This is a genomic window from Cetobacterium somerae ATCC BAA-474, assembly GCF_000479045.1.
In the GTDB taxonomy this organism is placed as follows: Bacteria; Fusobacteriota; Fusobacteriia; order Fusobacteriales; family Fusobacteriaceae; genus Cetobacterium_A; species Cetobacterium_A somerae.
Genome location: NZ_KI518200.1, coordinates 1 through 57671 on the forward strand (window position 1 = coordinate 1; position 57671 = coordinate 57671).

The 57671-nt window shown below is 29.2% G+C and carries 44 protein-coding genes and 2 riboswitches (1 of these 46 running past the window's edge); of the genes, 2 read left to right on the plus strand and 42 right to left on the minus strand.

The features are described 5' to 3' along the window. Positions 1-121: 121 nt before the first annotated feature. From HMPREF0202_RS11290 to kdsB, 22 genes are all read right to left on the minus strand, one after another. Positions 122-871 carry a fimbria/pilus periplasmic chaperone gene (locus HMPREF0202_RS11290; protein WP_040407368.1) on the minus strand — a complete coding sequence of 250 codons (750 nt, stop codon included), beginning with the start codon at positions 869-871 and terminating at the stop codon, positions 122-124. A gap of 8 nt (positions 872-879) precedes the next feature. Further along, positions 880-1788, minus strand: a complete 909-nt coding sequence (locus tag HMPREF0202_RS11295) for a toxin-antitoxin system YwqK family antitoxin (RefSeq protein ID WP_040407369.1) — start codon at positions 1786-1788, stop codon at positions 880-882. A gap of 15 nt (positions 1789-1803) precedes the next feature. After that, a complete protein-coding gene (locus HMPREF0202_RS11300; RefSeq protein ID WP_023050927.1) occupies positions 1804-4419 on the minus strand; it encodes a hypothetical protein in 2616 nt (871 codons plus the stop codon). Further along, positions 4419-5258, minus strand: a complete 840-nt coding sequence (locus HMPREF0202_RS11305; RefSeq protein ID WP_040407371.1) for a hypothetical protein — start codon at positions 5256-5258, stop codon at positions 4419-4421. Before HMPREF0202_RS11305 ends, HMPREF0202_RS11300 begins: the two co-directional genes overlap by 1 nt. Positions 5259-5274: 16 nt before the next feature. Then, positions 5275-6741, minus strand: a complete 1467-nt coding sequence (locus tag HMPREF0202_RS11310; RefSeq protein ID WP_040407373.1) for an ABC transporter substrate-binding protein — start codon at positions 6739-6741, stop codon at positions 5275-5277. Positions 6742-6758: 17 nt separating this feature from the next. Beyond that, positions 6759-8867: an HD domain-containing phosphohydrolase gene (locus tag HMPREF0202_RS11315; protein ID WP_040407375.1), complete on the minus strand. Its 2109-nt coding sequence runs from the start codon at positions 8865-8867 to the stop codon at positions 6759-6761. 54 nt (positions 8868-8921) lie between these two features. Beyond that, positions 8922-8997, minus strand: a riboswitch (cyclic di-GMP riboswitch). Positions 8998-9049: 52 nt separating this feature from the next. Further along, positions 9050-10507: an IMP dehydrogenase gene (guaB, locus tag HMPREF0202_RS11320; RefSeq protein ID WP_023050931.1), complete on the minus strand. Its 1458-nt coding sequence runs from the start codon at positions 10505-10507 to the stop codon at positions 9050-9052. Between the two features lie 80 nt (positions 10508-10587). After that, positions 10588-11838, minus strand: coding sequence for a phosphoribosylamine--glycine ligase (purD, locus tag HMPREF0202_RS11325; protein ID WP_023050932.1), 1251 nt, complete (start codon positions 11836-11838; stop codon positions 10588-10590). A gap of 14 nt (positions 11839-11852) precedes the next feature. After that, complete coding sequence (gene purH / locus HMPREF0202_RS11330; RefSeq protein WP_023050933.1) at positions 11853-13382, minus strand: bifunctional phosphoribosylaminoimidazolecarboxamide formyltransferase/IMP cyclohydrolase; 1530 nt, start codon at positions 13380-13382, stop codon at positions 11853-11855. Between the two features lie 5 nt (positions 13383-13387). Beyond that, positions 13388-13963: a phosphoribosylglycinamide formyltransferase gene (purN, locus tag HMPREF0202_RS11335; protein WP_023050934.1), complete on the minus strand. Its 576-nt coding sequence runs from the start codon at positions 13961-13963 to the stop codon at positions 13388-13390. Next, on the minus strand, positions 13957-14982 hold the full coding sequence (gene purM / locus HMPREF0202_RS11340; protein WP_040407377.1) for a phosphoribosylformylglycinamidine cyclo-ligase: 1026 nt from the start codon (positions 14980-14982) through the stop codon (positions 13957-13959). The genes purN and purM overlap by 7 nt, the downstream gene beginning before the upstream one ends. Positions 14983-14994: 12 nt before the next feature. Next, positions 14995-16392, minus strand: coding sequence for an amidophosphoribosyltransferase (purF, locus tag HMPREF0202_RS11345; protein WP_023050936.1), 1398 nt, complete (start codon positions 16390-16392; stop codon positions 14995-14997). A gap of 2 nt (positions 16393-16394) precedes the next feature. Next, the gene (gene purC / locus HMPREF0202_RS11350) at positions 16395-17117 is read right to left on the minus strand and encodes a phosphoribosylaminoimidazolesuccinocarboxamide synthase (RefSeq protein ID WP_023050937.1); all 723 of its coding nucleotides are present in this window, start codon (positions 17115-17117) and stop codon (positions 16395-16397) included. Positions 17118-17141: 24 nt separating this feature from the next. After that, positions 17142-20831, minus strand: a complete 3690-nt coding sequence (locus HMPREF0202_RS11355) for a phosphoribosylformylglycinamidine synthase (protein WP_023050938.1) — start codon at positions 20829-20831, stop codon at positions 17142-17144. 9 nt (positions 20832-20840) lie between these two features. Beyond that, on the minus strand, positions 20841-21932 hold the full coding sequence (gene purK / locus HMPREF0202_RS11360; protein ID WP_023050939.1) for a 5-(carboxyamino)imidazole ribonucleotide synthase: 1092 nt from the start codon (positions 21930-21932) through the stop codon (positions 20841-20843). Continuing rightward, positions 21919-22386, minus strand: coding sequence for a 5-(carboxyamino)imidazole ribonucleotide mutase (gene purE / locus HMPREF0202_RS11365; protein ID WP_023050940.1), 468 nt, complete (start codon positions 22384-22386; stop codon positions 21919-21921). The genes purK and purE overlap by 14 nt, the downstream gene beginning before the upstream one ends. Positions 22387-22653: 267 nt before the next feature. After that, positions 22654-22754, minus strand: a riboswitch (purine riboswitch). Between the two features lie 108 nt (positions 22755-22862). After that, positions 22863-25907 (minus strand): efflux RND transporter permease subunit, encoded by a 3045-nt coding sequence (locus tag HMPREF0202_RS11370; protein ID WP_023050941.1) that lies wholly within the window; start codon positions 25905-25907, stop codon positions 22863-22865. 22 nt (positions 25908-25929) lie between these two features. After that, positions 25930-26961: an efflux RND transporter periplasmic adaptor subunit gene (locus HMPREF0202_RS11375; protein ID WP_023050942.1), complete on the minus strand. Its 1032-nt coding sequence runs from the start codon at positions 26959-26961 to the stop codon at positions 25930-25932. Positions 26962-26976: 15 nt separating this feature from the next. Next, a complete protein-coding gene (locus tag HMPREF0202_RS11380) occupies positions 26977-28263 on the minus strand; it encodes a TolC family protein (protein ID WP_023050943.1) in 1287 nt (428 codons plus the stop codon). Beyond that, positions 28263-28901: a TetR/AcrR family transcriptional regulator gene (locus tag HMPREF0202_RS11385; RefSeq protein WP_023050944.1), complete on the minus strand. Its 639-nt coding sequence runs from the start codon at positions 28899-28901 to the stop codon at positions 28263-28265. The genes HMPREF0202_RS11380 and HMPREF0202_RS11385 overlap by 1 nt, the downstream gene beginning before the upstream one ends. Positions 28902-28995: 94 nt before the next feature. Beyond that, positions 28996-30552: a SpoIID/LytB domain-containing protein gene (locus HMPREF0202_RS11390; RefSeq protein ID WP_023050945.1), complete on the minus strand. Its 1557-nt coding sequence runs from the start codon at positions 30550-30552 to the stop codon at positions 28996-28998. Further along, positions 30552-31289 carry a 3-deoxy-manno-octulosonate cytidylyltransferase gene (gene kdsB / locus HMPREF0202_RS11395; RefSeq protein ID WP_023050946.1) on the minus strand — a complete coding sequence of 246 codons (738 nt, stop codon included), beginning with the start codon at positions 31287-31289 and terminating at the stop codon, positions 30552-30554. The genes HMPREF0202_RS11390 and kdsB overlap by 1 nt, the downstream gene beginning before the upstream one ends. Positions 31290-31379: 90 nt before the next feature. On the opposite strand from kdsB, the gene HMPREF0202_RS11400 reads away from it, so the two are divergent. Continuing rightward, positions 31380-31994: a histidine phosphatase family protein gene (locus HMPREF0202_RS11400; protein ID WP_023050947.1), complete on the plus strand. Its 615-nt coding sequence runs from the start codon at positions 31380-31382 to the stop codon at positions 31992-31994. A 90-nt stretch (positions 31995-32084) separates the two neighbouring features. Next, complete coding sequence (ftsZ, locus tag HMPREF0202_RS11405) at positions 32085-33029, plus strand: cell division protein FtsZ (protein WP_023050948.1); 945 nt, start codon at positions 32085-32087, stop codon at positions 33027-33029. 39 nt (positions 33030-33068) lie between these two features. Here ftsZ and HMPREF0202_RS11410 read toward each other — a convergent pair whose 3' ends face one another. The 20 genes from HMPREF0202_RS11410 to pflB form a co-directional block, all read right to left on the minus strand. Further along, positions 33069-33932 (minus strand): RluA family pseudouridine synthase, encoded by an 864-nt coding sequence (locus HMPREF0202_RS11410; protein WP_023050949.1) that lies wholly within the window; start codon positions 33930-33932, stop codon positions 33069-33071. Positions 33933-33935: 3 nt separating this feature from the next. Then, the gene (gene rodA, locus HMPREF0202_RS11415) at positions 33936-35039 is read right to left on the minus strand and encodes a rod shape-determining protein RodA (protein ID WP_023050950.1); all 1104 of its coding nucleotides are present in this window, start codon (positions 35037-35039) and stop codon (positions 33936-33938) included. A 9-nt stretch (positions 35040-35048) separates the two neighbouring features. Next, complete coding sequence (gene dut, locus HMPREF0202_RS11420) at positions 35049-35489, minus strand: dUTP diphosphatase (RefSeq protein WP_023050951.1); 441 nt, start codon at positions 35487-35489, stop codon at positions 35049-35051. A gap of 10 nt (positions 35490-35499) precedes the next feature. Then, on the minus strand, positions 35500-36723 hold the full coding sequence (locus tag HMPREF0202_RS11425; protein WP_040407379.1) for a M16 family metallopeptidase: 1224 nt from the start codon (positions 36721-36723) through the stop codon (positions 35500-35502). An 8-nt stretch (positions 36724-36731) separates the two neighbouring features. Then, positions 36732-37811 carry an LptF/LptG family permease gene (locus HMPREF0202_RS11430; RefSeq protein ID WP_023050953.1) on the minus strand — a complete coding sequence of 360 codons (1080 nt, stop codon included), beginning with the start codon at positions 37809-37811 and terminating at the stop codon, positions 36732-36734. Further along, a complete protein-coding gene (locus HMPREF0202_RS11435) occupies positions 37808-38887 on the minus strand; it encodes an LptF/LptG family permease (RefSeq protein WP_023050954.1) in 1080 nt (359 codons plus the stop codon). Before HMPREF0202_RS11435 ends, HMPREF0202_RS11430 begins: the two co-directional genes overlap by 4 nt. 9 nt (positions 38888-38896) lie before the next feature. Continuing rightward, positions 38897-39430 carry a CvpA family protein gene (locus HMPREF0202_RS11440; protein ID WP_023050955.1) on the minus strand — a complete coding sequence of 178 codons (534 nt, stop codon included), beginning with the start codon at positions 39428-39430 and terminating at the stop codon, positions 38897-38899. Positions 39431-39447: 17 nt separating this feature from the next. Then, on the minus strand, positions 39448-40632 hold the full coding sequence (locus HMPREF0202_RS11445; RefSeq protein ID WP_023050956.1) for a class I SAM-dependent rRNA methyltransferase: 1185 nt from the start codon (positions 40630-40632) through the stop codon (positions 39448-39450). Positions 40633-40643: 11 nt separating this feature from the next. Next, positions 40644-41753, minus strand: coding sequence for an alanine racemase (gene alr, locus HMPREF0202_RS11450; protein WP_023050957.1), 1110 nt, complete (start codon positions 41751-41753; stop codon positions 40644-40646). A gap of 57 nt (positions 41754-41810) precedes the next feature. Further along, complete coding sequence (gene secF / locus HMPREF0202_RS11455) at positions 41811-42749, minus strand: protein translocase subunit SecF (protein ID WP_023050958.1); 939 nt, start codon at positions 42747-42749, stop codon at positions 41811-41813. A gap of 4 nt (positions 42750-42753) precedes the next feature. Further along, the gene (gene secD / locus HMPREF0202_RS11460; RefSeq protein ID WP_040407381.1) at positions 42754-43974 is read right to left on the minus strand and encodes a protein translocase subunit SecD; all 1221 of its coding nucleotides are present in this window, start codon (positions 43972-43974) and stop codon (positions 42754-42756) included. A 16-nt stretch (positions 43975-43990) separates the two neighbouring features. Further along, positions 43991-44410 (minus strand): Holliday junction resolvase RuvX, encoded by a 420-nt coding sequence (gene ruvX, locus HMPREF0202_RS11465; RefSeq protein ID WP_023050960.1) that lies wholly within the window; start codon positions 44408-44410, stop codon positions 43991-43993. A gap of 16 nt (positions 44411-44426) precedes the next feature. Beyond that, positions 44427-47033, minus strand: coding sequence for an alanine--tRNA ligase (gene alaS / locus HMPREF0202_RS11470; RefSeq protein WP_023050961.1), 2607 nt, complete (start codon positions 47031-47033; stop codon positions 44427-44429). A gap of 35 nt (positions 47034-47068) precedes the next feature. Further along, a complete protein-coding gene (lptB, locus tag HMPREF0202_RS11475) occupies positions 47069-47794 on the minus strand; it encodes an LPS export ABC transporter ATP-binding protein (RefSeq protein ID WP_023050962.1) in 726 nt (241 codons plus the stop codon). Positions 47795-47803: 9 nt separating this feature from the next. Beyond that, complete coding sequence (lptC, locus tag HMPREF0202_RS11480) at positions 47804-50560, minus strand: LPS export ABC transporter periplasmic protein LptC (protein ID WP_023050963.1); 2757 nt, start codon at positions 50558-50560, stop codon at positions 47804-47806. A gap of 9 nt (positions 50561-50569) precedes the next feature. After that, positions 50570-53194 carry a DNA mismatch repair protein MutS gene (gene mutS / locus HMPREF0202_RS11485; protein ID WP_040407384.1) on the minus strand — a complete coding sequence of 875 codons (2625 nt, stop codon included), beginning with the start codon at positions 53192-53194 and terminating at the stop codon, positions 50570-50572. A 14-nt stretch (positions 53195-53208) separates the two neighbouring features. Further along, positions 53209-54147, minus strand: a complete 939-nt coding sequence (gene dusB, locus HMPREF0202_RS11490; RefSeq protein WP_023050965.1) for a tRNA dihydrouridine synthase DusB — start codon at positions 54145-54147, stop codon at positions 53209-53211. Positions 54148-54304: 157 nt separating this feature from the next. Continuing rightward, positions 54305-55315, minus strand: a complete 1011-nt coding sequence (gene tsaD / locus HMPREF0202_RS11495; protein ID WP_023050966.1) for a tRNA (adenosine(37)-N6)-threonylcarbamoyltransferase complex transferase subunit TsaD — start codon at positions 55313-55315, stop codon at positions 54305-54307. Positions 55316-55418: 103 nt separating this feature from the next. Continuing rightward, positions 55419-56144 carry a pyruvate formate-lyase-activating protein gene (gene pflA / locus HMPREF0202_RS11500; RefSeq protein ID WP_023050967.1) on the minus strand — a complete coding sequence of 242 codons (726 nt, stop codon included), beginning with the start codon at positions 56142-56144 and terminating at the stop codon, positions 55419-55421. A 26-nt stretch (positions 56145-56170) separates the two neighbouring features. Next, positions 56171-57671: the 3' portion of a formate C-acetyltransferase gene (gene pflB / locus HMPREF0202_RS11505; RefSeq protein WP_023050968.1), read on the minus strand. It continues 740 nt past the right edge of the window; the window shows 1501 of its 2241 coding nt (coding positions 741-2241); the start codon falls outside the window, past its right edge; the stop codon is at positions 56171-56173.

The following is a 57671-nucleotide window of genomic DNA, read 5'->3' on the forward strand; positions in this document are numbered from 1 at the left end:
TTTTCCTTCGTCTGCGGTGTTTCCCGCTGACAAAAAATATAGTATCATAAAATAAAAAGTTCGTCAATAACTTTTTTTAAAAAAAATACACATTTTTTTCAAATGTGTATTTTTTATTTAATTATAAAGTATCTGTTACTTTTTTATCAATAACTTTATCTTGTGAATCATATATAGTTACTCTAACTTTTTTTCCTTTCAATTTTTCAATTTTCATTGAACTTTCTATTTTTGATTTCCCAGTTCTTTCTGTTCTTCCAAATTGTGAATCAATAGTATCACTTATAGTTCCTCCTGCTCCAAGAATTTCTATTTTTTGTTTTAATAATTCCGAGCTATTTCCCTTAGAGTTTGAATCTGCTGTTATTTTTAAATTTGAAGTTTTTGAATTATAAGAAATTTGCAAATTAGAAATATTTGTCCCTCTTTTTATCTCTCCGTAATATCCATATATACTAATTCCAACTTCTGTTATCATTTTTATTTGAGCGTCTACTTTACCTTCATTTTTATTCAATGACTCTTTCAAAGGAATTTCTTTAAACACAACATAACTTTTATATTCTCCAGCTTCCATTCCTACTTCAGGCTTTACTCTAAATCTTACCACTTGTTTGCTACCTGGTTTGATAGCGACCATTTTAGGATATAACTTTATATGATTATTTAAACTATATTTTTCATATCCAGGAGCACTTTCTAAAAAACTTTCTAATCTCATTGGACTTGTTGTGTTATTTATTAAAGTTATTTCGTTGGTGTTTATCTTATCTAATCCTATTTCAAACCTTGTTGGAGCTACACTAAAATTAAAAGAATAGCTTGTCAACATTACTAAAAAAAACATAATTCCTAATATAAATTTTTTCATTTTTTTACTCACTCCATTTCACTTAATATTTTATCATATTTTTCATATTTTAAACTTCTATTAAATTTCTTAAATCTATCTACAATAGAATCTTTTAACTCTTTATCTTTTTTCAATACGCTTCCATTACTATCAACTTCATTTCCTTGTATAAATCTAGACTTTTGAGCTACTAAACCTGCTTTATCATAAATTATAATTTCACCATCTTTTAAACCATTTTTATAATTTACAACAGTTTTTATATCTCCTGTTTTATAAAAAAACTTCCAAACTCCTTCTCTCTTATTATTTTTATAAGTGCCCTCTAACATTTGTGCACCATCTGCTCCAAATATTTTTATTCCACCATCTATTTTTCCATATTTAAAATTTGTTAATGTTTCTAATATTTCACCTTTATAGAAAAATACAGCTTCACCTTCTAAAAGTCCATTATAGTATTCTACTTTTGTCAGCAATTCACCAACTGGTGAATATTTTACAACTTTACCATGTAAAATCCCATCCTCTAAATTTTCATAACCTTCCATATTTTTATTTTCATAAAAATATGTCCATTGACCGTTCGGTTTATCATAATTATACTTCAGAATTCCCTTAGTATCTCCATTCAAGTATTTTAATGTCCAAACCCCATGTTTAATACCATTTATATATTTTCCTTCATATACAAATCTTTCATTTTTATCTTGAACAAATCCTTGAAAAAATCCATTTTTTATTCCATTTTCATATTGTTCTTTTATCCCTTCACCTATTAACTCTCCTGTAAAAGGAGAGGTTTCATTTACCAAATAAACTATCTGGTTTCTTAATGACTTTTTATTTATATTCTCTTTCCTTAAACTGGAAAAGGTCAGATTATATAGTACAATATAAGTGATTAAAAAATTTATAACCCATCTTTTCTTCAACCTCTCTCTCTCCTTTTAAAAATTATTTAAAATATCATCTAAATCATACCCAGTATCACTTTCATCATTTTGATCTTCATTAGATACAGATTCATTCTCTTCACTAATAGATTTATTCACAATAACGTCATAACCTTCGAAATATTCCCCTTCATCCTCATGAATAAGTTTAATATCTACCTCTAAGTAATCTTTTATAAATTTTATATCATCACTACCTAAATAGTTAAACTTCATTTTATATTTTCCAGGTAATACATTTTCAAAGAAAAACATTCCATCAAACTCCGGATCTATCTCTTTATATAGTTCACCATTTTTTTCTAAGGCTATATTAGTCATACTTAGTATTCTTATTAATTCTTGTGATGAAATATTTTCTCCTGGAATGATATTTCCTGTTACCATTGATACTGCTTGAACCCCTATATCATATCTTGTTCCTATTGATGCTCTTGTTTGAACTTTTTTCTTATCTATAACTTGAGTTAACATTGGATCAATACTTTTTCTATCTACCTCTACTTTATAATTCTCAAGAGGAAGTAATCCAGGTACAATATACTCTCCATTCAAATCAGAAACTACTTTTTTACCATCAACAACTACTGTTACATCTGGTAACACAGTTTCTTCAACATCATACTTTCCATTATCATTAGAATCTATATAAACTTTCCCATAAATCCACGAGTTATCAACTTGTCTATCTCCCACATCTCTTTTTAAATTAGATATATCAAATGTTTTTTCTATGGTTATCCCTGTGTTTAATTCTCCATTTTCTTTTCTAGATACAGGAAGTTCCACATAAATATTTTTATCTAAATACATAGTAAAATCTATTGAAAATCTGCTTTTTTTCTCTTCATTATACAAAAGTTCTGTTCCTAAAACATATTCCATTCCTGTAGAAAAAAACTCTCTTCTTCTTCCTAATACCTTTAAAGAATAGTCTGTTTTCAAGTCTTCATTCTTTTCTATATTAGCCTGTAAAATCATTGTAAATCCAGACATTCCACCATAGCTCACTCCAGGATTTATAGAATAACTTTTTTTGCTCGTTTCTTTTTGGGTCATTTCCGCATCTAGAAATAATGAAAAGTTTCTAATACTTCTGTTTTCCAAACTTATATAATATCCTTTTTCTCTAGTTTTTTCATTAGTTTTTAGTTCCTCTTGATATCCTAATCCTATTCTTGTTGTAATAAAGTCTCTAGAAATTCCAAAAGAGTTATATTCTATTGTATTATTCTCTTCACTTATATAAGGAGAGTATTTAAAATGCTTTATATTTAAACTATAATCTTTTATTTTTTGATTTATTCTAATTTCATAACTATTTTCTTGATTTTCTGTTTCATAAAAATTTTGAAAATTGATTACCATTGGATAACTATTAGATAATCCAATTTTATATATAATCTCATTTTTTAATATACTATATTTTCTATTTTTTTCAGATTCTAACTCTAATACTCCTATACCTAAAGTCAAATTCTTAGTAACTCCATAATTTATTTCATTTACACTTTGACTTCTTCCATTATTTTTTTCTTGTCCAAATTGTATATTATAATCCCACTCATTTTCACCAAGTAAATTTGAATCTCCAACTGTATATACTTTTCTTGTTTCTATTTGGCCATTTTTATAATAAATTTTTAATGAATAGTCTCCTCCATAATTTCGATCTCTCACTTCAAATACAAAGTTCTTTTCTATAGGTCTTTGATAATCTAATAATACTCCACTTTGATATAATTCAATTACATCTGCTCCTTGAGCTTCACCTTTTATCGTTGTTATATTTCCAACAGTAGAACTATACGTATTTTTTTCACCAAAACTAAACCCTTCAACCATTCCATTTATATTCAAAAAATCTGGTGTTTTTATATAAAACTCTCCTAAAATCACATCGTTTTTTTTATAAACATCATTATAAGTTAAATTATAATTTTTCATAGAACTTTCTGGCTCTAAATTATAGTTCAAATATAAATCTCCATATAAAAATTGAGTTCCATACTCTAAGTTAAGCTGATTTTCTTTACTTTCCAAATCTATTTTTGAATAATTTACTTTTATCAACCCTGGAGCTAATATCCTTTTCTCTGGTCTTATTATATTAAACTCTTCATCCTCTTTTTTTTCATTTAATCTAAGCCTCTCAACCTTACCTTTCTCTCTTATTTCAAAAGGCAATATAAACTCTGGATTTAAAGTTAACTTCAAGTCCTGACTTGACCAATTAGATTCTTTAAATTTAAAATCATTTTCTAATACTTTTAATTCCACATAAATATCATCATCAATTACAAAGTTTTTTCCTGATTTTATCTCAACTTTATATTTTTCATTATCCACTTGGAACTGTACAGTTTTTCTTTTTAAATTAACATCAACTGAGTAAATCTCTAAAAAATAAAATAGTCCTTTTATAGGTATATATATTTGATCATTTTCAAAGTCATATCTAGCCATAAAAAAATCATCTTTTAATGATTTACTTTTTATTTCAATGTATGCTTCATCTAGACCTACATCTTCTTGTGCAAATAAATTAGCTGAAGAAAACTGAAAAAAAATAGCTACCAATCCTACATAAGCTATTTTTATTATTTTCATTAGTTATACCTTACCTTTATTTTTAAATCTCCACTATACTTACCTGGTACTGCTTTTTTAGTATCTCTAACCTGTCCAAAAAAAGTTACTTTTTTTTCACCTCTTTCAGATAACCTTGTAGAATATTCTTCATTTCCTGTAGAATATAAGTCCGGACTTGATATCTCAACCTTTATACTACCTTTCCCCATTTTATTAAACATTTCAACTTCTCTTGGGTAGTTAATTATTACATTCCTATTCGGCTCTCCCTCTATGTTTAAATATCCATGATTTCCATGTGACGAAGATAGCATCTGCCCTTGTACTCCTATTCCTAAGTCCATTGGAGTTGTTGAAATTTTTAACGTCTTTACTATATCTAACTCCATTCTTACCTCTATCATAATTCTATCATAGCTAGAGCTATTTTTTCTTTTCCCTTTTAAGATTAATATAATCGGATACGATGTATATTTCCCACTTAATCTCGAGCTATTTCTCACTCCTACAACAGTTCTTACTCTTAAATTACAATTACCATTAAACCCTAAAATAACTTTATTATTCGTATCTATAGTTGCATCCAATGGCTCTATCCACATTTGCTTTATCTTTATTCGCGGTTCTAACATATGACCCTTCTTAAAAAAATCATTTCCAAAACTTTCAAATTCATAAATTAATTTGTCATAACCACCTAATCCTGTTATCTTAAAATTATTCGTTAAATAATCTATATTTTGATATCCCTCTCCTACAACTTCTCTTTTTTCAACTAGTCGTGACGTATCTGATTTCATATCTCCAAAAATTACTAAACGAAAAATTAATAGAAAAAACAACAAAACTTTTTTCAAAATATATCATCTCCCATTATTTCAGCAATATATTTGATTTCCCATTTTCTACAGCAATTTTTTCTCTATGTATCAATGGAATATACGGTATATTTTTAGATATTAAAAAAACAATTTTATCATATATTTTATCTCTATTTTCCTTTTCTTCTTCATCTTTTAAAATCTCTAAAAATGGTAAAGATGCATTATACATATCTTGATCACCTATATCATGCACCATTACTTTTCCCAAATTATAAATTAAATACTTTTCATCAAAAAGAACACTATATATAGCTATTTCATAATCTTGATTTTCTAACTTCATTAAGTAAGCCTCTTGTTGGTACGGCACTACTTCTACTAAAACCCCTTTTAATTCTAATTGTTTTTTCAAACTATTAGCAATTTTTATAGAAATATCGTCATTTAAAACAGTTATCTCTATTTTTTTATTTTTTACACTACTTTTATTTAAATCATCAATTGAAAAACTACTTTTTCTTACAATAGATAACTTTGACTCAAACAAACTTTCTGGAAAGAATGTACTTACAGATTTTTCTTTAAAAATATTTTTCAAAATTTCATCCTTATCGATAGCACTTTCTATAACTTGTCTATTTTTTTTATCTGTAAAAATTTTATTTTTATTTCCAAATATTATTGCAACTGTATCCAACTCTTTTGTCTTTTTTAATATTGCATTCTTATCAATAAGTCCTTCTTTTTGAAGTTCTTCTATTTGTTTTGGACTCAAATCTAAAACAACATCAACATCCTCATTAAAATATAAAAGTGCTCTTTTTCTATCACTTATCTCTGATAAAATCTCTATTTTAAAAGGACCTGGATTTTTCTTAAAATATTTATCATTCTTAGATAAAATAACCTCTTTACTTGTTATTTTATCCAATTTATATGGCCCAGTTCCATAAATAATTCCATTTTCATACTTAGTTATTGAACACATATAATAAGTCAACATTGATAAAAAAAGATTATTTTTTCCTCTTAACTTTATCTCTATTGTATTTATATCTATAATTTTTATATTTTGAATATCATTAAAAAAATCTTTAAAAACACCACTTTTTAACATCCTCTCAAAAGATTCTTTTACATCTTTTGCTGACATTTTATCCCCATTTTGAAAATAAACATCTTCTCTTAACTTAAGTTCTAAAACTCTGTCATCTTTCCATTCCCATTTTTCAACTAAATTTGGAACAACTTCACCTTTTTCATTATAATTAAATAATGTATCATAAAGATAGTCTACAACTCTCATTGAATACTGATCCTTCATTAAAATAGGATCTACAGTTGCTATTTTAACTGCTTGCACTATTTTTATTTCATCATTATTACTATTAATTATATTATCTTTATTTAAATCACTATACTCATTAAATGGTATCTCTTCTAAATAAGTTTCCACTTCTCCAAAAGTTAAGGTTATTGTCAGAGTAAATAAAATTAAGCATAAATATCTTTTCAAATTTTCACCTCTTAATATTATTTATTATTTTTTATTGCAGAATAGAATTCTGTTGCTAAATCTAACGACTCTTTATTTTCTTCATAAATCTTTTCAAATTCTTTATTATTTGCTACAAAAATATCAACTAGTTCTGGATCAAAACTTTTTCCTTTCTCATTTTCAATCATTGTTAAGGCTTCTAAATGAGACAGTGCACCTCTATGGAATTTCTTTTGTCTCAATGCATCATACACATCAACAACAGCTACAATTCTCGCTTCTAGCGGAATATTCTCTCCTTTCAATCCTAAAGGATAACCACTTCCATCCCATTTTTCATGGTGATATCTAACTATATTTTCAGCTACTTTTCCTAGTTTTAATTTTTTTACTAGATCATACCCTATATTTACATGTTCTTTCACTTTATTAAATTCATCTTTAGTTAATTTAGATGGTTTTTTCAAAATTTCTGATGGAATTGCAACTTTTCCTATATCATGCAAAGAAGAAAATCTTTTAATATTCTCTCTTGATTCTGTAGGAACATTTGCCTTTTCAGATAAAAGGGTTGAATACATCCCTAGTCTTTTCACATGATCTCCTGTATCTTCATCATTTAGTTGATTTGCCATCTCTAAAACTTCGATTAATGAAAAACTTAATTCTTCAGCTTTTTTTCTATTTTTTTCAGATTTAACTATTAATATTATTAAAATAAATATAAATATTACTACTGGTATTGATATTTTTAAAATTAATTTATAATTTTGAGTAACTATAGAATTTTTTAACAAATTATTATCTATAACTGTTTTATCAACAGTGAAACTTTCTAATATTGTTTCTATTAAATTTGATAACTCTTTTTGTTCTTTTGAAATTCCAAAACTAACTCCAAAAGAATCATTTAATATTCCAGCTACTTTAATTTTATCATCTAAAAAATTATTACTTATTACTCCCGTCAATATATTAAAATAACCTACTAAATATTCACCATCTTGACTTAATAACTTTTCTAATCCCTCTTCATAACTTTCAACTTCTATTATCTGACTATTTTTTAGTATATTTTTTAAATAAGTATAGCTATAATCCCCTTTTAATACTAATATTTTAGCTTTATCTAAATCTGAAATATTTTGTATAAACCCATCAGATTTTCTATTTGCCACTGATAATTTCATTTCATAGTATGGTTTTGTATAATTAATTTTACTTTTACCTTCACTATTTTCAATGGCTATTCCTTCCATATCATATTCTCCATTTTTTATAAAAACAAATGGCACCCCTATTATTTGCTCTAACTCTTTAGTTATATTAACTGTTAATCCTTGGTAAATACCCTTTTGTTCATAGTAAAAAGGTAACATAAATTTATCTTTTCCTAATTTCACTTTTATAGTTTTATAGCTTTCCTTTACTTTTTCATAACTTGGTGTATCTTTTAGTAAATACTTATAAAATTCTATTCTATTTTTTGATAATAATTTTTGAAAACTATCTCCTTCTATAGTGTCCATAGTTTCCTCTATCTCTTTATGAATATTTTTCAAATTTTTCTTAATTGCTATTTGTTCGTTATATCTAATATTCTCTAAAAGTTTATAATTTGTTTCTCCTGAATTTTTATCATACCAATCTTGTGCTATAAAAGCATCAACTTCTCCCTCTGAAAGTTTTTCTAATCCTTCGTCTAAGTTTTTCACTTCGATTTTTTCTAGATTTAAGTTGTTGTATCTTTCTTTAAACTCTTTTAATCCATGTTGATTTGGAATATATGCTACTTTCAAATTTTTTACATTTCCTAAGTTGGAAAGTGTGGAATTTTTATTAACAACAACTCCTACTCTATATATCATTGGAGTATCAAAATAATCATACACTCTCTTCCCATCAAGAGTTTCAATCGTTCTTAGTACAACGTCACTATCTTCACCATCTAAATTTATACTTATATTTTTATTTTTTAATACATCTGCAAAAATATCTATATAAACTCCTTGATATTCACCTTTCTCTAAATCTTTATACAAATACATATCTGTTGTATTTGATGGTATTGTTATATTAATGTTATCTTTTGAAAAAATACTACAACTTACTAACATTAAATATAATAATATTATTTTTTTCATTTTTTCCTCCATAAATAATTTTTTGCAAAAAAAAACTGCAATAATCACAAAGACTACTGCAGCTGGCTGCCATTTTAAAGACCCTATAGCTTTGCGTCATAGGGTTTCCCCTACTTTGCCTTATAAATAAAGATTTCTCTTTAATTATAATCAATCAAAACATTAAAGTCAACTTTTTATATCTATTTAGAATAGTTTGGAGCCTCTTTAGTTATAATAATATCGTGTGGATGACTCTCTTTTAATCCTGCTCCTGTAATTTTTACAAATTTTCCATGAACTTTTAAATCTTCAATTGTTGATGTTCCACAATATCCCATTCCAGCTCTCACTCCTCCACAAAGTTGGAAAACAACATCTTTCAAACTTCCCTTATACGAAACTCTTCCCTCTATTCCTTCAGGAACTAATTTTTTAGCATCATTTTGGAAATATCTATCTTTCGATCCTCTTTTCATTGCTGCCATTGAACCCATTCCTACATATACTTTATATCTTCTTCCCTCATATATCATCTCTTCTCCAGGGGCTTCAGTTGTTCCTGCTAATAATCCTCCTAACATTACACAATCTGCTCCTGCCGCTAAAGCTTTTACCATGTCTCCAGATAGTTTTATTCCACCATCTGCTATAACACCAATCCCTCTTGTTTTACAAACTTCATATACATCATTAACTGCTGATAATTGAGGAACACCTACTCCAGCTACAACTCTCGTTGTACAAATAGATCCTGGTCCTACTCCTACTTTAACAGCATTTACTCCAGCTTCTATTAAATCTAAAGCTGCTTCTGCAGTTACTATATTTCCACCAATTATGTTTAACTTAGGAAAATTTTCTCTAATCTCTTTTATTTTTTCCATAACACCTTTTGAATGACCATGTGCTGAATCTACAGTTATTATATCTACACCAGCTTCTACTAGAGCTTTTACTCTTTCTAAAGTATCTGCTCCAACACCAACTGCTCCACCAACTCTTAATCTTCCTTGAGAATCTTTACATGCAAATGGATACTCTACTAAATTATCAATATCTTTTATTGTTATTAGTCCTTTTAACTTTCCATTTTCGTCAACTATTGGTAATTTCTCTATTCTATTTTCTAATAATATATCTTTTGCTTCTTCTAATGTTGTTCCAACAGGTGCTGTTACTAAATTTTCTTTTGTCATTATGTCACTTACTAATTGATCCATATCTTTTCTATACTTCAAATCTCTATTTGTTATGATACCAATCAATGACCCATCTTCTTCAATTACTGGTAATCCTGATATTTTATATCTTCTCATTATCTCTTCAGCATGCCATACTGTAGAATCTTTAGTTAAAGTTACTGGATTTTTTATCATTCCGCTTTCATTTCTTTTTACTCTGTCTACTTCAGCAGCTTGATCTTCTATACTCATATTTTTATGTATAAATCCAATTCCACCTTGTCTTGCTAAAGCTATTGCTAAGTCTCCTTCTGTTACTGTATCCATCGCTGCACTTAAAACTGGAATATTCAATTCGATATCCTTTGTAAGTCTTGTTTTTAAACTCACTTCATGCGGTAATACCTCTGATCTCGCTGGAACTAATAGCACGTCATCAAAAGTTATTGCTTCTTTTATTATTTTTCCATTCATCATTTTCCTACTGCCTCCAATTATAATTTTCCAATTTTTAAATAAAGACCTGCACTTTTTTTTAGTACTGTGCAGGTCTTTTTTTATTTATTTTCGTTATTATAGCACATTTTTGAGCCTATGTCATTTCTAAAAAATAATTTTTTACAATTTATTTTTTTCACATCTAAATAAGCATTCTTTTTTGCTTCTTCCAAGGTATTTCCATAAGCTACCACAGATAATACTCTTCCACCATTTGTTTCAATTTTGCCATGAACTTTTCTAGTTCCCATATGAAATACTACAGATTCTAAATCCTTTGGTATTTCTATTTCACTTCCTATTGTTGATGATTTTGGATAATTTTCTGAAGCCATTACCACTGCTACTGTATATCTATCATCCCACTCTAAGTCTACATCTTTATTTTCCATTAAATCCAATATTGCTTTAACAAAATCTGACTTTAATCTTGGAAGAATCCCCTCAGCTTCGGGATCTCCAAATCTAGCGTTAAACTCTATCGTCTTTACACCATCTTTTGTTAACATTATTCCACCAAAAAGAAATCCTTTAAATGAAATTCCATCTTTTGCCATTCCTTTAGCCATTGGTTTTAATATTTTTTCTAAAGTTTCATCTATTACATTCGAATCAATTTTATCTACTGGTGAGTAAACTCCCATTCCACCAGTATTTGGCCCTTCATCATTATCATAAGCTCTTTTATGATCTTGGGCTATTTCTAATGGAATTACTGTCTCGCCATTTGTTAAAGCGATTATAGAAAATTCAAACCCATCTAAGTACTCTTCTATTACAACCTTATTATTCGGGATACTAAAAGCTACTTCTAATGCTTCAATTGCCTCTGACATTAAAAATGCAACAGTTACACCTTTTCCTGCTTTTAATCCATCCTCTTTTATAACTATTGGAGTACCTTTTTCTTCTACATACTTTACTGCTAATTCCAAGTCAGTAAATGTTTCATAATCTCCAGTAGGTACACCATATTTTTTCATAAGTTTTTTAGCAAACTCTTTACTTGATTCAATTTTTGCAGCTTCTTTTGTAGGACCAAAGATTTTTAATCCTCTTCTTTCAAATTCATTTACAATTCCTAAAGCAAGAACATTTTCCGGTCCCACAATTGTCAAATCTATTTTATTTTTTTGAGCAAAATCTGCTAACTCTTCTATTTTTTCTTCTGGGATATTAATCAATGTACCTAAGCTTTCCATACCAATATTCCCAGGGGCTATAAATATTTCTTTAACTAAATCACTTTCTTTTACTTTCCATGCAATTGCATGTTCTCTTCCACCTTTTCCAACTATAAGAACTTTCATAAACTCCTCCAAAATTAATGTTTAAAGTGCCTAACTCCTGTAAATACCATAGCTATTCCATGCTTATTACACGCCTCTATTGAAAGGGTATCTTTTATTGATCCTCCTGGTTGAATTATAGCTGTAATTCCAAATTTAGCAGCTAACTCTACTGTATCGTCCATTGGGAAAAACGCATCAGAAGCTAAAACCGCTCCTTCACACTTTTTGTGTCCCTGCTCTAAAGCTATTTTAGCAGCACCCACTCTATTCATTTGTCCTGCCCCTATTCCTATAGTCTGGTTATCTTTTCCCACAACAATCGCATTAGACTTTACATGTTTTACAACATTCCAAGTAAATATCAATGCTTCTATCTCTTCATCTGTTGGTTTTCTTTCAGTTACACATATAAGTTCATCTTTAGATACTTTCATCTCATCAAACTCTTGAATTAGTGCTCCATCCATAACAGATGTTACTTTCATTTTATTTAAAATTTCACTTTCCATATCAATTTGTAATACTCTTATATTTTTCTTTTGAGTAATAATATCTAAAGCTTCTTTTTCAAAACTTGGAGCTATTATAATTTCTAAAAATAATTTCGATAAATCTTCTGCAACCATTTTTGTTATACATGAATTGCTTACAACAATTCCTCCGAAAATCGATGTTTTATCAGCTTCATAAGCTTTTTTCCAAGCTTCATTTATATTTTTTCCACTTCCTACACCACATGGATTCATATGCTTAACTGCAACTACAGTTGGTTCTTTAAACTCTTTCAATATTTCTAATGCTGCATTAGCATCTTGGATATTATTATATGATAACTCTTTCCCGTGTAATTGTTTGGCATTTCCCATAGAGTATCCTGCAAAGCTTTTTTTGTAAAACCCAGCTTTTTGATGTGGATTCTCTCCATATCTTAAGTCTTGTACTTTTTCATAAGTTACAGTTATTGTTTCTGGGAATTTTTCTTCCACTTTATTTGTTAAATACTCTGCAATTAAAGTATCGTATGATGACGTATGTCTAAATACTTTTGCTGCTAATCTCTCTCTCGTTTCTAATAAGGTATCTCCAGCTTCTTTTAGCTCACAAACCACTGCTTTATAATCCTTTGGATCAACTATTACTGTAACTGATTTGTAATTTTTAGCTGCTGATCTTAGCATACTTGGCCCACCTATATCTATATTTTCAATTAACTCTTCATGAGTTACATTTTTTTTAGCTAATGTTTCTTTAAATGGATATAAATTTACAACTACCATATCTATTAAATCTATTTTATTATCTTCTAAAGCTTTTAAATGATTTTTATTATCTCTAACACACAATAATGCTCCATGAACATTTGGATGTAATGTTTTTACTCTTCCATCCATAATTTCTGGAAAACTTGTAATATCCGATATACTTAATGTCTTTATCCCCGCTTCATCTAATGTTTTCTTTGTCCCACCTGTAGAAATTATTTCATATCCTAACTCTACTAACTCTTTAGTTAATTCTACTATTCCTGTTTTATCAGATACACTTATTAACGCACGTTTCATCTATATTATTCTCCCTTTTTAAATAACTTTGTTAAAATCATAGGATAAATTCTATGTTCTATTTCATGTATTTTATTTTTAAGATCCTCTAATCCCCATTGAGGGTCTATTTTTAATCTTTCTTGATATATTATCTCCCCTGTATCAACTCCACTATCCACATAATGAATAGTCACTCCTGTTTTACTTGCTCTAGCTTTGTATGCATCTCCAATACCATCTTTTCCTGGAAATTCAGGTAAATAAGCTGGATGGATATTTATTATTTTATTAAAATATTCCTCCAATAATATTGGCGATATTATCCTCATATATCCCGCTAAAACTATATATTCTATCTCAGATTTTTTTAATATATCTATAATCTTCTCTTCAAATTCCATTTTTGTGTTATACTCTTTTGGATTAATAAAATAATATGGTATCCCTAACGACTTTGCTCTTTCTATAGCGTATGCACTCTCTTTATCAACAATTAGAACTTTAACTTCGTATCCTTTTCCCTCTCCTGACTTTTGAGCTTCAACTATCCTCTGAAAATTCCCACCATTTCCAGAAGCAAAAACAGCAATTTTTACCATTTTATTTCTACTCCTACTTTTCTATTAACTTCCCCTAATATCATTGGCTTTTCTTGTAACCCCTCTAATTTTTCAACTAATTTATCTAAATTTTCTTTAGATACAACAAATATGAATCCAACTCCCATGTTGAATACATTAAACATCTCTTTTTTAGGAATATTTCCTTTTTCTTCTAAAAATTTAAATACTTGAAGCTCATTTATATTTTTAGAATCAATTTCTACTCCCATCCCCTCAGGTATAATTCTAGGTATATTCTCATAGAATCCGCCACCTGTAACATGGCACATTCCTTTTATATCTATATTTTTTAAAACTTCTTTTACTGTTTTTACATATATCTTTGTTGGTGTTAACAACTCTTCCCCTAAAGAGTTTTCAAATCCCTCATATATTTTTTTCAAATCTAAATTTGCATCTTTTATTATTTTTCTAACTAAAGAAAAACCGTTTGAATGAACTCCACTAGATGATATTCCTACAAGAACATCCCCTTCTTTTATGTCCTTTCCAGTTATTAAATCTTTTTTCTCTACAGCTCCAACTGTAAATCCAGCTATATCATAATGCCCTTCACTATACATTCCAGGCATCTCTGCTGTCTCTCCCCCTATTAATGCACATTCTGCCTTAACACATCCATCAGCTACACCTTTTACTATAGCTTCAATTTGTTCTGGATAGTTTTTCCCAACAGCTATATAATCTAAAAAATATAATGGCATTGCACCTTGAACTAAAACATCATTTACACACATAGCCACAACATCTTGACCTATTGTATCGTGTTTATCCATTTCAAATGCTAGCATTAATTTTGTTCCAACACCGTCTGTTCCACTAACTAAAACTGGTTCTTTCATTCCAAGTTCTGATAAATCAAACATTCCACCAAATGCTCCTAAACTATTCATTGCCCCTTTTACTTTAGTTCTTTCAACATGACTTTTAATTCTTCTAACTGATTCATATCCAGCTTCTAAGCTAACTCCAGCTTCCATATATTTATTGCTCACTTTTATCGACCCCTATTTCTTTAAATTTTCTAATAAACTAAACATACTAGTTGGATATTTTCCAGTAAAACATGCTAGACATATATTTTTTCCTAATCCTTCTATCATTCCATCATTTGATAAAAATGCTAAAGAATCTGCTCCAATGTATTCTCCTAATTCTTTTGGTGATAATCTTGTACTTATCAATTCATTATATGTAGAGGTATCCACTCCATAAAAACATGGACTTATTATTGGAGATGATGCTATTCTCATATGAACCTCTTTTGCTCCTGCATCCTTTAATAATTTTATTATATGTTTAGATGTTGTTCCTCTTACTATCGAGTCGTCTACAAGTACAACTCTCTTATCTTTAACAACAGCTTCCATAGCTGAAAGTTTCATCTTTACTCCACGTTCTCTTTGGTGCTGATTTGGCTTTATAAATGTTCTACCCACATATCTATTCTTTACAAGTCCCATTTCATAAGGAATTCCCGAGAAATCTGAGTATCCCATTGCTGAAGATAAAGATGAATCTGGTACTCCTATAACTATATCTGCTTCAACTGGACTTTCTTTCGCAAGTATTGCTCCACAGTTTCTTCTACTTGTATGAACATTCAAACCATTTATACTACTATCTGGTCTTGAAAAATATATGTATTCCATAGAACACATTTTATCTTGAGTACAGTCTGTATATTGAAACGACTCTATTTCATCTTTAGAAACTTTTAAAACTTCTCCTGGCTTTAACCCTCTTATGTAATCAGCTCCTACTATTTCAAAAGCTGAACTTTCAGAACTAAACACATATCCATCTTCTAATTTCCCCATCGATAAAGGCCTAAATCCATTTTTATCTCTAATTACAAAAAGATTTTCATTATTCATTATAAGGAATGAAAAAGCTCCTTCTAATTTAGGTAATGCTTTAAGTATTTTTTCATGAAAATCCCCAACTTCTCTCTGAATTAAGTGTCCTATTATTTCACTATCTGATGTTGTATGAAAAATACTTCCCATTGCTTCTAATTGCATTTTTAATTCTTTTGCATTTACTATATTTCCATTGTGAGCAATTACAAAGTCTCCAGTGTGAGAACGAACTAATATAGGTTGAACATTTTCAATTCCTCCTCCACCTGTTGTTGAGTATCTAACATGACCAATAGACATATTTCCAGGAAGTTTAGCTATTCTTTCTGTATTAAAAACTTCAGTTACTAATCCTTCTCCTTTTTCTCTAATGATACTTTCTCCATCAGAGGAAGCTATTCCAGCTCCCTCTTGACCCCTATGTTGTAATGAATGTAGCCCATAATATGTTAGTTGCGCTGCATCCTCTACATTAAATACTCCAAACACTCCACACTCTTCATTTATTTTTCCACTTAAAAAATACTCTATCTCTTTTATCATTTTTACCCCACTATTTTATTTAGTCTTGCTAAAACTTCTTGATAAGCTTCTTCGATATCTCCTAAATCTCTTCTAAATCTATCTTTATCCAATTTTTTTCTAGTTTCTTTATCCCATAGTCTACAACAATCTGGTGATATCTCATCTGCTAGGATAATATTCCCTTCGTTATCTTTTCCAAACTCTATTTTAAAATCCACTAACTCAATCCCTACTTTATCAAATAAATCTTTCAATAACTCATTGATCTTTTTAGTTTGAGAATAAATATTTTCTAACTCATCTTTTGTAGCAAGTCCTAAAGCAACCGCATGATAATCATTTATCATAGGATCACCTAGCTCATCTTTTTTATAACATATTTCAAATATTGGGTTTTCTAAAATTTGTCCCTCTTCCATCTTAAAAAGTTTTGCAGTAGATCCTGCTAGAGTATTTCTAACAATTACTTCTAGTGGAATAATCTCTACTTTTTTACAAAGTTGAGCTCTTTCTGATAAATTTTCTACCAAATGAGTTTCTACACCGTTTTTCTTTAAATAATCATATATTAATGTTGTAATTTGACTATTTAATATTCCTTTATTGTGTATTTGACCTTTTTTTAAATTATTAAAAGCTGTTGCATCATCTTTATAATAAATAATAACTTCGTTAGGATTCTCTGTTTTGTATACTTTCTTTGCTTTTCCCTCATATAATTTATTTGCTTCTACTAATAACATTTGGTCACTCTCCCATTTTAATATTTATTTTTTAAAATAATTAACTCCATTAGTAAAAATATCTTGCATCTTATTTCCATCTATATTTTTTAATAGTCCATCCTCATATCTTTCTGAATGTCCCATCTTCCCTAGTATTTTTCCACATTTAGAAACAATCCCTTCTATTGCATATGTTGACCCATTTAAATTATGATTTTTATCCATTGTCACTTGATTATTTTCATCGCAATATTGTGTTATTACCTGTCCATTTTCAAATAACTCTTTTGCGAAATCTTCACTTACTACAAATTTTCCCTCTCCATGAGACATTGGTATATTATGAGTTTCTCCTACAGTAAATGAGCTCATCCATGGAGAATTATTTGAAACAATTTTTGTGCTAACTACTCTTGATACATGTCTGTTTATATCATTTCTAAATAATGTTGGTGAGTCTTTAGTTACACTATCTACATTTCCATAAGGTAATAACCCTGATTTTATAAGAGCTTGGAATCCATTACATATTCCTAGTACCAATCCATCATTTTCTAAGAACTTTTCCATACTCTCTTTTATCTTTTTATTTTGTAAAATATTTGCTATAAACTTTCCAGAACCATCTGGCTCATCCCCTGCACTAAAACCTCCAGGAATCATAAATATTTGAGCTGATTTTATTTTTTCAGATAAGGTATCTATACTTTCTTTTATCTCTTCAACACCTAAGTTATTGAATACATATATTTCAACCTCTGCTCCAGCTCTTTCAAAAGCCTTTTTAGTATCATATTCGCAATTAGTACCTGGAAATACTGTTATTAAAACTTTTGGTTTATCATAAAGTTTTTTAGCTTTAAACTCTTTTTTAGTAATATATTCTTTTTCGATTACTTCTCCAATTGTTTCTGCTGTATATGGATATATTTTACTGTATCTCTTTTCCCATATATTTATTAAAGAGTCTATTTCAAACTTTTCTTTATTTAATTCAATAACTTTCTCATCAATTGTTGTTCCTAAAAGAATTCCATAATCTAATTCTTTTGCTGATTCTACTATTATATCCCCTGGCATTAAATTAAATAGATTTTCTTTTGTTTCAATTTTAGCTCCGATTTTATTTCCAAAAGACATCTTTATAACAGCTTCTGCTATTCCACCAAACTTTATTGTTGATGCTGATATTACTTCTTTTGATTTTATTGAATTTTCTAATAGCTCAAAGTTTTCTTTTAATCTTTTATAATTTGGTAAATCACCAAAAAGTCTTTCACTTTTTATTAGATATATTTTATTTCCTGCTTCTTTAAATTCAGACGATATTATATTTTTTACACTCTCTGTTGTTACTGCGAAAGATATCAAAGTTGGAGGTACATCTAAGTCTTTAAAAGTTCCACTCATACTATCTTTTCCACCTATCGCTGGAGTTTCAAATTCAAGTTGTGCTTCAATTCCTCCTAATAATGCAGCAAAAGGTTTCCCCCATCTTGTTGAATCTTTTCCTAATTTTTCAAAATATTCTTGGAAAGATAATCTTGCTTTTTTATAACTTCCACCTAATGCAACAATTTTTGCTAAAGATTCTATTACTGCATATTGAGCTCCCAAATATGGAGAATATTCCGATATTAGTGGGTTATAACCATAAGTCATTATTGAACAAGTATTTGTAAATTTATCTGTTGGAAGCTTTTGAACACTTCCCTCTGATTCGGTTAATTGATACTTTCCTCCATATGGCATAAGAACTGTGCTTCTTCCTATTGAAGCATCAAACATCTCTACCATTCCCCTTTGAGAAGCTACGTTCATATCCTGTAAAACTTTTTCTACTTTTTCTTTTATATCCGTTACTTTATTTTCTAAAAATGGATTTTCTATTTCTGTAGATACAACTTTTACATCTTGAATTTGTCTAACACCATTTGTATCTAAAAAATCTCTTGAAATATCTACAAGTGTTTCATTTTTATATTTTATTACTAATCTTTCTTCCTCTGTTACTACAGCAACCAATGCCGATTCTAAGTTTTCTTCTTTAACTAATCTTTGAAACTTCTCCACATCTTTTGCCTCTACTACTACAGCCATTCTTTCTTGAGATTCTGATATAGCTAATTCAGTTCCATTAAGTCCTAAATATTTCACTGGTACTGTATCTAAATTTATCTCTACTCCCCTTGCAATCTCTCCAATAGCAACGCTAACTCCTCCTGCTCCAAAATCATTTGATTTTTTTATAAGTTTTGTTACTTCTGGGTTTCTAAATAACCTTTGGATTCTTCTCTCTACAGGGGCATTACCTTTTTGAACTTCTGACGAACATTTAGTTAATGACGTTTCATTATGTTCCTTAGATGATCCAGTCGCTCCTCCTACACCATCTCTACCAGTTTTTCCTCCAAGTAAAATTACTGCATCACCTGGAACAGGGCTTTCTCTTCTTACATACTCTTTTTTTACTGCTCCAACAACTGCTCCAACTTCCATTCTTTTAGCTTTATACCCATTATGATAAATCTCTTTTACAAAAGTAGTTGTTAGTCCTATCTGATTTCCATATGAAGAATATCCATGTGCTGCTCCTTTAGATATTTTTTCTTGTGGTAATTTATTTGCTAACGTTTCTTCTATACTTTCAGTTATATCTCCTGCTCCTGTAACTCTCATAGCTTGATAAACATATGCTCTTCCTGACAATGGATCTCTTATAGCTCCACCTACACAAGTGCTTGCTCCTCCAAATGGTTCAATTTCTGTTGGATGATTGTGAGTTTCATTTTTAAACATCAGTAACCATTTCTCTAACTTGCCATCAACATCTACCTCTATCTCGATGCTACATGCATTTATCTCTTCTGATTCCTCTAAATCATCTAATTTACCTATTGATTTTATATATCTTCCACCAATTGTTGCCATATCCATTAAAGTTAAAGGTTTTTCTTCTCTACCTAATTTCGCTCTCATATCTATATATTTTTCAAAAGCATCCTGAATATTTTTTGTTAAATCTCCACATTCAATTTTTATATTTTTTAAATATGTTTCAAAAGTTGTATGTCTACAATGATCAGACCAATAAGTATCTAAAACTTTTATCTCTGTCTCTTTTGGATCTCTTTTCTCTTCATCTCTAAAATAATTTTGAATATGTTTTAGGTCTTCAAGAGTCATAGCTAGTCCATGCTCTAATAAAAAACTTTCTAGTTCTTCTGAATTTTTATTTATAAATCCTACATAAGTTGGCACTGGTTCTATATCAACATTTTCCTCTAGTGTCAAAACATTTAATTTTTTTTCTCTAGTTTCAATAGGATTTATTAAGTAATCTTTTATTTTATCAAAACTTTTTATCTCTCCATGAAAAATTAAAAGTTTACCACTTTTTATTTGAACACCAGCTTTATTATTTAATAACATTAAGCATTGCTCTGCAGAATCAGCTCTTTGATCATATTGTCCTGGTAAAAATTCCATTGCTAAATATTTTTTTCCATCTAATTCAACTTCTTCATAAACGTCATCTGTTACTGGTTCAGATAAAACTTTATTTTTTAAAAGATTTAAATCCTCTTCTGTGCAGTTAAAAATATCATATACGTTATATAAATCTATTTTATTTATCTTATCCTCTTTTAAGTTTTCTAAAAGCTCACTCTTTAGTCCTAAACTCTCTACTTGAAATCCATCCTTTTTCTTAACAAATACTCTTTTATTCATTATTCCTCCCTAAAATGAATCAGCTTTTAAAATTAGCTCTTCTAGATTTTCACCACAATAGTTTATATGGCCCATTTTTCTATTTTTTTTCCATTCTGACTTTCCATATATGTGAACATTCATATTATGTTCTTTTTTAATTTTTTTTACTTTCTCCTGATCTTCACCCATTATATTTAACATCACTACTTTTGTTAAAAGTTTTACTTCAGGTAGTTTCTCTCCTAAAATCCCCATTAAATGAATATCAAATTGAGAATAATTACATGCATCCATTGTATAATGTGCACTATTATGTGGTCTTGGAGCCATTTCATTAAAATAAATTTCATTCTCTTTAATAAAAAATTCTATTCCTAATGGTCCATATATATTTAATTTTTTTATAATTTCCTGAGATGTTTTTTCCACTTTTTCTAAAATATCTTTCGATACCCTTGCAGGAACTATAGTTTTATTTAAAATTCCATTTTTATGGATATTTTCTCCAATTGGAAAACTTACTATATCTCTATTTATTCCTCTAACAACTAAGCATGAAACTTCTTTATCAAATCTAATCATCTCTTCTAAAATATACTCTACATTTTCATTCCAATTAATACTTTTTAAATCTTTCTCTTCTAATAATTTCCATTGTCCTTTTCCATCATATCCCCCTGAACAAGTTTTTAAAATAGATGGATATCCAATTTCATCAATAGCTTTCTTTAATTCTTCTAAATTTTTAACACCTTTAAATTTTGCAGTTTTAACTCCAATTTGTTTTACTGCCTCTTTCTCTCTAACTCTATGTTGACTTAAATACAGTGGTCTCTTTCCTTGAGGAATATTGCCATCATTTTCTTTTAAATAGTCTACTATTTCACTTGGTACATTTTCAAACTCGTATGTTATCACATCAGTAATTTCACATAGCTTTTTTAAACTCTCTTTGTTGTTATATTCAGCTTCAATATGCTCATCAGCACTAAATCTTCCGCATGAATCTGGATTAGGATCTAAAATTATTGTTCTACAGTTTAATTTTTTTCCTGAATCACATAGCATCTTAGCTAGTTGTCCTCCACCTAAAATTCCGACTCTTCTAGATTTTTTCATCTAAAATCATCCTTTCCATATTTTTTCTATACTCGACAATTTTTTCTGCTAACCTTTCATCCTTTAAAGCTAATATCTTTACAGCTAATAATGCGGCATTTTTAGCTCCTCCTATTGCTACAGTTGCTACAGGAACACCTCCTGGCATCTGAACAATTGATAAAAGTGAATCTATTCCTTTTAAAGTTTTACTTTCAATAGGTACTCCAATAACTGGTAAGTCAGTTAAACTAGCAACCATACCAGGTAAATGTGCTGCTCCTCCCGCTCCTGCTACTATAACTTCTAGCCCTCTTTTTTTAGCTTCTTTCGCATAGTCAAACATTAAATTAGGAGTCCTGTGTGCTGAAACTATTTTTATCTCATGCTCAACTCCAAAATCTTTTAAAACATTTACACATTCATTCATAGTTGGTAAATCAGATTTACTTCCCATTATTACACCTATTTTCACTCTTTATCCTCCCTAAAGTTAAAAATAAAAAACGCACATTACTAAAAAGGTTACAACTATCCCTTTTTAATAATCTGCGTTTTTACACACTTATTCCATTTGTTAGTTTTTTTATTTTTTATCTTTTCTTTTCTCTGTTTTCTCGTTATTATTAACACTTGATTGACTCCCCTTTATTTTTTGGGTCAACAAAAAAAGTCTATAAAAAAAGGAAATTACAATAGTAATTCCCTACAAGATCAAATTTAAAATATATCAAAAAAACATACATTTAAAATTTATCCTTGTAGTCTGCCAATTTACGGTGGCAGGTAGAGACTCGTTGACCTTATTTCAACTATTATACAAGTTTTATTTATTTTGTTTTTTAATACTTTTCCTATTTCAATACTAACACACTGTTCTATTTTTTTCAACTATTATTTTTTTTATAAAAAAATTTCCCTGAGTTAATACTCAGGGAATCCTTATTTTTCTTATACTTTTTGCTTCTTTAACTTTTTCTTCATTCTATCAATAAAGTCTTCAACCATAATGTATAGAACTGGAATTACTACTAGTGTTAGCAGTGTTGAGAATGATAAACCAAATATAACAGCTATAGACATTCCTGAATATAACTCTGCTCCCTCTCCAAATCCTAAAGCAAGAGGAATCATACCACATACTGTTGTCATTGTAGTCATCAAAATTGGTCTAAGTCTTGTTTTACACGATTCTCTTACAGCATCATTAAGTTCATATCCTCTTTCTCTTAAAATCTTAATAAAGTCAATAAGAACTATGGCGTTATTAACAACGGTTCCTGCTAGCATTATTATTCCAATCATTACCATCATGTCAAATGGAGAGTTTGTGATTAATAATCCTCCATAAACACCAATCATTGCTAACGGTACTGATGCTAATATAATCCCTGGAAGTAAGAAGTTTTCAAACTGTGATGCCAGAATAGCGTATATTAAGAATATTGAGATTCCAAGAGCCATTCCCATTTGAACAATTGCTTCGTTAAACAATTGCGACATTCCACCCCATGAATAAGAAACACCTTTTGGCGGGTTAGTTGCTTCAAATGCATCTACGATTTCACTTTGAACTTTACTTAATCCTATTCCACCGTCATTTGCTGAAACTGATGCATAGAATATCTTATCTGTTTTAGTTACTTCTGATGCTCCCTCTGCCATAACAATATCCGCTACATCTGATACTTTTACAAATTTACCATCTGCTCCTCTAACATTTAACTCCTCTAAAGTTGAAACCTTAGTTCTTGAATCTTTTGGTAATCTTATTAAAACATCAATCTCTTCTGTTCCTGTTTTTACAGATAGTGTTTGTCCAGTTGCTCTATTTCCTCCAAGGAAAGAGTAACTTATTGTTCTACCTATATCAAATGGACTAATTCCATGTGCTCTTAATTTATCTCTGTTTAAGACAACTCTAGCTTCTACATTTCCTGGTTCTATACTTGATGTAATATCTATAATACCAGGATTTTGACTAATTTTATCTTGTACTTGTTTTGCTATATTTTCAGCAACATCTAATGAATCAGAAGATATTCTAAATTCAACGTCTCTATTTCCACCTGCTGATTGATAATCATCTTTTAAGTTAAACTTAATTCCAGGTATTTTTTCTAATTCAGGTCTTAAATTATCCATTACTTGGAATATTGATACATCTCTATCAGTCTTTGGCCCTATATCAACGTTTACAATACCTACTCCTGTTTTTACAAGAGAGATATATGTTTTTGTTAAAGGATTATTTTTTACTACTTCAACTGCTTGCTCTGTAATCTCTTCTGCTCTTTCAACAGAAAGTCCTTTTTCTAGTTCTAAAACAACAGAATATCTACCATAATCTTGTTTTGGTATAAACTCTGTTCTTGTTAACATTGGTCCTATTATCATCATAACCATAAATGTTAAAAATGCTAATGCAACTGTTTTCTTTCTATTTGTAATTGCCCACTCTATTATTTTTTCATATCCACTTTTTACTTTTCCAAATATCTTACCCTCTTTAGTAATATCAGCATTAGCTTTTAAAAATCTACTTGCTACCATTGGCATTAGAGTTAATGATACTATTAAAGCGGCAACGTTAGAGAATATTATTGATAATGACATATCTCTAAATATCTCTCTTGCAATACCAGGAATAAACAATACTGGAATAAATACAACCATTGTTGTTAATGCTGATGCTAATATTGCTACAGCAACTTCCGATGCTCCATCTTCTGACGCTTCCATTACTGGTTTTTTTAATTCCGTTATATGTCTATAGATATTATCTATAACAACAACTGAGTTGTCCGTTAGCATTCCTACTCCAATAGATAATCCCATTAGAGAGATAACGTTTATCGTTACTCCTAAAAGAGATAAGAAAGCGAATGTAAATATAATAGCTATTGGTAATGCTAATGATATCAGCATTGTAGCTCTAATATTTTTTAAGAATACTAAAAGTACTATTGTCGCTAGAACAAGTCCTGTAATCGCATTTCCTTTTACTCCTGAAATCGATGAATTAATATTTTCAGAGTAATCCATTACTGTTGTTACTTCTACACCTTTAGGAAAGTATGGCTTCATCTCTTCTAATGCTATCTTTGCATTATCTGTAATCGATAAGATATTTCCATCTGTAGACTTTTCAATAACTAACATTACCGATGGTTTTCCATTAAGTTTAGTTATCTCACTTTGATCTTCAGTAGTTAGTACTACATTAGCAATATCTTTTAATCTAAGAGTTTTACCGTTACTTCTTAAAATCATATTTTCAAATTCATCTAAGTAGTTAAATTCTCCCATAAATCTGGCAACAACATCTTTTCCTCCAGTTTTAATAACTCCTAAAGGAACATTTATTGATGATGTTTTTATTAAATCATACAACTCATTCGGTGTTAAATTATATGATGCTAATTTATCTGTATCAAATTGAATTTGAATCTGTTTATCTGGAGATCCTAATGTATCAACACTTCCAACCCCTCCAATTCTTTCAAATCTTGGAGTCATGAACTCATTTACAAATGTTGTCAATTCTAAGAAATTTGGACCTGATACGTTTAGCATCATCGCAGTATTTCCTGAACCTGCTAACTTTTTCTGTGTCGTAGGTTTTGATGCATCATCTGGTAACTCTCCTGATATAGCATCAATCTCTCTTTGAACATCTCCTCTTTTTAAATCTATGTTTACACCATAATCAAACTCTATACTTACAACTGATCTTTCAAATGATGATGTAGATGTTATCTTTTTAATTCCATCAACACCTGATAGTGAGTCTTCTATTTTTTTAGTAATCTGACTGTTTACATCTTCTGGAACAGCTCCATTCCAAGTTGTAGTAATTACAACCATTGGAATATTCATATTAGGAAGTAGTTCTGATTTCATTGATAGCATCGAAACAATTCCTAAGAATACCATCGAGACCATTACCATTACTGTTGCAACGGGCCTACGTATAGCAATACCTGCTAATGACATATATCTTTCACCTCTTTAATTTCTATTTTGTTTCGTTATTTATTGTAATTTCATCTCCATCAGCTAATCCGAATATACCATCAGATACTACTAAATCTCCTGGTTTTAACTCTTCTGATATAACCTCAATATTTGGTTTTATTGTAGCTCCTGTTGTAACCTCTACTCTCTTTGCTTTTCCATCTTCTATTTTATAAACATAACTTAATAAGTCTCTTATAAATACTGCTTGTTGCGGTACAATAAGTCCTTCTCTTTTTTCAGTTGGAATTACAACTTTTGTGTACATTCCATCTTTTAACTCTTTTGTTTTGTTATCAATAGATATTTTTACTGGAAACTTCTTTGTTTCTGCATCTGCTATTGGATTTATAGATTTAATTTTTCCATCAAACTCTTTTCCACCTAAATCAGAAACCATTAAAGTCACTGGTGATCCCTCGTTTAATGTACTTAACCAGTAACCTGGGAAATCAACAGTTATTTCCATTATATTCTCATCTACTACTGTGAATACAGTTGAATTAGCTTCTACTACATTTCCAGACTTTAAGTTTAAGTTTCCTACTAACCCTGTTAACTCAGATTTTCTAGTTAATTTATCGTAGTTTGATTTTTTAGCTGTATAATCTGCTAATGCATTTGTATATGCATCTCTATAATTTAAAAACTCTAACTGAGATATCATCTGTTTCTCATAAAGCTTATTAAATTTTTCAAAATTATTTTTTGTTGATTGTAAATTAGCTTTTGCTGCATCATAATTTGACTCAGCTTTTGCATCTGTAAATTTTACTATTACTTCACCTTTTTTAACAAAATCTCCATTTTTCTTTAATACTGTTGATACAGTTCCTTGTGTGTCTAATGTATGGTTTACTTTTTCTTGAGGTACAATTGTTCCATCAGTTGTATATATATCTGAAACTTGTTCCTTTTTAACTTGTGATGCCACTACTGGCTTTTTTGGTTTTTCTACTACTGCTTCTTCTTTTTTCCCACAAGCAGTCATCAAGATAGCTGCCGCTGTTAATATGAATAATCCCTTTTTCATCTTTCCTCCTAAATATTAAATAAGTGATGATCTATACTTTTCAAATGCTACATAATAATTTAATACTGCTGAGTTATAATCTACAGCTGCTTGTCTATATTGACTTTCTGATAATAAATAATCTACAGTTGAAATTAATCCTGCATTATATCTTTCTGTATCTATATTAAAGTTTTCTGTTGCTGCTTCTAAAGCCTTATTTCTAGAATCTCTTAATTGTTGTAAACGTATTAATTCTCTATAATTTTTTGTAACAGATAGTTTTATATTATCTGATGTTAACTCTTGATTTATAGATTCTATATTTTCATTGTTTTTTGCCACATTATATTCATCAATTCCACTTCCAAATGAAAATACGTCCCATTTTACAGAAACTCCACCTCTCCATTCAGCATTGTCAAAACTATTATCAAAATGATGACTTTCTTTTGATGTTCCATATGTTGCAAAAGCATCAACTTGCGGTAATAAACTTGATCTTGCTACAACTTTTTCAGCTGCTGCATAGTTAACTTTATTTACTGCTAGTTTAGCAGATAAACTATTTGTTAGTGCTTGATCTAAATCTTTTCCAAAATCAATTCCTGAAGTTAAGTTTTCTGGTACTTGGAAATCTTTTAAAGTAATCTCTTCATTATTTGGAATCATTAGCTTCAATTTCAAATCTTTTTTAGCTATCTCTAAATTTGTTTTAGTTCCTGTTATTTGTGCCTCTAAATCTAAAATAGAATATTCAGTTTTTAAAAGATCGGCTTTTGTAACTAGTCTTAAATTTAATTGTTCGCTTTGCTTATCATATCTAGCTTGTAACTCTTTTCTAGATGTCTCTAAAACTGTTAAATCTTTTTCAAAATTTATTATACTTGAATATAGAGCTATTATATCTAATCTTACATCTCTTTTTTCAGATAAAAGATAGATATCTGCCATATTTCTTGAAGCTTCAGCACCTAAAATTCCACCTGTTATCGCCCCTCCTCTAAATAAAGGTTGATAAAGACCTATTGTTTGTGTGTATCCACTTTTTGCTCCTATTCCTGTTGTTCCATCTGATTCAACTATATCTAGCATATTTCTATTTGTGTGCTCTGCTTTTTGATATTGTCCATTGTATGTTACTGTTGGTAAAGCTGTTTTAAATGCTCTTCTAACATTTAACTTTGCATTTTCTTTTGATAACTCTGATGTTTTTATCGTTTTTCCATTTTCTAAGGCTAAATCAATTGCACTTTCTAATGTCAGTTCTCTTGAAAAGGCTGCTGTTGAAAGCAATACCAGTAATCCTAATAACTTTTTCATTAATTTCCTCCTGTTAGTAATTTTAAAATTCCACTTACCACTAATTCTACTTCTTTTTCTAAGTTTATATTTCTTAGTCTTTCTCTAAACTCATCTATATCACTTATAAAGTAGTCATCTGTATTCTTATAAAATAATCTCTCTAATCTATAAGATTTTATTCCACCCATAATGAAGATTATGATTGTATTCATTTCATCTTCTGAATAATTTATATTTGGAATATTTTTTATTATCTCTTTTAGAAATTTTCTATTTAAAATCTCTATTTGTAAAAGTTTTTCTCTAAGAACAGGTGTTAAATGCTCTAGATTTCTTGTTAAATTTATTAATATTAAGTGAGACTTTAAGTTATCTGATGATATGACAAATCTTTTTATTATAAAAATTTTTATTCGCTCTTCATAATTAGAATCACTTTTTAAAAGTTCTTCTAATTCTGCTTCTCTAATTTCGTACACTCTATCAATAATTTCTTCTAAAAGTTGATCTTTAGATTTGAAATACGTATAAAAGCTTCCTTTAGCAATTCCTAAATAAGTAGTTATATCTTCAACTCGTGTTTTAAATATCCCTTTTTTCAACAAAACATCTTTCGCTGCTTCTAAAATTTGTTCTTTTTTTCCCTCCTTTAGCATCTTGCCCCCTTACTGAACTTAAATTTAAAATGACTAAACAGTCATAGAATATTCTAATCTATAATGACTATTTAGTCAATGCTTTTTTTATATTTTACCACACATTATGAGCACTTGAGTTAAATCCAGATGAGGTTGAATAATATTTTGCATCTATTGGCTTATCTTCGTGCACCAATATTAAACCTTTTGTCGATTTGACCCCTTGAGACGCTAATTCATTTTCATCTAAATTATTATATACTTGACTTTGTGTGCTATCTACTATATGAAACCCTTGCTTTGCATATCTATTTCTCAAAATATCTTTTGCTGCATAAGTTCTTGCTGCAATTGCTTGTACTTTAAGAGCTTCTAATCCAAAACTTTGTGGCATTTCACTTGGTACAACTTGTAGTAAATAATCTTCTATATTTATTTCATTAATTAAATTTAAACTTTTTCCACCTTGAGCTAATCTTATTTCAAATTCACCTCTATATGTTGGATATTTATTTCTTACATTTCTCCTTATGTTTGTTACAGAAATCATTTTATTAGATGTGATGTTTATAAAGTTTCTTGTCTTCAATCTTAATTTATTTTGAACAATTACTTGTGTATATCCATCTTTTACTACAAAATCAACCGAAGTTCTTGGATTTATATTTACATTTCCATCTTTACTTTTTATTTTTATGGTTCCTAAAGAAAACATTGAAATTTTTGAATGATTAAGAGTTGAAAATCCACTGTTCATTATACCAACTCTTATTTTATCTCCTATTCCATCTACTGATCTCATATTTTTTAACTTTGTATCTGTATAATATCTTTGTAAAACTTGTTTGTATGAATATCCCTTATTTTTAGTTAAATCCATAGCAGACCATTGAGGTATACCGGAACCATGTCCAAATCCTCCACCATAAATATTAAAACCACCATTTCCTAGCTTTTCTATTGCTATAAATGCTGATGGTAACATACTTGGATTTTTTGATATTGGCTTATCATTGTAGCTAGCACTTCCTCCTTTGGCACCATAAATATTTACTACACTATCTACATTATTTCTACTTAAACTTAGTAAATTTCTAATATTCCCCTCTTTTGCAACAATATATTCTCCTCTAGTTCCTTTTATTAATAATTTTGTTACTAAACCTGATTTACCTCTTTCAAGAACTCTTAAAGTTATAACTTCACCAACTGGATTTAATGGAATTTTTTTAGCTATCCATTCTCCTTTTTCATAAGTTAATACCTCTTTTGGTCTTCTCGAACTTAAAGTTACTAAATTTTTATTTAATACATTACTTATCTCTTTTTTAGTTAAAGTAACTTTCCATCTCCAATAATTTGAATTATCTCCATGTCCCTTAACTTTAGTATTTTTGTAAAAATCTAAAAATTCTTTTTCTTTATAATACTTAATTGGAACTTTTGGGGACTCCATATCGTTTACATATTTTAAATATGGTATCGGTCTTGCCACAGGTATTTTATCTTTAGAATAACTCCCATATAAATCAACTCTATCTCCTTTTAAATTAGATGAAGAACTTCCTGGTCTTTCATAATAATCTTTTTTTGAACTACTACTACATCCTGTAAAACCTAATAAACAAATACCAATAGCTATCATATTTTTTATATTTCGCTTTTTCATTATAACTCTATTCCTTTTTCACTTATATACTTTCTTACTTTTTCAAGCTCATCTTGAGTATCTACTCCTATTATTTCAAATGGTGTTTCTAAAACTTTTATTTTATATCCATTTTCTAAAACTCTAAGCTGCTCTAATGATTCTGAATTTTCTAAAGGAGTACTTTTTAACTTTGCATATTCTAAAACAAATTCTCTTTTGTATCCATAGATACCCACATGTTTAAAATATATATCTAAATTCTCATTTCTTGGATATGGTATTACACTTCTTGAAAAATATATTGCATAATCTTTTTTATCAGTTACAACTTTTACATAATTAGGATTTTCAATATCCTCTTTTTTTAAGAGTTTATGTTTTAATGTTGCCATTTTTAAATCCTCTTCATCTTTAAATACATTAATCAATGAGTTTATCATATCTGGCTCTATTAAAGGTTCATCTCCTTGAATATTTATAATTACATCATAATCAGTTATTTTTTCACAAACTTCTGCTATTCTACTAGTTCCATTTAAATGATTTACATCTGTTAATATAACTTCTCCTCCAAATGATTTAACTGCATCAAAAACTTCTTGAGAATCTGTAGCTACAATTACTTCATCTAAATTAGATTTCATAGCTCTTTTATAAACCCATTCAATCATTGAATGACCACAAATATCTTTTAATGGCTTTCTCGGTAATCTTGTTGATTCATATCTTGCTGGAATTACTCCTAAAAACTTCATTTTACAACCTCCAAAATTCAATGTATAATAAGATTATACAAGAATATCATATTAAAAAAAAGAGTTTTTATACTTAAAAAGGAGAAAATTATGCTACGTATTTATTTTGTAAGACATGGTGAAACTGTTTGGAATACACTAAAGATTTTTCAAGGAAGATCTAACTCTCCACTAACAGAACTAGGAGTTGAACAAGCTAAAAAACTTTCTCAACACTTAAAAGATATTGATTTTAAAAAAGTTTACTCATCACCACAAGATAGAGCTTTACAAACAACCAAACTTTTACTTGGAGATAAAAATATAGAAATAACTACCATTGATGAATTCCAAGAAATAAATATGGGAAAAGTTGAAGGAATTCCAAGGGAAGAGTTTGAAAAAAATTATCCTATTGAATACCATAATTTCTGGAATAACGCTATGGACTATAATCCTAGTGCTTATAATGGAGAAAGTTATGAAGAGATATTAGATAGAGTTAAACTTGGATTAGAAAAACTTATTAAAGAAAATAATAATGGAAATATCTTAGTTATCAGTCATGGTGTTACACTGAAAGCTATCTTCAATATTATTAATGAAAAAGGTATTGATGAGTTCTCCAAGCAACCTGTTCCTGAAAATACAAGTACAACTATTGTTGAATATGATTCAAATGGCTTTAAAATTATTAAATTTTCTGACACTGAACATTTAAAATAATTTTTTTGCTGTTGACACAAAGGAAATCGTATAGTATTAAAGTACTAATGTTATATATTACTATCTATTTTATTTAGGGGGTGAGTTTTTTTGGGAGATAAGTTTAATGTTAATATAAAAGTTATGGGTATTGGTGGCGGTGGTATAAACGCACTTGATGAAATTGTTTCTTCTCATATTGATGATGTGACTTTTTTTGCACTCAATACTGATTTACAAGATTTAAACAATTCTAAAACTCCTCATAAAATTCAATTAGGACCGTCAACCACAAAAGGACTTGGTTGTGGTGGAAATATTGAGTTAGGAGAAAAAGCTACAAAAGAAAGTTTAGCTTTTATTAAAAATATTTTAAGAGGTACTGACTTTTTATTTTTAACCTCTACTATGGGAGGTGGAACAGGTAGTGCTGCCACGGCTTTAATTGCAAAATTAGCTAAAGAGATGAATATTTTAACTGTTGCAATTGTAACTAAACCTTTTTCTTTTGAAGGAAGAAGAAGAATGAAAATTGCTGAAGCTGGTATTAAAAATCTTAAACCTTTTGTTGATTCTCTCATTGTTATCCCTAACGATAAACTTTTAGATAGCTCAACCCCTAATATAACAGTTCAAGAAGCCTTTAAAAAAAGTAATTTTGTTTTATTTACCGCTATTAAAGGTATGACAGATCTTATGTTAGCTAAAGGTCTAATTAATCTAGATTTTGCTGATATAAAATCACTTTTATTAAATTCAGGAGAAGCTATTTTAGGATTTGGTGAAGGCGAAGGTGAAAAGAGAGCTGAAAAAGCTGCTCTTGCTGCTGTTGACTCATCTCTTTTTGAAAGAACAATTTTAGGTGCAACTAAATTCTTAGTTAATATTATTGGACCTAAAGACTTGAATTTAATGGAATCTAGTATTATTGTTGAAACAATAAAAAAAGAGTGTCGTGCTGAAATTGACGATGTTTTATTTGGAGTTTCTATAGATGAAAACTCTGATGATACAATTAAAGTTATTTTAATTGCAAATTCTTTTTTAAATAAATAATAGTAATAAAAAAAACGGTTTAAAATAAAAACCGTTTTTTTAATCTAAATTTTTTAGGAACTCCTCTGGTAAAGGTAATTCTATTTTTATTTTATATTTTGGTATTTCACAATAATATGAAAATAAAAACATATTTTTTCCACCTTTTCCATATTTTCCATCCCCAACAATAGGATGTCCTAAGTTTGATAACTGTACTCTTAATTGATGTGTTCTTCCCGTTTCAAGTTTTCCTTCTAGAATAGTTTTTCTCTTACCAATTTTTAAAACTTTAAAATAAGATATACTCTCTTTTGCACCATCTTCATAAGAATCTAACTCTATTACTTTTGTTTCTTCTTTTTTTAGATATGTTTTTAAAGTAAACTCTTTCTTAGTAATAATACCATCAACTAATATATAATATTTTTTATCTGTTTTTCCTTCTCTAACCTCTTCTGCTAACTCTCTTGTTACTGCTAAACTCTTAGCTCCTATAACCAAACCAGAAGTAGATTTATCTATTCTATTTACAAAATTAAATTCATCTGTTTTATAGTAACTTTTAAAAAGTTCAGAAAGTCCATATTCATGACCACTTCCTTTATGCATAACCATATTAGCATCTTTATTAAAGATAATAACTTTCTCATCTTCATAAATAATTCCACTTTTTAAAGTCTTCATATCTTGAGGCGATATTTTTATAAAGTCTTTTGCAACTGTTTCTCCACCAGCTATTAAAACTTTTACAATATCCCCTTCTTTTAATCTATAGTTTTCTTTAGATTTTTTTCCATTAACTTTTATTTTCCCAGTTCTTATTCCTTTAAAAATCTCTGTTAATGGAGTATTTTCATATTTTTTTCTTAAAAACCTATCTAATCTAACTTCATGAAAACTAGAATCTATAATATATTCCATTTCTTACTCCCTATATATATTTATGCTTTGAACTATTCCTAGCATTGCAAAAGCAAATAAAAATGATGTTCCTCCATAACTCATAAGAAGAAGAGGTAATCCTGTAACTGGCATTATTCCTGTTACCATTCCAATGTTTATAACTATATGGAAAAAGAATATAGCCGATATTCCGTAACAGATCAGTTTTCCATAACCTTCAGATTTGTCACCAATTCTCATTATTCCCCATAAAAGTAAAATATAAAGAATTAATAAAACGCATCCTCCAATTAACCCTCTCTCCTCTAAAAATACGGCTGCTATAAAATCTGTATGCGATTCTGGTAAAAATCTCAATTTACTTTGAGTTCCTTGTAAAAATCCTTTTCCAAATACTCCACCAGATCCTACTGCTATCATTGATTGAGTTACATTCCAACCACTACCTAACAAATCAGCTTCTGGATTTAAAAATGTTAACACTCTTTCTCTTTGATAATCTTTTAATAAGAAAAAATACCCGATTGGAGCCATTGAAATTCCTATAAATGCTAAAATTATTATAGTCTTCCAATCTATTCCATTTATAAAAATTAGTATTAAGTATAAAAATATTATAACTAATGATGTTCCTAAATCTGGTTGAGCTGCTATCAATAAAAATATTGGTAAAACATGCATGCTTGTCGCTATAATACTTTTAAATCCAGAAAATTTATTATTATATTTAGTAGCTAAAACTTCTGAAAAAGTTAAAACAATAAATAGTTTTGAGAATTCAGAGGGTTGAATTGTTATAAATCCTAAATCAATCCACCTCTGAGCTCCCAATCTTTTATCACCGATAACAAATACCAGCAATAATAAAATAACATTTATAAGATAAATAATTTTATAATATTTCCCGTATACCTTATAATCTATAAAAGAAAAGATAAAATACGTTAATACTCCTAATCCTATCCAAACAATTTCTTTATAAAAAAATGACGTTCCTTTATGGATTGTTGCACTATACACAGTTAATAAACTTATTAAAACTATGCATAGAGCAATATATAAAATCATATTTTTCATTTTTTTTATTCTTTTTATAGTAACTACTAAATCATGATTTTTTCCCATTAATTTCTCCTATTTTCCTGTATGACCAAATCCACCTTCAGCTCTTACAGTTGTTGATAACTCATCTACTTTTTCAAACTCCATCTTATAAACTTTTTGAAGAACTAATTGACCAATTCTTTCTCCTGGGTTTACTATAAATTCTTCATTACTTAAATTTATCAATATAACTCCAACTTCACCTCTGTAGTCTGAGTCAATCGTCCCTGGAGTGTTAACTAAAGTTATTCCATGCTTTAAAGCAAGCCCACTTCTTGGTCTCACTTGTACTTCATATCCAGAAGGTATTTCCATCTTAATTCCAGTTGGAATTAATTTTCTTTCTAAAGTTTTTAATGTAACTGGTTCTGTTATGTTTGCTTTTACATCCATTCCAGCTGCACCCTCTGTCATATATTTTGGTAATTCTACTCCGTTTTCTAGTACTAATTTAACAATAACGTTTTCCATTTTTTCCCCTTTATATGTTCCCTAAAATTGTTTTAGATATATACTTTTCATCAAATATTTTTTTAGCAACTCTTTTAATATCATTTAAGTTTACATCTTCAATCTCTTTTATTACAGTTTCAATATCTCTTACATAACCATAAACTAAATATGATCCTGCCATTCTTGTCATTTTACCTTTGCTACTCTCTAAACCAAAAGTTACCATACTTAAGAATTGATTTTTTGCTCTTTGAAGCTCTTTTTCAGTAATCCCATTCTCTTTTAATTCTTTTAATTCTTCCTCTATTAAAGAGATTACTTCTTTATAATCTTCATGCGTAGTTCCTGCGTATACAGTGAATAATCCACCTTCATCAAAATTAGATGTATAAGAATAAACTGAATATGCTAATCCTCTTTCTTCCCTAATTTTTTGAAAAAGTCTAGAACTCATATTTCCACCTAAAACATTTGATATTACAGATGCTTCAACTCTGTCTTTATCAGTGCTTGATGTTCCTAAAGTATTTATACACAAATGAACTTGGTTTGTTTCTTGAACTATTATCTTTTCTCCTGAATTTATAACCATGTCTCCATTATAAACTCTTTTTGTACTTCTATCTTTTAACTGTCCAATACCTTCATTTAATTGTTTAAATATTTTTTCCTCTTCAATATTTCCTGCTGCTGCAACAACTATATTTTCAGGTTTATACATATCATAGAAATATTTTAATATTTTTTCTCTGTCTATTCCTTTTAAACTTTCTATTGTTCCAGCTACTTTTTGGCTTTGTGCACCAGTTATAGCAAATCCAAGATTTTCTTCATGTACAACTTCCTCTGGGATATCTTCATACATTCTTATCTCTTCTATTATTACATTTCTTTCTTTTTCAATATTTTCATCTGTAAATGTAGAATTTAAAAACATATCATTTAAAATATCGATTCCAATTTCTAATGTATTTGAAGTCATTTGAATATAGTATGCTGTTTTTTCAACACTTGTATACGCATTTATCATTCCGCCTTGATCATCAATCTCTTCTGATATCTCTTTTGCAGAACGATTAGTTGTTCCTTTAAATAATAAATGCTCTATAAAATGAGAGATTCCTTCTTCGCCAGGCAACTCATTTTTTACACCAGCTCTTACAAAAAAACCTAAGCTAGCTGTATTTATACTTTTTATATCTTCCATTAATAACGTTATACCATTATCTAACCTCTTAGTAGTTATGCTCATTTTCCTCCTTAATATTCTGCTTCCTTCATAAAGTAAATTCCTAAACATAAAAATATCACATTTGGGATCCAACCGCTTATAAATGGATTTAATAATCCATTAACACTTAAAGCTTCAAAAGATGCTTGCACTATATAGTATGAATATCCTAATCCAACACTTAAAGCAATACTTATTGCTGAAGCTCCTCTTACATATCTACTTCCTAAAGCTAATCCTAAAAATGATACTATAAAGCTTGCAAAAGGAAAAGAATATCTTTTTCCTAAAACAGACAGTGGTTCTTTTATATCTCCACCTGTTATCCTAATATCTCTAATTGATTTTGCTATTTCAGCATTTGTCAATTCATCTGGATCTCCTTGAATTGTTATAAAATCTGATGGTCCTTTATCCAAAGTTTCATTAGAGTATACTTTATAACTTTTTTGAGTTTTATTAACAAAGTTATTTACAACAGCATCTTTCAGTACCCATTGGTTTTTATTTAAATCAAACTCACCACTTTTTGCTGTTATTATTTCTTCTATTTTTTCAAAATCTTTATTTAATTTTATTATCTCTAAAAGAGTTCCTGTATTTCCTATTCTATCTACTTGTTTTATATAATAAACAAGATTATCTTCTGTTCTTAAAAATGCATTATTTTTAGTTGTTGGTAATACTCTTTCTGATATTTTCCTTCCAGCTCTTAAGGCTCTACTTTTTGCTAAAGCCATTGGATGAATACGATTCATTACTTGGAATACTATCAAAGATATTAAAAATGATATTATTATAGGATATCTTACTATTCTTCTAAAACTTATTCCTGAAGTTTTCAAAGATATAATTTCTAAATTTGAAGCCATTCTATTGATACACATTAACGAACCTAAAAGTACTGCTAGAGGAGTCACCTCTATAAATATTTTAGGTAATAAATATAATATATATGTTGCCGATTCTGAAACACTCATTCTTCCAGCTGTTATATATCTTATTATTTTAAAAAGTTGACTTAATATAAAAATATTTATAAACGCAATTAAACTTAATAAAAATGATTTTATGAAGTTCTTACTTATATAGATATCTAATTTTTTCATTTAGCACCACCTGCTTTTCTTTTATATAGTAGAGCTGTTCCACCAACTAATAATAAATTTGGTAGCCAAACTCCCATATATGGTGATACTACACCTTTATTTGCCATTACCATTCCTACATTAAGAAATACAATATAGGTAAATATAACTCCTAAACTTACTCCGAAACTAGCTCCTTTTCCACTTCTATGATGGCCAATTGATAAAAGAACTCCTAAAATAGCTAATACAACAGTTGACAATGGAATTGCTATCTTTCTATTAATCTCAACTAAATATGGAATTTTTTCTTGATATGTTTTTCCTTTTAAATTTTTTAAAAGAGTTGTTATTCCCATAGCTTCAATATCTTTTACTTCTATATTAACCTCTTGAAAATATGAACTTAAAGGTATTTTCTTCTGCTTAAATTCTCCCTCTAATTTTATTGTTCCATCTGGATTGAAAGTATAAAACTTAGAATCTTCTAATACCATATTTACATTTTTCCAGTACGCTTTATCTCCTAATAAAATTGTAGGAAAATTATTTTTATCTTCTTTTTGGAAAATCAAAACATTTTCAGCTTCATTAGTTTTTCTGTCAATCTTTTCAATGTATAAGCTATATTCATCGACTTCATCAATTAATATTCTCTCTTTTAGTTGAAATACTGGATTTTCATATGCTATTTTCATTGTTATTTCTTCTAATTTACTAAAAGATCTAGGAATAATACTTTCTTGTAGGAAAAATATAAAAACAGTTATTATTGAAGCCAATATTACTATTGGCTTCAATATATCTTTTAAGGACATTCCTATAGAACTCATTGCTGTAGCTTCACTTGTTCTTGTAAATTTAGAAAAAGTTATCATAACTCCTAAAAATACACCCATTGGTATTGTTTGTGATAAAATTGGAGGTAGATAAAATGACAATATTCTTAATACATCAATTAATGAGATTCCTTTTACAATTATATTTTCCATAAGAGACACAATAATCTCTATTAAGAAAATAAATGTAAATAGTGATACTCCAAATATTATTGGCATCTTCACATCTTCCAATATATATTTTTCAATTATTTTCATTTTTCTCTCCTAAAACATTTTATTAAAGTACTTTTCAACTAGTTCTTTTCCTTTTATATAGTTTAATTCTGATTTTAATTCTTTTGGTAAATATTCCTCAATATAATGAGATTTCTCTAAAAATACTGCATTAGTCTTACTGTCAATTCCATACTTTTTTAAAACTGTATATTTTTGAGCAGCAAAATTAAAAATAAATAAAATTATTAATGAAATTATAAGTCCTTTTACTAATCCAAAAGCTCCACCTAATCCTCTAGATAAGAACCCTTTATTTTGATTTTTTAAAATAATTCCTATAAAAAACATTAAAATAGCAATAGCAAAGTATGAAGCTATAAATACACCTATATACGTCAATAAGTAGTTACTTTCATTGTTATTCATAGCTAATTTCTCTATTACAATTGGAGTAAATTTTTGAGCTATAATAAAATCAATGAAAATTCCAAAGATTGAGAAGAATTGTAGTAAAAATCCATCTTTTAATCCTTCAATCACTGCAAATATAAGTATTACTGCTATTAAAATATCTAAGTACATAATTATTCCCCCTTAAATTAATTATTTACTACTCTAACCCATAAAGCTTTTAAGTATAATGTTTCTGGAACATGTAAAATCCATGGATGATCTTCTGGTTGATAATTTACTCCTATAACTTGTAATAATTTTCCATTCTTTGAAGCTGCCATTCTTGTTACTTCTATTAAATCTTGAAGACTCATATGATAAGCACAAGTTATTATTCCTACTATTCCACCATCTTCAATTAACTTGAAACTTTCATCACATAAACTGAAGAACATATCTCTTCCTCTATGAATATCAATCTTCTTCTTTATTAATGATGGTGGATCTAATGTTATTACATCAAACTTTTCTCCTCTATTAGCTAAGATTTTTAACATTAAAAATGCATCTCCCTCAGCTGTTTCAAAATCATTTGTAAACTCATTTAATTCATAGTTTTCTTTACACAGCTCTAATGCGTGAGGTTCTTTATCAATTGCTATAACTTTTTTACATCCTTCTTTTAATGCTGCAACTGAAAACCCACCACTACTAGAGAATACATCTAGAAATCTTGTATTTTCATTTAAAAATGGTCTTATAAACTTTCTAGAGTCTCTTTGATCTAGGAAAAATCCTGTTTTTTGACCATCTATAATATCTACGTAATATTTTAATCCATTATCTTCCATTACGATTCTTTCTGGAATCTCACCATATATTATTCCAGTTTGTTGCTCTACACCTTCATGAGTTCTATTTTCAACATCACTTCTTTCATATATTCCTTTTGGTTTCATAACTTTTTTTATAGCATTTATTATTTCTTGTCTAAAAGCTACTTCTAATCCTGAATTTCTAAATTGTACAGATACATATTTATCAAATTTATCAATTATTAATCCTGGTATTCCATCTGCTTCAGAATAAAAAGCTCTAACACAATTAGTTTCTGCTAAAAGATGTTTTCTCTTTTCATAAGCTCTTTTTATTTTTTCTAAAATTAATGTTTTATCAACTGCTATATCCTTTGTTGTTAAAACTCTAACAAACGCATTTGTTGCCTCTGCTACATATCCTTTTGCCACAAGCTCTCCATCCGTTATACAAACCTCAACTATATCTCCATTAGAAACATTTCCTAAAATATCCTGTATCTCATCTTTAAATACATTTGGATAAAAATTCCTAATTTTCTTTTCTTTTCCTGATTCTAATATTACTTTTGCCATTAAACTCTCCTTTATAATTTTCCTATTAGGCTATTCACTAAGTAAGGCTTTCCATGTTTCAAATAAACTCTACTAACCCTTCTACTTAGTCCAGTAAATAACTCGTAAATAGAAGATCCAACCATTATTGATTTGTCAAAAATGTCCTCTCCCATTACAGTTACTTCATCTCCTGCTTTTACTCTACCTTTTAGCTCATCTGGTATTCTTACCATAAGCATATCCATACAAACCTTACCTACTATTTTACAAGGAACTCCATGAATTTCAATTGTTCCCTTATTTGAAAGCTCTCTTCTGAAACCATCTGCATATCCAACTGTTATTGTTGCAATTAAATCATTTTTATATCCTTTACCTACTCTTCCATAAGATATATCTATATCCTCTTTTAGTTCTTTTAAAAAAAGTATTCTACTTTTTAAAGTAAAAACTCTTTTTAAATTTTCTATAACTCCCTCTCCATAAACACCATACATAATTATTCCAGCTCTAACTAAATTACTTTGAGGAATTTCAGAAAACTTTAATATCCCTCCACTATTAAGAATATGGATATATTTTATCTCTTCTAACTTTTCAAAATCTCTAAATTTTTCTAACTGCTTTTTTGTATAGCTTATTGATTCTTCATCTGATTCATCTGATACTGATAAATGTGAATAAACTCCAACTACTTCTATATTTTTTTCCTTACATATGTCTATAGCTGCTTTTCCTTCCTCTACTGTAAATCCAACTCTACCCATTCCTGTATCTACTTTTATATGTACTTTTAACGAAAGTCCCTTTTCATTAATATATTTTATTTGAGAAAGATCAGTCAAAGTAACTTGTAGATTTTTTTTCTCTGCTTCTTCTAACTCTTCGTTAAAAATTCCTGCTAAGATTAAAATCTCATCATCAATGTCGTTATTCCTTAGTTCTATCCCTTCTTCTAGAGATGAAACTCCAAATATTTTTACCCCCATTTTTGAAAGTTCTTTTGCTATTGTGACTGCTCCCATTCCATAGGCATCTGCTTTTATAATGGCCATTATGTCTCTGTCATGAGATAGTTCTTTTATTTTTTTTATATTATATTCTAAGTTATCTAGATCTATCTCTGCCCACGTTCTCATTTTTTCCTCCAACTCTTATTAAGTAGATTAAGCCACCTTTTTCAGGTGGCTTTTTTGTTATACTACAATTTTTTCTTCAGGATGTGAATTATCATCATCGTCATCTTTTTTAGGTTCATACTTATCGTCTCTTTTCTTTTCAAAAAGATACACTAAAGGTGTTGAAATATATATTGATGAGTAAGTTCCCACTCCAATTCCCACTAAAAGTGTTGTTGTAAATGTTCTTAAACTATCTCCACCAAAAACTAATATTGCAACTAATGCTAATAATGTTGTAACTGAAGTATTAATTGATCTTACTAAAACTTGATTTAAACTTTTATTTAATACTTCTCCAAAAGTTAAATCTGATTTTTTTCTTAAACTCTCTCTGATTCTATCATATATTATGATTGTATCGTTAATAGAGTATCCTAATATTGTTAGAATAGCTGCTATAAACGGTGTATCAACCTCATACCCTAACAATGCTATAACTCCTAAAGCTGCAGTAACATCGTGTAATAATGTTAAAATTCCAGCTATTGCAAATTTAAATTCATATCTCATTGTTATGTATAAAACTATTAATAATCCACCTATTGTAAGAGCATAGATTGCTGATGTTTTTAATTCTTCACCTATTGTTGCTCCTACTTTTTCAGCTCTTTCTAATTTATAATCTCCTAATGTTTGAAGATTTGTTAATAACTTCTCTGTTTCTTTATCACTCATTTCAGCAGTTCTAATAATAACATTATTATCTGCTTGAGAAACTTGGACTTTTCTTGCAGTTGACGAAAGTTGTGGAATCTCAACTGCTAACTCATCTAGCTCTTTATTTATATCTGTTAATGTTATATTATTAGTATAATTTAGCTGAATTAAACTTCCACCTGTAAAATCTATTCCATAGTTCAACCCTTTTACTAAAAACATTCCTAGGAATATTATAAAAGATATTGTTGATAATGTTATCCATTTTTTACTGTGCTTTATTACCTCAATATACATTTACTTACCCCCTTTTCACACCGAAGAACTCTGTTCTTTTTATTTTAAATAAATCCACTGTTGTTGTTAACAGAACCTTTGTTATGAAAATTGCTGTAAGCATTGACGCCACAGTTCCAATTGTTAAAGTTACTGCAAATCCTTTTACAGTTCCTGTTCCAAACATAAATAACACTAAAGCTGTTAATAATGTCGTAACGTTAGAATCTATAATCGAAGCTATTCCTTTACTAAATCCAAGCTTTATTGCACCATTAATTGTGCTTCCTAATTTCAATTCATCTTTTATTCTTTCAAAGATGATTACATTGGCATCAACTGCCATACCTGCAGATAATATCATACCCGCTATTCCTGGCAATGTTAATGTTGCATCAATAAAGTTCAGCATTGCAAACATTACAAGTCCAAAACTTAATAATGCTAAATCTGCTACAAATCCAGGTAGTCTATACATAATTAACATAAATGTTGCAATTAATCCAACTGCTACCATAGCTGCAGTTTTACTCTGAGCTATTGATTCATCTCCTAAAGATGCTCCAACAATTCTCGTTTCAATTATTTCAGCTTTAACTGGTAATGCTCCTGCATTTAATAATGTTGCTGTTTTTTTAGCTTCATCTGGAGTGTAACTTCCTGTTATAACTCCATTTCCACTTGGAATTTCACTATTAATCGATGGTGCTGTTTGAACTTCTCCATCAAGTGTTATAGCTAATCTTTTTCCAATATTTTCTCTAGTTATTCTAGCAAACTCTTTTGCCCCCTCTATATTCATTTCAAATTGAATTTGAGGTCTTCCTAGATTATCGTATGAAACTTCTGCTTTTTTTAGTGCTCCACCTGTTAATAGTGTTTCACCTAAAGAACCGTCATCATTCATTATTTTAAACTCTAACAATGCTGTTTTTCCAATCATCTTTACTGCATCATCTGAGTTTGTAATTCCTGGTAATTCTATAATAACTCTATCCATTCCTGCTCTTTGTACAACTGATTCTGCTACTCCAAGACCATTTATTCTTCTGTCTAAAACTTCTATCAGCCTGTTCATAGCATCATCATCTAGCTCTGTACCATTTTCTGGTTGAGCTTGTAAAACTACATAAACCCCACCTTTTAAGTCTAGTCCTAGTTTTGTTGGTTTCATAACTGCTAACCACCAAGAACACACTAGTATAACTAATACAAAAAATAATTTTGTCATCCCCTTAAAATTCATGCTAGCCTCCACTTAGTTATTTTTTCATGTCTAAGAAAGTCTGTAGTATAATAGCTGCTGCTACCTTATCAACTACTTTTCTTTTTTCTTTGGCTCCCCTTAGATTTGTTTCGTTTAACATTCTATCTGCTGAAACAGTGGAAAGTCTTTCGTCTATCTCAAAAAACTCTAATCCTTCAATAGACTTATTTAGTTTCTCCATAAATTCTCTTACTTTTTCTGCTTGACGTTTTTCTGTTCCATCTAAACTTTTAGGTATTCCTATAACTATCGATTTAGTATTTTCTTGTCTACACAGCTCAGCAATTCTTTTTACAGCTTTAGTCTTTCTTCTATCAATTACTTCTAAGGGAGTGGCAACCATTCCCATTAAATCCGATTTTGCCACTCCTATTCTTACATCTCCTACATCTAAAGAAAGATATCTTTTATACATAATTATCTTCCTCCAATTATAATGATTTTGCTAAAATCTCCTTTACAGCAGAAAGTGCTTCCTTAACTTTTGCTCCATTCTTTCCTCCAGCTTGTGCAAAGTCAGGTCTTCCTCCACCATTTCCTTCAGCTATCTTAGCAGCCTCTCTTACTAAGTCTCCAGCTTTAACTTTTCCAATTAAATCTTTTGTAACTCCAATAGCAAATATTGCTTTCTCGTTATCTGATCCTAATGCAATAACACAACTTCCTAATTTATCTTTTGCTTTATCTACAATCTCTCTTAACGAATCTGCCTCTTTATCTTTAAAGTCTTTTACTAAAACCTTAACTCCATTTATTTCTTCAATCTCATCAAATAATGAGTTTGCTTCAAATGATGCTACTTTAGCTTTTAAAGTTTCAACTTCTTTTGATAACTCTCTTGTTTCTTCAACTACTTTTTCTGATCTTTCTTCAATTTTATGTAAATCAGTTTTTAAGTTTTTAGCAACTCTTTTCATAGTTTTTTCCATCTCTAAAACTGCTAAGTATGCTTTATAGCTAGTTTGAGCTTCTATTCTTCTAACTCCAGCTGCAACTCCAGCTTCTGAAACAATTTTAAAGATTCCTATTTTTCCAATATTACTTATGTGAGTTCCTCCACAAAGCTCCATTGAGTAATCTCCGATTGAAACAACTCTTACTTCATCTCCATATTTATCTCCAAATAGAGCTGTTGCTCCTTTTGCTTTTGCATCATCCATAGACATTACTTCAGCATTTACAGATGTAGCCATAAATATTCTTTCATTTACTGCTTTTTCAACTTTTTCAATTTCTTCTGCTGTTAAAGCTTCATAGTGATTAAAGTCAAATCTCAATCTTTCTGCTCCACATGATGATCCTGCTTGCTGTACATGTGTCCCTAATATATCTTTTAAAGCTTGATGTAATAAGTGAGTTGCTGTATGATTCTTTGCAATCTCTTCTCTTCTAACTGGATCTACAGTTAAATTTAATAATGTACCTTCTACTAATTCATCTAGTCCACTTTCAATTTCAACTATATGAGTGTAAATTTCTTTTTGTTTTTGAACATCTAGTACTTTTGCTACTAAATTTTCTCCTTCTATAATACCTTGGTCAGCCTCTTGTCCTCCAGATTCTGCATAGAATGGTGTCTGATCAAAAATAAGAGCATACTTTCCATTTTCTAATTCTCTTGCACTTAAAAGAGTTGCAGGAGTCATTAAGTCACAGTATCCTGTAAACTCTGTTTTTCCATGTTTATCATAGAACTCCTCTATAAAGCTATCTTGTCCTTTTTCCATAACAACTGCTCTTGCTGATCTAGCCTTCTCTCTTTGCTCTTCCATTTTCTCTAAGAACTCATCTTTTGAAACTTCAATTCCATTTTCTTCACAAATCTCTTCTGTTAATTCATAAGGGAATCCATATGTATCATAAAGTTTAAATGTTACATCTCCTGATAATTTTGTTTCACCTTTTGATTTTGCCATCTCTATTTCGTTCATAACTAATTGCATACCTTGATCTAAAGTATTTGAGAATTTCTCTTCCTCAATCTTTACAACCTTTTTAATATGCTCTATATTTTTTCTTAATTCTGGATATGCTTCTTCCATGATTTCTACAACTTTATCTACCATCTCATACATAAATAGCTCTTTTCTTCCAAGAAGTCTTCCATGTCTTACTGCTCTTCTTAAGATTCTTCTTAGAATATATCCTCTTCCTTCATTAGATGGTATAACTCCATCATTAACTAAGAAAGTAACTGCTCTTGCATGATCTGTTATTACTTTTAATGAGAAATCTTTTTCAGGTTCTGTTCCATACTTTGTATTTGTAAGTCTTCCAGCTTCTTCAACAATTGGAAATAATAAGTCTGTTTCAAAGTTATTTGATTTTCCTTGTACCATTGCTGCTACTCTTTCAAGTCCAGCTCCTGTATCAATATTTTTCTTTGGAAGTGGTTGTAATGATCCATCTTCCATTCTATTCCACTCAGTGAAAACTAGATTCCAGATTTCAATAAATCTATTATCTGTTCCTTCATCTCCTAATTTAGAGTTTTCATCTCCCCCATAAGCTGGTCCTAAATCTACGTGAATTTCTGAACATGGTCCACATGAACCTGTTGGTCCTGCTGCCCACCAGTTTTCAGACTCTCCCATTCTTACGATTCTTTCTTTTGGGAAATTACATTTTTCAACCCAAATTTTTTCTGCTTCATCATCTGTAGTAAATACTGAAACCCATAATTTATCCTTATCTAATTTTAAAACTTCTGTTATAAATTCCCATGACCAAATTATTGCTTCTTCTCTAAAATAATCTCCAAAAGAGAAGTTTCCTAACATTTCAAAAAAAGTGTGGTGTCTAGCTGTTCTTCCAACATTTTCTAAGTCATTAGTTCTTATACATTTTTGGTAAGTTGTTACTCTTGGTGTTGGAGCCTCTTTTTGTCCTAAAAAGTATGGCTTAAACGGAACCATTCCAGCAACTGTTAATAAAAGAGTTGGATCATCTGGAATAAGTGACGCACTTTCAAAGTGCTTATGATTTTTCTTTTCGAAAAATTCTATAAATTTGCTTCTAATTTCGTTACCTGTTAACATCTTCTTGTTTCCTCCACTATATTTTTAAAATTTATTTAATCTAATTTAAAGTTTTCTCCTAAATATACTTTCTTCGCCATTGGATTAGAAGCTATTTCTTCAGGAGTTCCACTTATCAATACTTTTCCGTTAGCCATTATATATGCTTTCTCAGTTATAGACAACGTTTCTCTTACTGAGTGGTCTGTTATTAGTATTCCTAATCCTCTTTGTTTTAAGTATTTAATAATTTGTTGTATATCCTCTACAGCTATAGGATCAACTCCAGCAAATGGTTCATCTAGCAATATAAAATCTGGATCATTAGCTATTGTTCTTGCTATTTCAACTCTTCTTCTCTCTCCACCTGAAAGAGAATATCCCATCGATTTCGCTACATGTGTTAACTTAAACTCTTCTAACAACTCTTGCATTTTTTTTATCTGCTCATTTTTGGGTAATCCTTTCATCTCCAATATAGCTAATATATTATCTTCAACAGAAAGATTTCTAAAAATTGATGGTTCTTGTGCAAGATATCCAATTCCCATATCTGCTCTTTTATACATTGGATATTCTGTTATATCTACTTCATTAATAAAAACTTGACCCTTTTCAGGTTTAACTATTCCAGTTATCATGTAAAATGTTGTAGTTTTTCCCGCTCCGTTAGGTCCTAAAAGACCAACAATTTCGCCTTTCTTTACTTCCAAACTCACATCTTTAACTACTTGTCTTTTTTTATAACTTTTACATAATCCTTGAGCAACTATACTTCTCATAGATTCTCCTTATTTTTTTAAGATTTTATTATATCCTGAATTTATTTGATTTGCATTTGTTACACTTTTCTTCTCATTTACTTTATAATCTACAAATACATTTCCTCTAGCTTTTACTTTATTAGTTTTTGTATTATAATCTGCTTCATCAGATGTTATTACAGATTCACCATCATCAACAACAACATTTCCTCTTAACTCAATTATATTATCTTTATTTTTTATTTTAGCTTTTGTTGATGTTGCATTTAAAGTTTTATCTTTATCTTTTCTAACAATAACTACTTTTCCCACTAAATCAACAATCTCTGTGTTTAGATTTCCTGTCATCATATTTGATGTAACTGTTGTTATTGTCCCATCTTTATCTTTTAATACTGCTTTGGTATTATCTTTTCCAAAAACTAATTTCTTTTCTGGTTGTATCTCTAAATAGTCTGAATAAAGCGTTGTTCCCTCTTTTTCAATCACTGCATTTTTTCTAATCTCAACTCTTTGAATTTGATTTTTACCTTGAGCATCTTTTTTAAAGTATGCTCTTACAAAATCTCCTTTAAAGTTTACAGGCACCCCATCTTGATAAATTCTTCCAGAAACATTTCCTATAAAATCTAAATTCATATTATCTAAAGTTCCATCTACACGATCTCCTTTAAACTCTTCATTCAATTTTGATTTTATTAATACATTATTACCTGTTAAGTGGCTTGTTTTTTTATCTAAAGTTCCACTACTACCAAATATATCATAATCATCATATTTTATTTCAAAAGCTTTTGGAGATTTTGCTATTTCTGTATTTTTATTGTACTCTAATTGATCTCCTTTTAAAGTCGTTTTTTCGTCTTTAATTTCTGCATTCTTTTCTAAAACAAAATTCCCTTGAGAAGTAAAGTACTTTATTATATCACTTTTTAATGTATTCTTCACATCTTTTCCATTAAATTTTTCACCAGTGAATACTTTTTTATCAGTTTCGTACACTCCGTTATACATTTTTCCAGAACTTTTTTTAACAGTGTCTTCAAATATAATCTCACCTGGTATGTATATTTTTTGATCTTTTATCTGATAATCTGCTGAATTAGCATTAGCTATTATATCTCCACTTTTTAAAACTAGCTTGTCTTTTACTTTTACAAACTCGTTTTCTTTAAATTCACCACTTGTTGTTATTATTTTAGTCTCACCTTTTTTATCAAAAGCTACTAAATCTTTCTCAACTAAACCTACTCCTGTTTTCTGATTGAAATCTAAGTTTACACCTTCAACAATATTATCTGTACTTACATACTTAAATTGACCAAAAGATTTGAATACCTCAGTTGTTAAATTATATTCTCCTTTTAATCCTTCAAAAGTATCCTTTTCCTTTTTTCTTTTTAAAATATATTTATCTGGTAAATACACAAACCCTTTTTTTCCTAAATAATCTATTTTTTGACTTTCAAAAATATAGTTATTATCTTCAAAGTAGGCATCTCCATCAACTAAATAACTATCCTCTTGTCTATCAAAATCAACTCTATTTCCTGAAGCATATTGATTTTCTACATTGTTTTTTATGCTTCCTTTTAATACATAGCCTTTACCCGTAATTTTATTGTAAAAGAAATTCTCTCCTTTACTATTATATTTTTCACTAAAATATGTATATCCATCTTTTAAATATAACTCACCAGTTTCTGTTAAATAGATTAGATTTTTTGTTAAAATTTTATTCTCTGGACTTGTATATTCTACATTTTTATCACTAATCAACTCTAATTCTTTTGTATCTGTTGCATATATTGCCATATCTGTTATAAGCTTTCCACCATTTTTATCACTACCTTGAACATTACCTTTTAAAACAAATTTTCTAGTTACTTTATTATATACTCCATCATCACCTTTAAAAGAGTATGTTCCATTAGTTCCTGATATTTTTCCATTAAAATTAATACTATCTCCACCATCTGAAGTAATACTTTCCATATCTATTTTATAACCATCAGCTAATACATAAACATTTTTGCTTATTTTAAAAGATTCTGTTTTGTCATTTAATATTAAATCATCTCCGTATAATTTAATACCATTATAATCTAACATAAACGAGTTCGAAGTAGTTAAAACATTTGTTTTAGTGTCATATTTTAAACCTTTAAAATTCCCACTTAATATTCCTGATCCACTTCCAAAATTTGACCCTGACAAAAATGAATTTCCCTCTATATTTATGACCTTATCTTTGTCATTATATTTTGCATTTTCAGCTGATAGTGTCATATTTTTAGTTTTAAATTTTACATCTCCTGATAAAACTACATTTTCCATCTTAGTATCACTTTTAAAATTTTTCCCTGATACCTCAATCCCCTCAGCTTTATTAATTGCTGTAACACCTATTGTAGATTCTACCTCTCCGTTTTCTTTATTATACTTAGCTTCTTGGGTTTCAAACTCCCACCCATTTAAACTTTTCCCCAAAATGTTAGATTTTAACAATAAATTTTTCCCTGCATCTAAAAAAGCATTGTCTCCAGTTAAAACCATTCCATCAATTATAGCTTTTGCTTTTTCAAAAGTTGTTTCATTAGTTTTTAAAAAATCTTTTTGTTTATCAGCTTCGATATGATACCCATCAGTATCATAAATAGCTCCAGTAGTTTCCACTACCTCTTCTTTTTTTTCTATTTTCTTTTCATTACCGAAATAATTGAAATATCCTAAAACCAATACTGCCACTATAATAACTCTATAGGCTATTTTCTTTTTATTCATACCGCCCTCCTAGTTTAAAATACGTTTCAATTCATTTAACTTTAAAAAGGCATCAAGTGGTGTCATTTTATCCAGTTCAGCCTCTCTTAAAAGACGTAATACTATTTTTTCCTCATTTTCTAGCTGTATAATATTTTCTTCTTCTTTTTTTATAGGTTCCTCTTTTATTTCAGGTTCAAATTCTCCAAATAATATTAATTGTTCTTTTTTTACTTTTCTTTCTATTATCATTTTTCTAGTTTCTAAAACTCTTAGCATCTCTTTTGCTCTATCTAGAATTTCTCTTGGTAACCCTGCTAATCTTGCAACTTCTATTCCATAAGATTTATCGGCTCCACCTTTTACAATCTCTCTTAAAAATAGAATCTCTTTTTCATCCTCTTTAACTTCGATTCTGAAGTTTGCAGATTTATTTAACTTTGATTCTAGTTGAGTTAATTCATGGTAGTGTGTTGCAAAAATTGTTTTAGCTTGAATATTATCATGAATATACTCTGTTATTGCTGTTGCAATTGAGATTCCATCAAATGTCGATGTTCCTCTTCCTATTTCATCTAATATAATAAAGGAATTTTTAGTAGAACTATTTACTATATTAGCAACTTCACTCATCTCTAACATAAATGTTGATTGTCCTGTAACTAAATCGTCACTGGCTCCTATTCTTGTAAAAATTTTATCTACAATTCCTATTTTAGCATATTCTGCAGGAACATAACAACCCATATGTGCCATAATTAAAATTAATGCTACTTGCTTCATATATGTAGATTTTCCTGACATATTTGGTCCTGTTAAAATTATTAAGTTTTTATCATTATTTAAAACGATACTATTTTTAACAAAATTTTCTCTTCCTACTAATTGCTCTACAATAGGATGTCTTCCTCCTATTATTTCTATATCTCCCTCTGTTGTTATCTCGGGCTTTATGTAACTATTTTTTGTTGCTATATGTGCAAAATTTGTTACAACATCTAAATACGACAATTTATACGCTAATTCATGAAGTATAGTTCTAAAGTTTTTTATTTTCTCAGAAATCTCTTTAAAAAGATGATATTCTAGATTCTCTATTTTATCTTTAGCATTTAGAACTTTTTCTTCATAAATTTTTAAATCTTCAACAATATATCTCTCTGCATTAGCTAGAGTTTGCTTTCTTATATAATCAGCAGGAACTAAGTGGATATTAGCTTTAGTTACTTCTATAAAATATCCAAACACTTTATTATATTTTATTTTTAAACCTTTTATTCCTGTTCTTTCTCTTTCTCTATTTTCTATTTCTAAAATTGTATCTTTTCCATTATTTGATATATTATGTAGTTCATCTAACTCAGCGTTGTAGCCATCTTTTATCATTCCACCTTCTCTAATAGAAAATGGAACTTCCTCTTTTATACTACTTTCTATTAAGTTATAAATTTCAACTAATTCATCTAAAGCTATCTCAAAAATAGGATTGCCCTTTAAAATTTTATATATCTCTAAGCTATTTAATATTGATTTTTTTAAAGCTACTAAATCTCTAGCATTTTCATTTCCTAAAACTAATTTTCCAATTATTCTTTCTATATCATATATATCTTTTAATTTTTCTCTTACTTCTTCTCTTAAAAGAACTCCTTTATAAAAAAATTCGATGTCTTTCTGTCTTTCAAGAATTATCTCTTTTGAAGTTGAAGGATTTTTTAAAAAATGCTTTAATAATCTACTACCCATAGAACTTCTACAACTGTCTAAAATCCATTGTAAAGTCCCTAGAACACCATTTTCTCTATTTGATGCTACAACATCTAAATTTCTTTGTGTCGTAAGATTCAATTCCATTATGTTTTCGCTTCCTGTATAAATTATCTTATCTACAGGAATTTCATTTCCTTTTTGCAGCTCTAATACATATTCTAAAACCATTGCAGCAGCCTCAATAGCTCCAACCTTATTATTCAAACCAAAACTATCTAAAGAGATAACTTTAAAATATTTTTTTAAAAACTCTTCACTTTTTTTTACTTTTAAATATGAACTAATATTTATTTTATTTAATTGAGCAAATTGTTTTAATTCCTTTTCTAAATCTGTATATGAATTTTCATCTATTAAAACTTCTCTGGGAGATATTTTATTTATCTCTCCTAGTATTTTATACACATAATCTTCTGTTTTCTTTTTCTCACTAGCTACAAATTCTCCAGTTGTTATATCTATATATGTTAGTCCTATCGTTTCTTTTTTTACAACAATTCCCATCAAATAATTATTACTTTTTTCATCTAAATATTCAGTATCTATTATTGTTCCAGGAGTTATTACTCTTACAACTTCTCTTTTTACAATACCTTTAGTTGCTTTTGGATCTTCTACTTGTTCACATATTGCTACTTTGTATCCTTTAGCTACAAGTTTACCTATATATCCAGCTGAAGAGTGATAGGGTATTCCAGCCAATGGAACTTCTATTCCTTTTTCTTTATTTCTACTTGTTAATGTTAATCCAAGTTCTCTAGAAGCTATAACTGCATCTTCAAAAAACATCTCATAAAAATCTCCTAACCTAAAAAATAGGATATTATCTTGATTTTCTTTTTTTATCTCTTTATATTGACTCATTAATGGTGTATCTACTGACAAAAAATCACGTCCCTTTATTTTAAATTTTCCTTAGCTCTTTCTAATAGTGCTATTAATTCGTCATAGCTTTCTATTTGATTTATCGCTCCCTTTAATGCTGCTCCATTTCTTATTCCTTTTAAATACCAACAAAGGTGTTTTCTAAGCTCAAATAAAAACTTTTTATTTGGATTATCTAATTTCCCTTGAAGCGCATGTCTGATTGCCATATCTAATCTCATCTCTGGAGTAACTTCCGTTATAACATCTCCTGTTTCAAACTTTTCTCTAATCTGCTGTATTAACCATGGATTTCCACATATTCCTCTAGCTAACATTATTCCATCAACTCCTGAATGCTTAACTCTTTCATAAGCATCTTCTGCTGTGAATATATCTCCATTTCCAATGACCTCTATATTAACACTTTCTTTCACTTCTTTTATAAGGTCCCAGTTTGCAGTTCCACTGTACATCTGCTCTCTTGTTCTCCCGTGAATTGTAATATGTTTACATCCAGCTTCTTCAGCTATTTTACCTACTAGTTTATGTTGCTTTAATCCTTTATAACCTACTCTAGTTTTTAAAGATAAATCTACATCTTCAGGTATAGCTTCTCTTATTTCACATAAAATTCTTTTTATTTGATCAGGATCCTCTAATAAGGCTGCACCATATCCATTTTTTATAATCTTATTTACTGGACACCCTGCATTTACATCTATATGCTTTACACCTAACTTTTCTGTTATATACTTTGCACTATAAACCATCTTTTCTACATCTTTACCAAAGATTTGAACAGCTTCACCATCTCTTATTCTTAAAATCTGATTTAAAGTCTTTTCATTTTCCATCTCTAACGCATTTATACTAACCATCTCTGTAAACATCAAATCTGGTTTATAATCATCTAAAATTCCTCTAAATGTATAATCTGTAACTCCTGCTAAAGGAGCAATATATATCTTCATTTTACCTCCAAAATTACACTTTACTATCTAAAAATTTTACCATATTTTCAAGAGTTTTTCAATGTCAAATACCTCGTAGACGGACTCATTGTAACTCTATTTTATTACACTAAAATTATACCATAAAATTTAAAATACCCCAAAATTTGGGGTATTTTTAATCTTTCATTATATCTAATGTTGCTTTTCCATTTAATGTTAAATCTGCAAAAATTGGTTCTTTTCCATATTTTAATTTATAATATGCTGCTTCAGCTATCATTGCTGCATTATCAGTACAATAAGTCATAGATGGATAGTTCACCTTTATCCCTATCTTACTTGCTCTTAAACTCAATTCACTTCTTAATAAAGAGTTTGCTGCAACTCCACCTGCTATTACAATTTGTTTAACTCCTTTATCTTGAGCAGCCTTTAATGTTTTCTTACAAAGTATATCTACTACCTTCTCTTGGAATGAAGCTGATAAATCTTCAGGTTTAAACTCTTCTCCCTTCATTCTGGCTTTATTTACAGCGTTTATAACTGATGTTTTAATTCCTGAAAAACTAAAATCATATCCATCCACTTTAGGTTCTGGTATTTTTAAAGCCTCTTTATTACCCTTATAATAAAGCTTATCAACAATTGGTCCACCTGGATATCCGATCCCCATAACTCTTGCAACTTTATCATAGCTTTCTCCAACTGCATCATCTAAAGTCGCTCCTAAATTTATAAAATTATGTTTTTCATCTATATATACTATATTTGTATGTCCTCCTGATACTACTAAAGCTATACACGGTAATTCTATATTATGTTCAATAAAATTCCCGTAAATGTGAGCTTTTATATGATGAACTGGAATTAAAGGAATATCGTGTCCATATGCCAATCCTTTTGCAAAAGATATTCCCACAAGTAAGGCTCCTATTAATCCAGGTGCATATGTTACAGCTATGTAATCTACATCATCCATCGTTATTTTAGCTTCTTCTAAACTCTCTTCTAAAATTGTAGCTATATTTTTAATATGGTGTCTTGAAGCAATTTCAGGAACAACTCCTCCATATTCTTTATGTATATCTATTTGAGAAGAAATATTATTAGATAAAACTTCTTTCCCATCTTTTAAAACAGCTATCGATGTTTCATCGCAAGATGTTTCTATTCCTAATATAATCATTGATTTCTCCTTTTATACTTTTCTTTAATTATATCATATTTTTTATTAAAATATATAAAAAACTACCTTAGAACTTCTCTGTTCTAAGGTAGTCAAAACTTTACTATTTAACTGATAAACCTCTACTTTTAAATATATTCTTTGCATTTTCAAATCTCTCAGCCGAAAGCTGTTCAACTCCTTTTAAAGGATAATCCATTCCAATCTTTTGCCATTTATATTCACCTAAAGAGTGATATGGTAAAACTTCTACTTTTTCAAGATTATCAAAATCTTTTAGGTAATCAGCTAATTTCCCTAATAATTCATCATTATCAGTGATTCCAGGTACGACAACATGTCTTACCCACATTGGTTTTCCAATCTCCTTTAAATACTTTGCAAACTGAAGTGTTGGTTCTAATTCAACACCAGTTAACTCTTTATATTGTACTGGATCAATTGATTTTATATCTAGTAAAACAAGATCTGCGTACTCCAAAGCTTCTTTAACCTTATCATTAAATAAATACCCTGAAGTATCAATTGCTGTATGTATACCTTCTTGTTTACAAAGTCTCAATAGCTCCTTTACATATTCAGGTTGAGTTAACGGATCTCCACCGGTCACCGTTACTCCTCCTGTTTTAATAAAGTTTTTATATCTACAGATCTCTAAGAAAGTTTGTTCAGGAGTTTCCAAGAATTTTGCATCCTCTCTTTTCCAAGTATCACAATTATGACAGTATTTACATCTTAAAGGACATCCTTGAGTAAACACTACATATCTAATACCTGGTCCATCTACAGTTCCAAAACTCTCGTGTGAGTGAATAAATCCCTTTTTCATTTTCTTAGCACATCCTTTTTTAATTATTACATATTTCCGTTAATTGTTCTTGATATAACGTCTAATTGTTGCTCTTTTGTTAATCTTACAAAGTTAACTGCGTATCCAGATACTCTGATTGTTAATTGAGGGTATTTCTCAGGGTTAGCCATTGCATCCTCTAATAACGCTCTATCAAATACGTTAACATTTAAGTGTTGTCCTCCATCAGCTGTGAAGTATCCATCCATTAATCCTACTAAGTTTTCTACTCTTTCTTCTCTAGATTTTCCTAAAGCTCCTGGAGTTATAGCAAATGTGTAAGAAATTCCATCTTCTGCATGGTGGAATGGTAACTTAGCTACTGAAGCAAGTGCTGCTACTGCTCCTCTTGTATCTCTTCCGTTCATTGGGTTAGCTCCTGGAGAGAATGGAGTTCCTGCTGGTCTTCCACAAGGAGTAGTTCCTGTTTTCTTTCCATAAACTACGTTTGAAGTTATCGTTAAGATTGATTGTGTAGCTTTTGAATTTCTGTAAGTCTCATGAGTTCTGATGTAGTTCATGAATTTCTCCATTATTTCAACTGCTAACTTATCTGTATTATCATCGTTGTTTCCGAATGCTACGTATTCTCCTTCTCTTACGAAGTCAACAGCGATTCCTCTCTCGTCTCTGATTACTCTTACTTTTGCATCTCTAATAGCTGCTAATGAGTCAGCAACGATTGATAATCCTGCAATTCCTGATGCTTGAGTTCTTAAAACTTCTACATCATGAAGAGCCATTTCAAATGCCTCATAAGAATATTTATCGTGCATGTAGTGGATAACTTTTAGAGCATTAATATATACTCCTGCTAACCATTTTAATACTAAGTCATATTTTTCCATTACTTCATCAAAATCTAAGTACTCAGAAGTGATTCCTTCGAATTTAGGTGCTACTTGTGCTCCTGATTTCTCATCTCTTCCACCGTTGATAGCATATAATAAAGCTTTTGGTAAGTTTACTCTAGCTCCGAAGAATTGCATTTGCTTTCCTATTTTCATTGGAGAAACACAACATGCGATTCCATAGTCGTCTCCTAGCTCAGGTCTCATTAAATCATCATTTTCGTATTGGATTGCTGATGTATCTATTGAAACTTTAGCACAGAAACTTTTCCAGTTTGCTGGAGATTTTTGTGACCATAATACTGTTAAGTTTGGCTCTGGAGCTGGTCCTAAGTTGTAAAGAGTATTTAAATATCTGAACGCTGTTTTAGAAACTAAAGTTCTTCCATCTACTCCTTCTCCTCCTAAAGCTTCAGTTACCCAAGTTGGATCTCCTGAGAATAAATCATTGTACTCTGGAGTTCTTAAGAATCTGATAATTCTTAATTTTATGATAAATTGGTCGATTAAATCTTGAGCTTCGCTCTCTGTAATTAATCCTTTTGCTAAATCTTTCTCAATATAGATATCTAAGAATGTTGCAGTTCTTCCAACTGACATTGCTGCTCCATCTTGATCCTTTGTAGCTGCTAAGTATGCAAAGTATACCCATTGT

Excerpts from the sequence above, each read along its gene's own strand:
- HMPREF0202_RS11400 (WP_023050947.1), top strand. The coding sequence starts at position 31,380 with ATGCTACGTATTTATTTTGTAAGACATGGTGAAACTGTTTGGAATACA.
- HMPREF0202_RS11355 (WP_023050938.1), bottom strand. The coding sequence starts at position 20,831 with ATGAATAAAAGAGTATTTGTTAAGAAAAAGGATGGATTTCAAGTAGAG.
- HMPREF0202_RS11390 (WP_023050945.1), bottom strand. The coding sequence starts at position 30,552 with ATGAAAAAGCGAAATATAAAAAATATGATAGCTATTGGTATTTGTTTA.
- alr (WP_023050957.1), bottom strand. The coding sequence starts at position 41,753 with ATGAGAACGTGGGCAGAGATAGATCTAGATAACTTAGAATATAATATA.
- HMPREF0202_RS11385 (WP_023050944.1), bottom strand. The coding sequence starts at position 28,901 with ATGCTAAAGGAGGGAAAAAAAGAACAAATTTTAGAAGCAGCGAAAGAT.
- secF (WP_023050958.1), bottom strand. The coding sequence starts at position 42,749 with ATGTATATTGAGGTAATAAAGCACAGTAAAAAATGGATAACATTATCA.
- purH (WP_023050933.1), bottom strand. The coding sequence starts at position 13,382 with ATGAAACGTGCGTTAATAAGTGTATCTGATAAAACAGGAATAGTAGAA.
- tsaD (WP_023050966.1), bottom strand. The coding sequence starts at position 55,315 with ATGATTATATTAGGAATAGAAACATCTTGCGATGAAACATCGATAGCT.
- HMPREF0202_RS11440 (WP_023050955.1), bottom strand. The coding sequence starts at position 39,430 with ATGTACTTAGATATTTTAATAGCAGTAATACTTATATTTGCAGTGATT.
- ruvX (WP_023050960.1), bottom strand. The coding sequence starts at position 44,410 with ATGTATAAAAGATATCTTTCTTTAGATGTAGGAGATGTAAGAATAGGA.
- pflA (WP_023050967.1), bottom strand. The coding sequence starts at position 56,144 with ATGAAAAAGGGATTTATTCACTCACACGAGAGTTTTGGAACTGTAGAT.
- HMPREF0202_RS11370 (WP_023050941.1), bottom strand. The coding sequence starts at position 25,907 with ATGTCATTAGCAGGTATTGCTATACGTAGGCCCGTTGCAACAGTAATG.
- dusB (WP_023050965.1), bottom strand. The coding sequence starts at position 54,147 with ATGAAGATATATATTGCTCCTTTAGCAGGAGTTACAGATTATACATTT.
- HMPREF0202_RS11290 (WP_040407368.1), bottom strand. The coding sequence starts at position 871 with ATGAAAAAATTTATATTAGGAATTATGTTTTTTTTAGTAATGTTGACA.
- purK (WP_023050939.1), bottom strand. The coding sequence starts at position 21,932 with ATGAAAAAATCTAGAAGAGTCGGAATTTTAGGTGGAGGACAACTAGCT.
- rodA (WP_023050950.1), bottom strand. The coding sequence starts at position 35,039 with ATGGGAAAAAATCATGATTTAGTAGTTACTATAAAAAGAATAAAAAAA.
- lptB (WP_023050962.1), bottom strand. The coding sequence starts at position 47,794 with ATGAGAAGTATAGTTGCTCAAGGATTATGTAAAAGTTATAAAAAAAGA.
- HMPREF0202_RS11300 (WP_023050927.1), bottom strand. The coding sequence starts at position 4,419 with ATGAAAATAATAAAAATAGCTTATGTAGGATTGGTAGCTATTTTTTTT.
- secD (WP_040407381.1), bottom strand. The coding sequence starts at position 43,974 with ATGAATTTTAAGGGGATGACAAAATTATTTTTTGTATTAGTTATACTA.
- kdsB (WP_023050946.1), bottom strand. The coding sequence starts at position 31,289 with ATGAAGTTTTTAGGAGTAATTCCAGCAAGATATGAATCAACAAGATTA.
- HMPREF0202_RS11430 (WP_023050953.1), bottom strand. The coding sequence starts at position 37,811 with ATGAAAAAATTAGATATCTATATAAGTAAGAACTTCATAAAATCATTT.
- purN (WP_023050934.1), bottom strand. The coding sequence starts at position 13,963 with ATGGTAAAAATTGCTGTTTTTGCTTCTGGAAATGGTGGGAATTTTCAG.
- purF (WP_023050936.1), bottom strand. The coding sequence starts at position 16,392 with ATGATAAAAGAGATAGAGTATTTTTTAAGTGGAAAAATAAATGAAGAG.
- HMPREF0202_RS11425 (WP_040407379.1), bottom strand. The coding sequence starts at position 36,723 with ATGAGCATAACTACTAAGAGGTTAGATAATGGTATAACGTTATTAATG.
- HMPREF0202_RS11375 (WP_023050942.1), bottom strand. The coding sequence starts at position 26,961 with ATGAAAAAGGGATTATTCATATTAACAGCGGCAGCTATCTTGATGACT.
- guaB (WP_023050931.1), bottom strand. The coding sequence starts at position 10,507 with ATGATGAATGGAAAAATAATAAAAGAAGCAATAACTTTTGATGACGTG.
- HMPREF0202_RS11445 (WP_023050956.1), bottom strand. The coding sequence starts at position 40,632 with ATGGCAAAAGTAATATTAGAATCAGGAAAAGAAAAGAAAATTAGGAAT.
- purC (WP_023050937.1), bottom strand. The coding sequence starts at position 17,117 with ATGTTATTAGTAGAAGCAAATAAATTATATGAGGGAAAAGCAAAGAAA.
- purD (WP_023050932.1), bottom strand. The coding sequence starts at position 11,838 with ATGAAAGTTCTTATAGTTGGAAAAGGTGGAAGAGAACATGCAATTGCA.
- HMPREF0202_RS11410 (WP_023050949.1), bottom strand. The coding sequence starts at position 33,932 with ATGGAATATATTATAGATTCTAGTTTTCATGAAGTTAGATTAGATAGG.
- HMPREF0202_RS11435 (WP_023050954.1), bottom strand. The coding sequence starts at position 38,887 with ATGAAAATAATTGAAAAATATATATTGGAAGATGTGAAGATGCCAATA.
- HMPREF0202_RS11380 (WP_023050943.1), bottom strand. The coding sequence starts at position 28,263 with ATGAAAAAGTTATTAGGATTACTGGTATTGCTTTCAACAGCAGCCTTT.
- alaS (WP_023050961.1), bottom strand. The coding sequence starts at position 47,033 with ATGTTAACAGGTAACGAAATTAGAAGCAAATTTATAGAATTTTTCGAA.
- dut (WP_023050951.1), bottom strand. The coding sequence starts at position 35,489 with ATGGAAAACGTTATTGTTAAATTAGTACTAGAAAACGGAGTAGAATTA.
- lptC (WP_023050963.1), bottom strand. The coding sequence starts at position 50,560 with ATGAATAAAAAGAAAATAGCCTATAGAGTTATTATAGTGGCAGTATTG.
- HMPREF0202_RS11315 (WP_040407375.1), bottom strand. The coding sequence starts at position 8,867 with ATGAAAAAAATAATATTATTATATTTAATGTTAGTAAGTTGTAGTATT.